The sequence below is a fragment of the Sphaerisporangium siamense genome, assembly GCF_014205275.1.
Taxonomy (GTDB): Bacteria; Actinomycetota; Actinomycetes; order Streptosporangiales; family Streptosporangiaceae; genus Sphaerisporangium; species Sphaerisporangium siamense.
Window position 1 is genome coordinate 5,182,862 of the sequence record NZ_JACHND010000001.1, and the last position, 57,671, is coordinate 5,240,532.

Here is a 57,671-nt window from a genome sequence, read left to right on the forward strand (position 1 = left end):
TCGCCTTTCGTGTCCAGCGCCCGCAGGGCGGAGAGCGCCCCGGCCCGGGGGCGCAAGCGCGGCGCGCCGCAGCGGCCGCCCCGTGACAAAAGCTCCGAGATCCGCGCTTGGGCCAAGGCACATGGTCTGAACGTCAGCGAGCGGGGCCGCATCGCCTCGCACATCGTGGCCCAGTACGAAGCGGCGCAGTGATTGATTAACCCATCACGTCGCGATTAACCATGCGGCGGGCATGTCGTCCTCCACCGGGCGCATGTCTCGCGGGCCGTTCAGCGCGGCCGAGCTCGCGCCGGGCGATGGCCGCCGAGGCGACGAGGCGGTCCGAGCGCGGCCTACCACCCCCGTGGCCTGCTCTTCTGTCGGCTGTCGGGGTCACGACGCTCCGGGAGCGGGCGCCCGGAGCGACGTTCGAGGGTCTAGTGCCGGGCTTCGAGGAATTTGTCGGGAAGTGCACTATTCCCATACCGGGCCGGTGCGTTAGCGCACCGGTCACCGACCGCGGCGCCGTTCACCGGGCGCGCCGATCCCGGACCGTTCCCGGAAACATGAGCGGGCATCATGCACCGGCGTGTCCCACCTTTCCCCGTATAACGCCCGACCTGTCCCGGTCACGTGTTCAGCGCTTCCCGGAGCCCCGGCCCGTCTATGCCGGGTACGGATCCGCGAAATCACGCGTGACGTCCGGCACTTGACGGGCGGGCGGATGTACGCCACCATCGGACGTTCCCCGCGCGCCTCACTCGACCGCGCGTCCGGTTCACGGGTGGCCCGCTTCGCGGCAAGGGGTGTCCCCTGCCGCCGGATCCGCAATCTAATGGCCGTGGGAAGCGTCGATTGTCCGGTTCATTTCGCCGGGCCGGCGCAATCGCGGCGCTCCCCGAGCCCGCTCGCGTGACCGCCTCCGGCCATTCGCCCGGCCGGCCTCCCTCAATCCCCATGTTCAAGCCCTGAACCTTAAGGCATGCCCGAGGGGGCGTGTTTTGGGCCGTTCCGGCTCTCCTCGGCCGCGAATCCCGGGCGACCCTTTCGTGTCCTTGGGGCAGCAAGGTATGGCGGTATGTCCTGGCTTTCTGACTCCTATAAGGGATAGGAGATGGCCGTCTGGAAGTCAAGCGGTTCACAACTCCTCCCCAAGTGCCCTTGCTCACAGGTAGCGATGTACGCGGATGGGTAGCGATCGAAGCAGTTGTCCATCACGGGGGAGAGGGCATGAAACGTGCTGTTTTGGGGGCGATGACGCTCGGAACCGTCGGCGTCGGCGTGACGCGATGGATGGGCCGGCGCCGTACCAAGGCCAGGGCCGCGCGCGAGGCGGGCCGGTGGATGGTGGTCACCGTCAACCTCCACCCGGAAGAAGTCCTCCCCGGCGGCCGGCTCCCCGAGCCCCTCGCCGCGCTCGGGGACACGATCGAGGTGCAGGTCCGCGAGGCGCCGGGCGACCGGGGCACCGAGCTCGCCGCCCGCCCGCTCACCCGCACGCCCTCGGGCACCGAGGAGGTCCTCGCGCGGCTCGCCGGCACCGATCCCCGCCAGGCGGTGCGGCGGGCCCTGCGCGAGTCCAAGTGCCTGCTGGAGACGGGAGAGATCCTGCGCCCCGACATGGAACCCTCGCCGCCCACCACCCCCGCGGGACGGCTCGTGGACGTCGCCTCGCGGCGCGGGGCAGGGGAGGAACGACTGTGAAGGCACTGTGCTGGCAGGGCGTGGACGAGCTGTCGGTGGAACGCGTCCCCGACCCCGAGATCCTCAACGCCCAGGACGCCATCGTCAAGGTCACCATGACCGGGACCTGCGGCTCCGATCTGCACCTGCTCGGCGGCTACATCCCCGCCATGCGCGCCGGGGACGTCATCGGCCACGAGTTCATCGGCGAGGTCGTCGACGTCGGCTCGGAGGTCCGCCGCCACAGGGTGGGCGACCGCGTGGTCGTGTGCTCGATCATCGGCTGCGGCCGGTGCTGGCACTGCGAGCACGACATGTGGTCGCTGTGCGAGAACAGCAACGTCAAACCCGGCGTCACCGACCAGGTCTGGGGCGGCGCCACGGCGGGGATCTTCGGCTTCTCCCACGCCCTCGGCGGCTTCCGGGGCAGCCACGCCGAGTACGTCCGCGTCCCCTTCGCCGACGAGGGCGCCTTCGCCGTGCCGGACGGCGTCGACGACGTCAGCGCCCTGTTCGCCTCCGACGCCGCGCCCACCGGCTGGATGGGCGCCGACCTCGGCGGCGTGCGGCCCGGAGACGTGGTCGCGGTGTGGGGCTGCGGCGGCGTCGGCCAGATGGCGGCCAGCGCCGCGATCCTCCTCGGCGCCGACCGCGTCATCGCCATCGACAAGTACCCCGAGCGTCTCGCCATGACCGAGCGCCACGTCGGCGCCGAGACGCTCGACTACAGCCGCACCGACGTCATCGCCGAGCTCAAGGAGCGCACCGGCGGGCGCGGCCCCGACGTGTGCATCGAGGCCGTCGGGCTGGAGGCCGACAGCACCAGGCCGAGACGGCTGTACGGCAAGGCCAAGCAGCGGCTCGGGCTGGAACTGGACCGTCCCTTCGCCGTCAGAGAGGCCATCTACGCCTGCCGGACCGGCGGGTCGGTGTTCATCCTCGGCGTCTTCGCCGGGCTGTCCGACGGCTTCCCGCTCGGCGCGATGATGAACAAGGGGCTCACCGTCCGGGGCGCCCAGCAGCACGGGCACCGCTATATCCCCCGGCTCCTCGACCTGATCGACAGAGGGGAACTGCGCACCGCCCACCTCGCCACGCACACCATGTCGCTGGACCAGGCGCCCAGGGGCTACGACATGTTCAAGAACAAGAAGGACGGCTGCGTGCGGGCCGTCTTCCGGCCCTGGGCCTAGCGGGGGCGGGCTCGCCGTACGTGCGGGGGCGGCGGGTTTCCGGGGTGGCGCGGATGTGAGGGACGCCGGGGACATGCTCGGATTCCGCCGGACATAGGGGATATGGCGTCAATATCATGCACCGTGTGAATCACGGGGAATCGCATGGTCCGTACAACCCACCGCCCTCCGAGCCCGGCGTCCCGCCTCCGGGGGCGCCGCGTCCGGGGCCTCCGCACTGGGCGGGCGGACCACCTGGGGCGCCACAGGGGCAGGGCCCCTACGACCCGCACGGCCAGGGTCCCTATGACCCGCGCGGCCAGGGAGGTCCTTACGCCGACCCCCACGGGCGGCCCGGCCCGCCCGTGCCGCAAGGTCCTTATGGCGCGCAAGGTCCCTACGGGCAGCAGGGGCCGTACGCGCCGGGGGGTGGACCGCAGCCGCCGCACGGGCAGGGCACGCCGTACGGTCCACAAGGGCAGGGCACGCCGTACGGACCGGCAGGACAATACGGCGCGGGGCATCGGGGACAGTACGGCGCCGGGCAGTACGGGGCGGGGCAAGGACAGCCGGGACAGCACGCGGGCGGGCAGTACGGGACGCCCAACCCGTACGCGCCGCCAGGGCCACAGGGCCCGTACCCTCCCCACCCGAACGCCCCGCGGGGCCCCTACGGCACACCGCCGCCACGGCAGGGGAGCGGACGGGCCGTGATGATCGTCGGGGGCGCCGCCGTCCTGGTCATCGCGATCCTCGCGACGACGATCGTCGTCCTGCGTCCCTGGGAGAGCCGGACGCCGGCCCGTCCTGACGCCGGCGCCACCGCGGCGGGACGCCAGGACGACAAGGAGCGGGAGTCCGGGGCCGAGCTCAGCGGCGCGCTCGGCTGGAAGGTGCCCGCGGCCTCCAGCAGAGAGCGCATGGGCACCTCGGGCGCCCTCGGGTCATGGGCGACGCCCACGTCCTTCGTCCGCGCCGACGACTCGGCGATCGGCTCCTGGGAGGCCGAGAGCGGCAAGCCCCAATGGCAGCTCAAGCCGCCGGCCGGCGGCAGGTTCTGCGGCGTGAGCCAGGAGTCGGCCGGCGGCGCCGTCGCGCTGGCCTACGGCCTGGAGCGCGAGTCCCCCTACGTCAAGGGCGTGACCAGCGTCGAGTGCGCCGCCGTCGTCCTGGTCGATCTGGCCACCGGGCGCAGCGTCTGGCGGGCCGAGCTCACCGGCACCTACACCGTCACCTCCCTGAAGCGCATCGGCGCCACGCTCCCGCGCACCATGTCGCTCGCGGTCACCGGCCAGGCCGTGGTCGTCGCCTACGAGTGGAGCGCGGTCGGCCTCTCCCTGCGCGACGGGGCCGTGCGCTGGGAGCAGAAGCGGCTGCCGGCGAAGGGGAACGGGGTGTCGTCCTGCTTCTTCAGGGACGCGCTCGCGGGCAAGGCCGACGCCGTCCTGCTCGCCACCTGCGACAAGGACAACCCGATCGCGGTGCTCGCGGTCGATCCCGCCACGGGCGAGCGGCGCTGGCGCCGGGACCTCACCGCCGCCGAGCTCGGCGACGACTCCCCGAGCGGCAAATGGCTGCTGGCGGCCGACCCCATCGTCGTGGCGGTCCCCGGCATCCAGGACTCCGGCCGCTACATCGTCCTCGACGACACCGGCCACGTGAAGTCCACCATCGCGCAGGGCGGGTCGTACGGGAACCTCGACATGCGGCCGGTCGGGCTGAGCGGCGGCGGCCGTCCCCGCTACCGCGCCCTGGTGACGGCCGACACGCTGGTGACCGCCACCTCGGCCACCCGCGTCACCGGCCTGCGCGACACCAACAGCCTGGTCGCGTTCGACCTGGCGACCGGGCGTCCCCGCTGGACCAAGGGGCTCGGCGAGAAGAACACCGCGGTGCCCGCCGTGATCGACGGGGACACCGTGGTCGCGATGCGCACGGGCACCTACGAGGACCCGCCGCAGGCGTTCCGCCTCGCGCTCGCCGACGGCCGGGGCGGCCCCATGGGCCCCGCCTACGACCGTGAGCTGATCTTCACCCCGGCCAACTGCCTCTACCGGTTCTCCGGCGGGCGGCTGTTCCTGGTGAGCAACATCGACACCAAGGTGGGCGCGGTGGTGCTCCGCTGACCCCCGCCGCGCGGGCGCCTGAGCCGAAGGTCCCCCTGGCCCGGGACCTTCGGCGCTGACGGCCGCCCGCGCGCGGCGGGATGCTCGAAGGGAGAACGCGAACCGGGAGAGGCGGCGATGATCATGCGCGTGGGGGAGGTCATGGGCAGGGTGGCCATCGCCGTGCAGCCGAACACGTCGTTCGCCGACGTCGTCGAGACGATGCGCCGCTTCAAGGTGGGGGCGGTGGCGGTGATCGACGCCGACCGGCGGCCGGTGGGGATGGTGTCGGCCCACGACCTCCTGCTGCGGGAGATCGACCCGTCGGCCGGCCACCGGGTCTTCGAGGGACGCGCGCGCAGGGCCGAGCACGCCAAGGCCCTCGGGCGCACCGCCGCCCAGGTCATGACCACCCCCGCGATCACCGTGACCGAGGGGACGACGGTCAGGGAGGCCGCCCGCGTCATGCACGACCACCACGTCAGGCAGCTCCCGGTCATCGACCGCGACAGCGGCAGGATCGTCGGCACCGTGCACCAGTCCGACCTGCTCAAGGTGTTCGAGCGCCCGCCCGCCGAGGTGCGCGCCGAGGTGGAGGAGGCGCTCGCGCGCGCCGCCGTGGACCCGGCCTCGGTGACGGTCGGCGTCGAGCACGGGCTGGTGTCCCTGCGCGGCGCGGTGCCGCTGCGCTCGCAGATCCCCCGGATCGTGCAGGGCGTGCGCGCGATCGACGGCGTCATCGAGGTGGACGACCGGCTGTCCTACGAGAGCGACGACCTGGTCACGGTGCCGCCGCTGTTCCTGTGACCCACCGGGTCTCCACGGATCTCCGGGAGGGGACATGACGGGAAGGATCGTCGTCGGCATCGACGGCTCGCCGTCCGCGGCGGCGGCGGTGGAGTGGGCCGCCGACGAGGCGGCGCGCGCCGGGGCGGCGCTGAAGATCGTCCACGTGCGCGAGCCGTGGTCGTACCAGTTCCACGTCCGCGCGGGCACGCCCGCCCCCGACTCGCTGACCGTGTACTGGAGGCGCGTCCTGGCCGCCGCCGCCCAGTGGGTGCACGCCCACCGGCCGTCGGTCCCGGTGACCTGCGCGCTCGTGGTCGGCGCCGCGGCCGAACGGCTCACCACCGAGTCCGAGGAGGCCGACGAGCTGATCCTCGGCAGCAAGGGGCTCGGCGGACTGCCCGGGATGGTGCTGGGCTCGGTGGGACGGTCGGTCGCCGGGCGCGCCGAGGGGCCGGTGATCATCGTGCGGCGCGCGGGCCCCGCGCGGCACGGCGCCGTCGTCGCCGGGTTCGACGGGTCGGCCTCCTCACAGGCCGCCCTTGACTTCGCCCTCGCGCAGGCGCGGGCACGAGGGGCGCGGGCCCGCGTCGTGTACGCCTGGCACACTCCTCCCTTCACGCCGTACGGCACCGTCTACGCGGGCGCGGCGCACGAGGCGCTCGCCGAGGAGTCCACGCGGATCCGCCGCCTGCTCGGGCCGTGGCAGGACCGCTACCCGGACGTCGCGATGACCGGGACGGCCGTGCGCGGCCATCCCGTGCCCGCGCTCGCCGACGCCTCGCGCGACGCGGACCTGGTCGTCGTCGGCTCCCCGCCGCCGGGTCCGCCGGGCACGGCGTTCGCCGGGTCGGTGGGGCAGGGGGTGCTGCGCCGGGCGCGCTGCCCGGTCGCGATCGTGCATCCCCGGGGGACGGCCGTCTGACGTGCCGGCGGGGCTGTGCTGGGTATTGAGAAATGTCCCGCTTGATGGTGATTTATCAGGATTTGGGTGGTTCGTCGGGTGGGACAACTCCGGTATGGCGGACGTGCGGCCGCGTTCGTTGATACCGCGGACGCGTCTCGACGAACTGCTGTCCGAGCTGCGGGTCCGGCTCGACGCGGTGCTCGCGACCCGCGACCGCGTCCACGCGCTGCTGGACGCGGTCGTCGCCGTGGGCAGGGACCTGGACCTCGAAACCGTGCTGCGCCGCATCGTCGAGACCGCCGCCACCCTGGCCGGCGCCCGCTACGGCGCGCTCGGGCTCGTCGAAGGCGGCACACTGGCCCGTTTCCTCCCCACCGGGCTGACGGAGGACGAGATCGCCGCCGTCGAGCACTGGCCGCACGGCCTCGGTCTGCTCGGCCTGCTCATCAAGGAGCCCCGCCCCCTGCGGCTGCCCCGCATCGCCGGCCACCCCGAGTCGTACGGCTTCCCGCCCGGCCACCCGCCCATGGGCGCCTTCCTCGGCGTGCCTATCCGGGTCCGCGGCGAGCTCTTCGGCAACCTCTACCTCACCGAGAAACGCGGCGGCGGGCCGTTCGAGGAGGAGGACGAGGCCGTCGTCGTCGCCCTGGCCACCGCGGCCGGCGTCGCCATCGAGAACGCCCGCATGTACGAGGAGACCCGCGCGCGCGAGGCGTGGTTGTGCGCGTCCGCCGAGGTCACCACCAGCCTGCTGTCCGGCTCCGACCCGCGCGACGTGCTGACTCTGCTCGCGCGCCGGGCCCGCGAGATGGCCGGCGCGGACGTAGCCGCCGTGCTCCTGCCCGTGGCGGGCGGGGAGAGGCTCCGCGTCGTGATCGCCGATGGGGTGGCGCTGGAGGACATCGCCGCCGCCGAGATCGCCGTGGACGGCTCCCTGTCCGGCCGCGCCTTCAGCGGCGGCGAGCCCGTCGTCGTCACCGGCCTGGACGAATCCGAGATCCCCGCCGTCGTCTCCGGCCGCATGCGGATCGGGCCCGCCATCGCGGTCCCGCTGGGCGCCACCGGGGCCGTGCGCGGAGTGCTCTCGCTCGGCAGGCGGTCGGGCCGGGTGCCGTTCGACCCCGGGCACGCGCGCATGCTCGGCTCCTTCGCCGGGCAGGCGGCGATCGCGCTCGAACTCGCCGAGGCCCGCGAGGACGCCGAGCGGCTCGGCCTGCTGGAGGACCGCGACCGCATCGCCAAGGACCTGCGCGACGTCGTGATCCAGCGGCTGTTCGCCGTCGCCATGACCCTGATGAGCACGATCCGCCTGGTCGACGACCCCGAGGCCGCCTCCCGCCTCCGTCACGCCGTGACCGACCTGGACATCACCATCGACCACATCCGCACAACCGTCTTCGCCCTCCACTCCCCACCAGAACCCCCCGCCCCCTCCCTGACCCTACGACTCCCCACCCCCGCCCACCCCCGCGCGTGACATCGGGCGACCCACGACACGATCCTGCGGCCGCGCCTCGCCTCACGCCCGTCAGCCCACGACAACCCTCCGGCGCGCCTCGCGTGACACCCGCCGGCCCGCGACACCGTCCTTCGGCCGCCCCCGCGCGTGATGCCCGCCTGCCCGCGACACCGTCTTTCGGCTGCGCTTCGCGACAGGAGGGTTCAGTCCTCCCGGTCGTGGCGTTCCGTTCTCAGCCGGGCGGCCAGGGCGGCCGCCTGGGTGCGGCGGCGCATGTCCAGCTTGGCGAGCAGGTTCGAGACGTAGTTCTTGACCGTCTTCTCGGCGAGGAACAACCGTTCGCCGATCTGCCGGTTGGTGAGGCCCTCGCCGATCAGGTCCAGGATGTGCCGCTCCTGCGCGCTCAGCGCGGCGAGCGGATCCTTGGACGCCGCCTGGTCGCGCAGGCGGCGCAGCATCGACGCGGTGCTCTGCGGGTCGAGCAGCGACTCCCCGGCCGCCACCGTGCGCACCGCGCCCACCAGGTCCGACCCGTGGATCTGCTTGAGCACGTACCCCGCGGCCCCCGCCATGATCGACTCGTAGAGGGCGTCGTCGTCGGCGAAAGAGGTCAGCATCAGGCACGCCAGCCCGGGCGTGCGCGACCGGACCTCCCGGCAGACGTCCACCCCGCTGCCGTCGGGCAGCCGCACGTCCAGCACGGCGACGTCCGGCCGGAGCGCCGGGATCCGCGCCACCGCCTGTCGGGCCGTCCCCGCCTCCCCGACGATCTCGATGTCCTCCTCCGAGGACAGCAGCGCCGCCACCCCGCGACGCACGACCTCATGGTCGTCCACCAGAAACACCCGGATCATGCCCCGACGCTAACCACTCCGGTTCTCTCACCTCGTGAAACGCGCCCGGCGTTTCAACTCCGACTCCCCGCGTGACGGCGGGACGGGTCACCCGCGGGACGGTGCGTCATCGACGGCGCGGCCTCGGGCACGGCGATCGAAGCGGCCCGGTGTGCTCCGGACCCGCGTGCCGGCGGGTCCGGAGCACACCGGGCACCCCGGTGTCCGGTGTCCGCTGCCCGGTGGTAGCCGCCCTGCTTCTCGATCGGCACGCGCTGGGCCTCCGGCCGGTCCTGGGCGAGCGGGACGTCCACGGTGCCCGCTGTGCGGTGTCCGGTGCTAGCCGCCCTGCTTCTCGATCGGCACGCGCTGAGCCTCCGGCCGATCCTGGGCGAGCGGGACGTCCACTTCGAGAATGCCGTCGTGGTACACCGCCTTCACGCCGGTCTCGTCGGCGTTCGGCGGCAGCGGGATCGTCCGGCTGAACTCGCCGTACACGAACTCGGTGCGGTGCGGCTCGGACTTCTCCTCCTTGCGCTCGCCGCGCACGGTCAGCATGCCGTTCTCGACGGTCACCTCCACGTCGGCCTCCGGGTTGATCCCGGGCAGCTCGGCGCGGACGATGTAATGCCCGTCCTTCACGGTGTCCTCGAAGCGGACCATCCGGGCGCCGGTGTACGGCCTGCTGCCGCTGAACGGTGCCTCAAGCCAGTCCAATAGGTCAGGTACCAGGCCGCGTGGTTGACGGCGCGTTGGCATGGCCATGTGAACCTCCCCTGGCTCCTCTCGTCGTTCACCTCCATCTGACGCCGCTCCCACCCCCCGGTGCAGAGGCCGTAGGTCCCGAACCCCCAGGCCCTTGGCCCCGCCTCACAGCCCCGCCCGCCGCAATACCCTGTGGTCCTTCCCACGCGGGCCCGCAGGCCGGACAAGTCCGCTCTGCCCCGGGGCACGCGCACACCCAGAGGCTCCGCTGCGCCCGAGGGGACGCGCGGGCCCGGGGGGTTCTACTCCGCCCGGGGGCGCGCACGGCCGGGGGTTTCACTCTGCCCGGCGGGCGCGCACGCCCGGGGCTTTGCTCCGCCCGAGGTCACGCGTGCGCTCGTCGGTCGCGCTCCGCCCGGGGGTGCGCACACCCGGAGATTCGGAGGGGCCTTCCCGTCGTGGACGGCCTCAGGCGGGGCGGCCGTGGCCGGCGAGTTGGGCGACGTCTTCGGCGGCGTCGCCCGTCAGTTTGTCGGCCAGGTCGGCCAGCGCGCGACCGACCGCCAGTTCGTCCCCGATCTCGGGCACCGGGCGGTCGGCGGGGTTGCGCCTGGCGTACCCGATGCTCTCGTGTCGTGTGCCGGACCGGGTGAGCAGCACGGCCCTGGCCGTGGTCAGATCGTCGTTGTCGTCCTCGGTGATGTGGATCTCCACGGTCCACTGCTTGTCGAGCATGACGCCACCTCCCGCGGTGCTTCCTCCCTCAACCATCTCGCACGCCGCTCACGGGCCCCGCGCCACCCCGCGCCTCCGCGCGAGCCCCACGCCACCCGGGCGCCTGGGAAGACACGCCGCCCCCGTCGCACCGGCCCGTCGGTGGACCTCGGCGACCGGTTCGTCGGCCCGGCCCCGGCATCACCTCGTACGTCGCGCCGGGTGCCGGCTCGTCAGCCGGGCCCTGGCGTCTTCTCGTACGTCGCCTCGGGCGCCTGCTCCTCCGACGTCTCGGCGGCGCGCCGCAAGGAGGCGGCCACCGCGTCAGGGAGGGCGTCGAGGCGGTGCGCGGGCAGTTCCAGCACCGTGACCTCGTCCGCCCAGGGGGCGACCTCGGCGACGATCGCGCGGGCCTGCTTCTTGGTGAGATGTCCGGACGCCTTGATCAGGCCCTCGCGCCAGACGTTGGCCAGCCGGCCGTGCGCGGTGTCCAGCAGCGTCCGCAGCAGCCGCTCGTCCCGCCCCTCCGGTGACGGCAGCCGCACCGCCTCGATCACGCCTCCCCCCGTCGTGATCGTGTAGAGGGACTCCAGCGCGCCCAGACCGAGCGGAGCGTCCTCGGTGAGGACGCGGACGTGGCGGGCGCGCGTGGCGAGCAGCAGCCGGGGGAGCGCCGCGCCGAGCCCCGTCGGCAGCGCGATCGCCACCCGGGCGGGGGAGGACGCGTACGGCTTGGCCAGCCACGTGGACAGGCGTGCCCGCGGCGTCCGGGGCGAGGCGTCCTTGGGCCAGTCGCCCACCAGGACGTCGAACCCGCCCTCCTCGACCCCTCGCGCCGCCGCCGCGGAAGGCGCGGGGGAGGGGCGCGCCTCGACCGACTGCGGGCCCTGGGTGTAGATGGCGGTGCCGTAGCCCTCCACCCGGGCCGCGACGGCCGGGCGGGTCTTGCTCGTGGGACGGAGGACGTACAGATCGGCCGCCGACCCGATGGCCTCCGCCCCGAAGTATCTATTGAAATCTGGATAAATAGCTTCAAAAGACAAATTGAGGTCGTAAAGGGAACGCTGCACCTTCAACGCGAGCATCGGCGTACGCTCGCTCGCCCCGTACGCCAGCAGCACCCGCCCCTGCTCGGGATCGCGCAGCCCCTCGACGGCCCGCGCCACGAACAGCCCCACGCCCTCGGGCGTGTACGGCGGGTCGGTGATCGCCAGATCGGCCTGGCCGCGGGCCGACGGCGGCAGGCCGAGGCGAAGATCGGCCCAGCGGGTCACGACGTCCAGCCCCAGGGCCTCCGCGCGCTCGCCGATGTAGGCGAGGATGCGGTCGTCCACGTCCAGTACGGTCACGCGGACGCCCGGGTGGATCATCGCGACCGCCAGCGAGGTCAGGTCATGGTCGCCCACGCACAGCAGCCGCGCGCCCGGCAGCCAGAACCGCGCGCCGAGCAGCAGCGCCCGGCGCACCACCGTCTCGGGGGTCGCGGCGACGTGGTCGAGGACGTGACGCCCGCGCGGCCCGCCCGCGACCAGCTCCGCCATGCGCCGCACGACGTCCCCGTACCGGGGGAGCAGATGGGCCACCGGGTCGGCGGGGGAGAGGGGGATCTCGCCGCCCTCGTCCAGCAGCGCGCGGCACGCCTCCGTCTGCTCCGCGGTCAGCCGGAAGCGCTCCCCGGACCGCTGCGGCCCGGCCTCGCGCAGCAGGGCCTCGACCGCCCGCCGGGAGGTCGCCGTCTCGCGGACCAGGGCGGCCAAGGTCCACCACTCGCCGTCGCAGAGCAGTGCGAGGGCCGCGCGCAGCCGCCGCCCGTCCACCCCGGCCTCGGCCAGCAGCCTGCTCACTCCCTCGGACGCCATGCGGCAACCCTATCGGCGGGCCCGGCGCCCTCCTCCCGTCCGCGTCCCGCCTGTGGACAACCCGGCGCCTGGGCGTGTCCGGCCACGCCGGGGACGCCCCTCGTGGCTAAAATCCCCCGGGGCGACCGACGGGGGGAGCGTGGCCCTGATGTTGAACGGCATAGACGTGTCCAATTGGCAGGGCGCCGTCGACTGGGCGGATCACGCCATCGACGGCGTCGACTTCGGCTTCGCCAAGGCCAGCGAAGGCACCGGGTTCACCGACAAGTGGTTCGCCCGCAACTGGGCGGCGATGCGGGAGAACTGGATGGTCTGCGGCGCCTACCATTTCGGGCATCCCAAGGGCGATCCCGAGGACCAGGTGCGCCACTTCCTGGACGTGATCGACGCGGCGGGCGGCCTGCGCAGGGGCGACCTCATCGCCCTGGACCTGGAGCGCTCCGCTCACCTCCCGCCGCACGAGGTGGCCGCGTTCGCCCGCCGCTGGTGCCGCGTGATGACCTTCGTGACCGGCGTGCGGCCGATCATCTACACCTTCCTGTCCTTCGCCAGGAAGGGCTACTGCCACGGCCTGGAGGACTACCCGCTGTGGATCGCCGCGCCGAGCCACCCCAAGGGACGCCCGGCCGTCCCGCCGCCGTGGAACCGCTGGACGATCCACCAGTACTCGCACGGCCGCATCGACCGCAACGTCTTCCGCGGCGACCGGGCCCAGCTCACCGCCCTCGGTTTCCAGCCCGATGACGGCCACCGCAAGGCGTAGGCGCGGCGATATCGGGGGGCGGTTCCCGGTAGCATCGGGCTCGTAAACCGGAAGCCTCGCCCTTTCTTGGAGCCCATCGTGTCCGCCGCCCTCGAAATACGCGTCACCCTCGCCGGAGCCGAGCGTGTGGTGGCGGGCGGCACGACGGCCGGGGAGGCCCTGGAGGCCGACGGCCGCACCGTCATCGCCGCGAGGATCAACGGCGAGGCCCGCGACCTCGCGACCGTGATCGCCGAGGGCGACGTCGTCGAGCCCATCGCGATCGACGGCGAAGAGGGCCGCGCGATCCTGCGCCACTCCACCGCCCACGTGATGGCCCAGGCCGTGCAGGAGCTCTTCCCCGACGCCCGGCTCGGCATCGGCCCGCCCGTCGAGAACGGCTTCTACTACGACTTCGACGTCGAGCACCCGTTCACCCCCGACGATCTCAAGCGCGTCGAGAAGCGCATGCGCGAGATCGTCAAGCAGGGGCAGCTCTTCTCCCGGCGCGCCGTCTCCGACGACGACGCCCGCGACGAGCTGGCCGCCGAGCCGTACAAGCTGGAGCTGATCGGGCTCAAGGGCGGCGCGGCCGACGAAGAGAGCGTCGAGGTCGGCGGCGACCAGCTCACCATCTACGACAACCTCGACGCCAAGTCCGGCGAGCTCTGCTGGAAGGACCTGTGCCGGGGCCCGCACCTGCCGTCCACCCGGGTCATCCCCGCCTTCAAGCTGATGCGCTCCGGCGGGGCGTACTGGCGGGGCAGCGAGAAGAACCCGCAGCTCCAGCGCATCTACGGCACCGCGTGGGAGTCCCGCGAGAAGCAGGACGACTACCTCCACATGCTGGAGGAGGCCGAGAAGCGCGACCACCGCAAGCTGGGCGCCGAGCTCGACCTGTTCTCCTTCCCGACCGAGCTGGGCTCCGGCCTCGCGGTCTTCCACCCCAAGGGCGGCGTGGTCCGCCGCATCATGGAGGACTACTCGCGGCGGCGCCACGAAGAGGCCGGGTACTCCTTCGTGAACACCCCGCACATCACCAAGGAGAACCTGTACCAGATCTCCGGTCACCTGGACTGGTACGCCGACGGCATGTTCCCGCCCATGGAGCTTGAGGGCGCGCGCTACTACCTCAAGCCCATGAACTGCCCGATGCACATCCTGATCTTCCGGTCGCGGGGCCGGTCCTACCGCGAGCTTCCGCTGCGCCTGTTCGAGTTCGGCACCGTCTACCGCTACGAGAAGTCCGGTGTGGTGCACGGCCTCACCCGCGTCCGCGGCATGACGCAGGACGACGCGCACATCTTCTGCACCCGCGACCAGATGCAGGACGAGCTCAAGAGCCTCCTGCGGTTCGTGCTCGGGCTGCTGCGCGACTACGGCCTCGACGACTTCTACCTGGAGCTCTCCACCCGCGACCCGAAGAAGTCGGTGGGCAGCGACGAGGTCTGGGAGGAGGCCACCGAGGCCCTGCGCGTCGCCGCCGAGTCCGAGAACCTCCAGCTCGTCCTCGACCCCGAGGGCGCGGCCTTCTACGGGCCCAAGATCTCGGTTCAGGCCAAGGACGCCATCGGCCGCACCTGGCAGATGTCCACCATCCAGGTCGACCTGAACCTGCCCGAGCTGTTCGAGCTGGAGTTCCAGGGGGCGGAGGGGGCGCGCCAGCGTCCCGTCATGATCCACCGGGCGCTGTTCGGGTCGATCGAGCGGTTCTTCGGCGTCCTCGTCGAGCACTACGCCGGCGCGTTCCCTCCCTGGCTCGCGCCCGTCCAGGTCATCGGCATCCCCATCGCCGACGCCCACGTGCCCTACCTCAACGATGTCGCCAAGCGGCTGCGCGAGCACGGCATCCGGGTCGAGGTCGACGCCTCCGCCGACCGCATGCAGAAGAAGATCCGCAACGCCCAGAAGGCCAAGGTGCCCTACATGCTGCTCGCCGGCGACGAGGACATCGCGGCCGGCGCGGTCTCCTTCCGTTACCGCAACGGCGAGCAGAAGAACGGCATCCCGCTGGAGGACGCCATCGACGAGATCGTCAGGGCCGTGGAGAACCGCACCCAGGTCTGACCCCGGCGGGCTCCCTACGCGCGGGTCTACAGCATCGACCCTGGTCCGTCCCCGGGGACGTCACACGCGCCCCGGGGACGGCGGGCTCGGCCTCCTCGACGGCCCCGGCCGGATGCGGCGCAGGGGGGTCGGCCGCCCGTGCTGCGCACGATCCCGGCGGGCGGGAAAGGGTGGGCTGGTCCTATGCTGCAAGACATGCAGGAGCCCATTGAGCAGTCCGGTGCCGGAGAGCCCGACAACTTCCGGCGTCTGTGGACCCCGCACCGGATGGCCTACATCAAGGGGGAGAACAAGCCGACCGGCACCGGCCCCGGCGACGGGTGCCCGTTCTGTGAGATTCCCGGGATGAGCGACCAGGACGGGCTCATCGTGGCCCGCGGCTCCAGCGTGTTCGCCGTCTTGAACCTGTACCCCTACAACTCCGGCCACCTGATGGTCTGCCCGTACCGCCACGTGGCCGACTACGCCGACCTCGACGACGCCGAGACCGCGGAACTGGCCGACTTCACCAAGCGGGCGATGCTCTCGCTGCGCAAGGCCAGCGGCGCCCAGGGCTTCAACGTCGGCATGAACCTCGGCCACGTCGCCGGCGCCGGCATCGCGGGCCACCTGCACCAGCACGTCGTGCCCCGCTGGGGCGGCGACACCAACTTCATGCCGGTCGTCGGCCACACCCGGGTGCTCCCTCAACTCCTCCAGGACACCCGAGACCTTCTGACCGACGCCTGGCCCACCGCCTGACCGACCCCGCCTCGCTCCCTGCCGGCGCCCGGCCGTGGGTCAGATGGGCAGGGGTCAGGTGGGCAGAGGGTCGAGGATCGGCGCGGGACGGGCGGGATCGCCGGGGGTGAGGGCGGCGATGCCGGCCGAGAGGACCAACGGGACCGCGAGGGCCAGGGCCATGGAGAGGACGGCCGCGCCCGAGTCGTTGACGAGCATGCCCACCACGCCGCTCACCAGCGTGCCGACCAGGCCCGCGCGCAAGGTGGGCGCGCGTTCGAACGCCACCGGGAGCACCCCGGCGCTCGCCGTCCCGGGCCGCAGCAGCGCGAAGACCAGGAAGGCGAACGCGGCCAGCACGATCGGCATGAGGTTCGGGGAAAGAAGCGTGCTCAGCATGGCGGTCAGCTTCCTCAGGATCACCGGCAGGAAGGTGCCGTCGAGGACCTGTCCGGCGAACCGCCCGAGATGCGTCTGGGACGCCGGAGGACGCAGGTAGTCCAGGTAGGCGATGGCGAGCACCAGGACGCCGCCCGCGACGCAGAACGCCCCCAGCTTGAGCACCGAGACGCGTTTGCCCGCCACCAGCAGCGCGGTCACCGCGATGCCGGGCACGAAGGCGATGACCCCGCCGAAGTCGCTGCCGACCCCCGGCCAGCCGTCGAGGAGCATGGCGAAGCCGCCGAGCCCCGCCACGAGCGCGACGGCCCCGGAGCGGTGGCCCGACCGGACGAGCCGGTCGGCGACCGCGGTGGCCACCAGCAGCACCGCGGTGGCGAGCAGGGCGAAGGGGATGTTCCCGAGCCCGTAGTAGCGGGCGCCGACCACGCCGGTGTAGCCCATGACGCTGTCGAGCTGCAACGGGGTGCCGGTGAGAAGGTCGGCGAGCAGCACCCCGGCCGTGACGGCCGCCACGACGGAGGAGGGGCCGAGGACGTTCACCGCCCGCGGACGGCCCCGCAGGCGCGCCCACAGGGCCGGGACCGCGAGCGCCAGGCAGGTGAGCGCCACCGCGCAGAGCAGGATGCCGGAGACCAGCGTGAGCGCGGGCATCGGGGCGGCGTCCCAGGGCGTGAGGTTGATCAGGTAGGTGGAGACCGGCACCGAGGCCAGCCCGAGCGCCGCGACGCGCACGCCTTCGAGCCCGCGGCGGCGGCGCAGCAGCAGGAAGGCCACCGCGTAGAACGCCACCTGTGCCACGGCGAGCACGGTGAAGAACAGCCCGCCCACCGCGCGGATGGTCTGACCGGCGAGGTCGGCCCGCCGCAGCGACGTCACGGCGTCGCCGAGGGAGGTCGGACCGCCCGGCGACCAGGGCGTGCCGATGACGGTGGGCGGCACGGCGAGGCCGGCCGTGGCGAGCATGGACGCCGTGATGTCCGGGATGATCACCATGTCGTCGCGCTGGGTGGACCGCGCCCCGAGGAGGCGGCCCCCGGCGCCCGGCGCCCGCCACATCGCCGCGCGCAGGTGCGGCTCGGAGCCGTGGTCGGCCAGGCCGGCGACGGCGACCGCCGTGTCCGGCGGGAGCTGGGCGAGCACGGCGCCCGCCTTGGTGTCGGCCGCCCTCAGGGCGGTCTTGCGCTCGGCGGGGGAGAGCTTGTCGGGGACGTCCGCGAGCCGCTCGCCCTGGATGTAGGGGCGGATCAGGTCGTCGACGTCGACGGCGAGCACCCGGCAGGCCGACCAGTCGGTGACCTTGTCGGGCGAGGGCGCGTAGCGGTCGACCCGCCCCGACCGGTCGGCGAGCGCCAGGACCGCGCCGGGGCCGACCGCGGAGGTGCACTGCCCGGCCGCGTGGACGGCCTCGCCCAGCGTGCCCGCGAACCGCACGTCGCGGACCGTCCAGAGCCAGTTGAAGTCGGGGATGACCGCGCCCGCGTCGCGCTGCTCCACCGGCGGCGGAGGGCCGCAGCGCGAGCCGACCGAGGAGCGGACCCCGGCCGAGACGGTCAGCCAGCCGTCGTACGGGCAGGTGGTCCTGCCGACGGCGCGGACCGACAGCGAGCCGAGCGCGCTCCGGCTCGCCAGCCGCCACAGGTTGGGGGTGTCGGCCGCGGTCACGTCGTCCCAGTGAAGGCCCGGCACGCCGATCAGGGCGACCCGGGCGGGAGAAGTGTCGGCCCGCGCGGCGGCGGGGGCCAGGAGCAGCCCCGAAATGATCACGGCCAACGCGCCGAGCGCCCGCCTCACCAAGACCTCCCATGATCGACTTCCGCGAATTGTTGGAACCGTACGGGAAGCGCGGCCACCCGGTCCAGGAAACGGCCGGATATGTGGGCGGCGGCCCGGGCGAGCGGCCGGGGACCGGCCGTGCACGGGTCCACAGTAGACGGCCCGGCGACCGCGGACGGCCGCGAGAACCGGATCTGTGGACAAGGCGGCGTCGTCCACAGGGACGGGGAGGCGTGTCGTCCACAGCGGCGGGCGGACGGCCCGCGTCCAGCTCCGTAGGCGTCAGGGAGGACGGGGCTTACCGGGCGGCCCTCGTCCGGTTCAGTAGGCGTCAGGGGAGGAGGGGGCTCACCGTCCGGTCCGCGTACGGCTCTGTGATGTCAGGGGAGGACGGTGCTCGCCGGGGCGCTCTCGTTGGTGAGGCGGTCCAGGGCCGAGACGAGGTAGGTGCCGCCGCCCTTGACCGTGTAGGTCTGCTCGGCGCCCTCGGCCGCGGGGACCACGGCCAGCAGGTCGCGGGCGTCCGCGGTCGCGCACGGCCCCGCGTCGCCGTCCGTCACCCGGTAGACCGCGTACGCGCGGGCGCCGGGGGAGGACTTCCACACCAGCGTGTCGCCCGAGCGCCGCAGCCCGGCGGGGGTGGCGGGCGCCGTCCCGCCGCGGGCCTCCATGAGCGGGAGCAGGGCCGGGCGCGCGTAGTGGTTCTTGGCGATGGCGTCGAGCACGCCCAGCGGGTTCTTGGCGAGTTGGGCGGCGCTGAAGTAGACGTCCCCGCCGACCTCGGGGTACTTGCGGTTGAGCGCGAGGTGGGCGGGCAGCTCGCCCGGCTTGGTCCAGGCCGGGGTGTCCTCGGCGCCGACCCGGTAGAGGGCCTGGCCGACGTAGAGGTGCACGCCCGTGCCCTTGACCGCCTTGGCCCACCAGGGCACCAGCTTGGCGTAGTCGGCGGCGGCGAACCCGCGCGGCCAGTAGAGCTGCGGCATGACGTAGTCGACCGACCGGGCCTTGATCCACGCGCGGGCGTCGGCGTAGATCGCGTCGTAGGCGGACAGGCCCTTGGTGTCGGAGCCGGACGGGTCGTCGGACTTGTTGCGCCAGATGCCGAACGGGCTGATGCCGAACTTGACGTACGGCTTGGCCGCGTGCACGGCCTTGCCGACCTCGGCGACGAGCTTGTTGACGTTGTCGCGGCGCCAGCCGGCCAGCGACTTCCCGCCACCGTACTTCGTAAAGGCGGCGGCGTCGGCGAACTTCGTGCCCTTGCCGGGATAGGGGTAGAAGTAGTCGTCGAAGTGCACGCCGTCGATGTCGTACCGCTGCACCACGTCCGTGACGACCTTGACGGTGTGCGCCCGGACCTCGGGCAGGCCGGGGTTGTAGTACAGCTTGCCCTCGTGCTTCACCACCCAGTCCGGGTGCTGCCGCGCGGGGTGGCCGGCGGGCAGCTTGGCGTCGGCCTTGTCGGCGGCCCGGTAGGGGTTGAACCAGGCGTGGAACTCAAGCCCCCGCTTGTGCGCCTCGGCGATCAGGAAGGGCAGCGGCTCCCAGCCGGGATCCTTGCCCGTGGTGCCGGTCAGCCACTGGGACCAGGGCTCGTACGGCGAGTTGTAGATCGCGTCGGAGGCGGGCCTGACCTGCACGAACACGGCGTTGAACCGGCGCTTGACCGCCTGGTCGAGAATGCGGACGTACTCGGCCTGCTGTCGGGCGGGGGTGAGGCCGGTCTTGGACGGCCAGTCGACGTTGTGGACGGTGGCGATCCACACGCCGCGCAGCTGCCGCTTGGGGAACTCGGCGCTCACCTCGCACGGCTCCTGCGCGGACTTTCCCGCGGTCTCGCGGCCCGAGGCGGGCTTGCCCGCCGTCTCGCGGCCCGAGGCGGACTTGCCGGAGGTCTCGCGGCCCGAGGCGGCGGGCTTGCGGCTCTCGCTGTCCGCGGGGGCGGCGCCGGGGCCGAAGAAGTAGGCGAGCCCGGTGGTGACCACCGCGATGGCGGAGGCCGCGAGCAGAGGCCGATGTCCGTTTCGCATGAGACAGCAGTCTGGCATCGGCAAAGTGATGCTAAGGCCGGATAAAAGAAATCGTCCTGTGATGCGGTCGTGATGCCGGAGACGAGAGAGGCCGGCGATTCCGGCCCGGCGACCGGCCCGGCGGCGGCGGTTTCCTGCGCCGACCTGGGGATGCGGCGGCCCGCCCGGTCAGGATCACCGGGCAGGGGAGAGCAGGGGACGCGTGCGGCCGCCGCGCGGGTGACATGTGGCTTACCGCCGCCCCGCGGGGAGGCCGGCGCGGCACCCGTGCGCGGCGGCGGGCGGGTCGTCATGGCGCCACCTCCCTGGACGCGGCCTGGACGCGATGTGGACGCGATATGGCCGGTGCCGGGCGGCGACCGCTCGCGTCCGCCGCCCGGCCGGCGGCCTACTCGGGAGCGGCCCGCAGCTTGTCGGCGAGGTGCGAGGGCAGGGGCTCGTACCTCAGGAACGACCGGTGGAAACTCCCGGTGCCGTGCGACATGGACCGCAGGTCGATGGCGTACCGGGTGATCTCCAGCTCGGGCACCTCGGCCTTGACCAGAGTGCGCCCGACGCCCACCGGCTCGGTGCCGAGGACCCGTCCCCTCCGGGAGGACAGGTCGGACATGACCGCGCCGACGTGGTCGTCCTCGACGAGGATCGACACCTCGTCCACGGGCTCCAGGAGCAGCACGGGCACCTTGGCCGCCGCCTCCTTGAGGGCGAGCTGCCCGGCGATCTGGAACGCCATGTCCGAGGAGTCGACCGAGTGCGCCTTGCCGTCGTGCAGCGTCACCCGGATGTCCACGACCGGGTACCCGGCGAGCAGGCCGCGCTCCATCTGGGCGCGCACGCCCTTCTCGACCGAGGGGATGAACTGCCGCGGCACCACGCCGCCGACGATCTTGTCCACGAACTCCAGCCCGCCGCCGGACGGCAGGGGCTCGACCTCGATGTGGCAGATGGCGTACTGCCCGTGCCCGCCGGTCTGCTTGACGTTGCGCCCCATGCCCCGGGACTTGGCGCCGAGGGTCTCGCGCAGGGGCACCCGCAGGTCCACGCGCTCGACCTCGACGCCGTGGCGCTTGGACAGGTGGTCGAGCAGGACGTCGGCGTGCGCCTCGCCCATGCACCACAGCACGAGCTGCCGGGTCTCGGCGTTGTTCTCCAGGCGCAGCGTCGGGTCCTCGGCGACCAGGCGGGCCAGGGCCTGGGACAGCTTGTCCTCGTCGGCCTTGGACCTGGCGCGCACCGCGACCGGCAGCAGCGGGTCGGGCATGGTCCAGGAGCGCACGAGCAGCGGGTCGTCCTTGTCGGACAGGGTGTCGCCGGTCTCGGCCCGGCTCAGCTTGGCCACCGCGCAGATGTCGCCGGCCACGCAGCGGGTCGTCGTGCGCTGCGTCTTGCCGAGGGGTGAGGACAGCGCGCCGATGCGCTCGTCCACGTCGTGGTCCTCGTGGCCGCGGTCGGCCATGCCGTGGCCGGAGACGTGCACGACCATGTCCGGGCGCAGCGTGCCGGAGAACACCCGCACGAGGCTGATGCGCCCGACGTACGGGTCGCTGGTGGTCTTGACGACCTCGGCGACCAGCGGCCCCTCGGGGTCGCAGGCCAGCGCGCGCGCCGGGCGTCCGTCGATCGTGGTGACCTCCGGCAGGGGGTGCTCCATGGGCGACGGGAAGCCCTGCGTCATGATCTCCAGCAGTTCCCGCATGCCGACGACGGCTCCGGGGGCGGCGCAGGTGGCGAGCACCGGGTGGAAGCCCCCGCGCGCGACCGCCTTCTCCAGGTCGTCGATCAGCACCTTGGTGTCGATCTCCTCGCCGGACAGGTAGCGGTCCATGAGGGTCTCGTCTTCGCTCTCCTGGATGATGCCCTCGATGAGCGTGCCCCGGTAGGCGTCGATCTGCTCGCGGTAGGCCGTGTCGGGCTCGACCTCGGCGCAGGCGCCGGAGGTGTAGTCGAAGAACTTCTCCGACAGCAGCCCGATGAGCCCCTTGACCCCTCCGTCGCCCGTCACGGGCAGGTAGAGCGGCGCCACGCCGTCGCCGAAGACGTCCTGGCAGGTGGCGACGACGTCGTCGAAGTCGGCCCGCTGATGGTCGATCTTGGTGATGACGACCGCGCGGGGCATGCCGACCGAGGCGCACTCCTCCCACAGCATGCGGGTGAGGCCGTCGATCCCGTCCGCCGCCGACACCACGAACAGCGCGGCGTCGGCGGCGCGCAGCCCGGCGCGCAGGTCGCCGACGAAATCGGCGTACCCGGGGGTGTCGAGCAGGTTGATCTTGATGCCGTTGTAGGTCAGCGGCGCGAGCGCGAGGTTGATCGAGCGCTGCTGGCGCATCTCGACGTCGTCGAAGTCGCTGACCGTGGTGCCGTCCTCCACCCGCCCGGTGCGCTGGATGGTCCCCGTCGCGGCCAGGAGCGCCTCGACGAGAGTGGTCTTCCCCGATCCGGAATGGCCGACCAGCGCGACATTGCGCACCGCGTCCGGCCGGTCGGCCGAGGGTGCCCTGCCCGCGGCTCCTGCTGGTCCGCCCGTGGTCTTCTCCGGCACGTCGCCTCCCGCGTTTCGCCGTGAGATGCGGCCGCGCGCGGCCACATCGTCCGCCGCCGCGCCCGCCGCCCGAGAGAGCGCGGTGCCCTACACCCTTTACCTCTGTGGCGCGGATCACAAGAGGCGCCGGGTAAATGATGACGCCGGGACGTGTCCCGGCGTTCGCCGGGCGGTCGCCCTCCCGTCTTCTTCCCTTACCCTTCCGCGAGGGTCCACCCACCCGTTTTCGCTTCTCTCGGGCCGCCTCACCAGGTCTCGTTCGAATCCGGGGTCACATGTGGCCTACGATCGGACCGCGATGTTGAAGCTCCTGCGCCCCGCCGTCACCCGTGTCCTGACCCCTCTCGGCCAGGCGCTGGCCCGCCGGGGCGTCAGTCCCAATGTCGTCACGCTCATCGGCACGCTCGGCGTGGCCGGGGGAGCCCTCTGGTTCTACCCGCGCGGCCAGTTGTTCCTCGGCACGGTGGTCATCACCGTCTTCGTGCTGGCCGACATGCTCGACGGCGTCCTCGCCCGCATGCTCGGCACCGGCAGCCGCTGGGGTGCCTTCCTGGACTCCACCCTCGACCGCGTCGGCGACGCGGCGATCTTCTCGGGCCTGATCCTGTGGTTCATGGCGACGGGCCAGCGGGTTCTGGCGTGCGTCGCCCTGTTCTGCCTGGTGGCGGGGGCGGTGGTGTCGTACGCCAAGGCGCGGGCCGAGGGGCTCGGGCTGACGTGCGACGTCGGCTTCGCCGAGCGGTCCGAGCGCCTGGTCACGGTCCTGGTGGCCGCCGGCCTGTCGGGGCTCGGCGTGCCGTACATCCTCGCCGTGGGGCTGTGGCTGCTCGCGGCGGCGAGCGCTTTCACCGTGGGGCAGCGTATTCTCCACGTCTACCGTCAGACAGTGCCAACATGAACTTAAAGAGTTCCTCTCGCACGTGTCCGGCGTCTCACGACTTCTGGGGGTGAACCTCGCATTGGGGGATCGGCTCGTCGTCTGGGCCTTCCACCTCGGCTGGGTCCTCGTGCCCAGGGTGCCCGAGCGGATGGCCGCGTGGGTGTTCCGCCTCATCGCCGACGCGATGTGGCGGCGCCGTGGTAAGTCGGTGCGCCGCCTGGAGTCCAACCTCGCCCGGGTGACGGGCAAGGACCCCGCCGACCCGTCGATCCGCGACCTCAGCAAGGCGGGCCTGCGCTCCTACTTCCGCTACTGGCTGGAGGCGCTGCGCCTGCCCGTGATCGGCAAGGACCGCGTCCTGGCCGGCGTGCGCGCCGAGGGCAAGGAGAAGATCTTCTCGACCGTGGACGGCGGCCGGGGCATCGTGCTGGCCCTGCCCCACATGGGCAACTGGGACCTGGCCGGCGCCTGGCTGATCCACAACGGGTACCCGTTCACGACGGTCATGGAGCGGCTCAAGCCCGAGTCCCTGTACGAGCGTTTCGTCGCCTTCCGCGAGAGCCTCGGCATGGAGGTGCTCCCGCTCACGGCCAAGGGCGGCGGCACCGCCCACGCCTTCGGCACGCTGGCCAGGCGCCTGCGCGAGGGACGCGCGATCTGCCTGCCCGCCGAGCGTGACCTCACCGAGAGGGGCGTCGAGGTCGACTTCTTCGACGGCAGGACGCGCATGGTCGCGGGCCCGGCCATGCTGGCCCTGCAGACCGGCGCGCCGCTGCACCCGGCGACGCTGTGGTTCGACGGCGACGGCTGGGGCGTCCGCATCTACGACGAGGTCCCCGTCCCCGCGGAGGGCACCCGCCAGGAGAAGATCACCGCCATGACGCAGGGCATGGCGCGCGCGTTCGAGGAAGGCATCTCCGAGCACCCCGAGGACTGGCACATGCTGCAGCGAATCTGGCTCGACGACCTAGAGCCCCGGTGAACGCGCCATGAGGGTAGGCATGGTCTGCCCCTACACCTGGGAGGTCCCCGGCGGCGTCATGGCGCACGTCCGCGACCTGTCCGAGGCGCTCATCGCCGACGGCCACCACGTCTCGGTGGTCGCCCCCGCCGCCGACGACGCGCCCCTGCCGTACTACGTGACCTCGGCCGGGCGTGCCGTCCCCGTGCCCTACAACGGCTCGGTGGCGCGCCTGGCGTTCGGCTTCCTGTCGGCCGGGCGCGTGCGCAAGTGGCTGCGCGAGGGCCGCTTCGACGTCCTGCACGTGCACGAGCCGGCCGTCCCCTCGGTGGGCCTTCTGGCCTGCTGGGCGGCCCGCGGCCCGATCGTGGCCACCTTCCACGCCTCCTACCAGCGCTCGCGCGCGGTCTCTGTGACCGCGCCCGTGCTGCACACCGCGCTGGAGAAGATCACCGGCAGGATCGCCGTCTCCGACGCCGCCCGCAAGACGCTGGTCGAGCACCTCGGGGGCGACGCCGTGCTCATCCCCAACGGCGTGACGGTCTCCCGGTACGCCGAGGCCGAGCCGCTGCCCGGCTGGGGCCCCGACGGCGGGGTCATCGGCTTCCTCGGCCGGATGGACGAGCCGCGCAAGGGCCTGCCGATCCTCCTGGAGGCCTTCACGCTGCTCGCCCCGGAGCGTCCCGGCCTGAGGCTGCTGGTGGCCGGGCCGGGCGACGCCGCCGACGCGCTCGGCAGGCTTCCCGCCGCGCTGCGCGACCGGGTCGGCGTGCTCGGCATGGTGAGCGAAGAGGACAAGACGCGCGCCTACCACTCCGTCGACGTCTTCTGCGCCCCGAACACCCACGGCGAGAGCTTCGGCATCGTCCTGGCCGAGGCCATGGCGGCCGGTGCGACCGTCCTGGCCAGCGACATCCCCGCCTTCCGCCGCGTGCTCGGCGAGGGCCAGGCCGGCGCGCTGTTCACCACGGGCGACGCCGCGTCGCTCGCCCGGGAGGCCGCGGCCCTGCTGGACGACCCCGAGCGCCGCGCCAAGCTGGCGGACGAGGCGCGGGTGGCCGTCCGCAGGTACGACTGGTCCACGGTCGCGCGCGACGTGGTCCGGGTGTACGAGACGGTGACGGCCGGCGCGGGCGGGGGAGTCGAGGAGGAGCAGCAGGCCCGGGGCGGCCTGCGGCGCCACGCCCGGCACCCGGCGGGGGCCGGCGAGGGCGCGCGCTCGGACCGGCGCGAGGCGCCGTGATCACCCAGTTCCTGATCCTCGGCGTGCTGCTCGTGCTGGCCGCCGTCTACATCTCCTGGCGGGCCGGGCGGCTGGACCGCCTGCACATCCGCCTGGAGACCGCGCGCGAGGCCCTGGACGCCGCGCTCGTGCGCCGCGCCGCCGTGTGCATGGAGCTGGCCGCCTCGCGTGTGCTGGACCCCGCGACCAGCCTGGTGCTGGCCGCGGCCACGCACGAGGCCCGCACGGCGGGGCCCGACGAGCGCGAGCACGCCGAGAGCGACCTGTCGCGCACGCTGCGCGCGGTGATGGACCAGGAGCGGTTCCGCGAGCGGCTGGCCGAGACCCCGGCGGGCGCCGAGCTCATGGAGGAGCTCGACACCGCGGTCACCAAGGTCATCTACTCGCGCCGCTTCTACAACAACGCGGTAGGGGTGACCCGGCAGGCGCAGCGCCGCTGGCTGGCGCGCACGCTCCGCCTGGCCGGGCACACCGAGTACCCCGCGTTCTTCGAGATCGACGACGCCGAGCCCGAGGCCTTCTCGCAGCAGTCCTGACCGGGACCGGTCCATTTCCGGCCGCTCTTGGGTGTCTCTTGACCCTGGTTCCCGACCTCTCCCCATGAATCGGGAAAAGTTCGGCGGACCAGCGGGAAGCCGTTCCGTCCATCGGTAAGCTCATGGCGTTTTCATGAGAAATCGGGAGGAGCCGAACTGTGCGGGTAAAACGGGTCATCAGTGTCGCGCTGGCGGGTACCGCCGTGCTGACGCCCGCGGCGGCGTGCTCCTCCTCGGGCGGCGGCGCGTCGCCCGCGGGCGAGGCCACGCAGCCGGTCGCCTCGCCGTCGTCGTCCCCGGCCCCGCCCCCCGAGCACCCCTTCACCGGCCGGCCGGTGGCCGGACGCAAGCCGGTGCTCGCCGTGAAGATCGAGAACACCGCGGCGGGCAAGCCGCAGCTCGGCCTGCGCAGTGCCGACCTGGTGTTCGTCGAGCAGGTCGAGGGCGGCCTCACCCGCCTGATGGCGATCTTCTCCTCCAAGCTGCCCGCCAAGATCGGCCCGGTCCGCAGCGCCCGCATCTCCGACCTGCACCTGCTGCCGATGTTCGGCAAGCCCGCGCTGGCCTACTCCGGCGTGCAGAGCAAGATGATCCCGCTGGTCCAGGCGGCGTCCCTGTTCGACGTCTCCGACAGCGCGCAGCCGGGCGCGTACTTCCGCCAGCCCGGGCGGGTCGCCCCCTACAACCTGTTCGCCGACACCAAGAAGCTCCTGGCGGGGGCGCCCAAGGCCAGCAGGGCCCGCGACATCGGCTTCACGTTCGGCGATGCCCCGGACGGCGGCACGCCTAGAAAGACTTTTACCGTAAAATATCCGGCCGCCCGGTTCACCTTCACCTGGTCGGAGGACGACAAGCGCTGGCTCGTCGCCCAGGACGGGAAGCGGGACATGGCGGCCGAGGGCGGCCAGCTCGGCGCGCCCACCATCGTGGTGCAGTACGCCAAGACCACCCGCTCGGAGTTCCACGACTTCACCGGCAGCTACACGCCGCTCATCCAGAGCACCGGCACCGGCAGGGCCGTCGTGCTGCGCGACGGCAAGGCGTACAAGGCCAAGTGGTCGCGCCCCTCCGAGAAGGAAGGCACGACGTTCACCACCGCGTCCGGCGATCCGCTGCCGTTCAGCCGGGGTCAGGTGTGGATCGTGCTGGCCGCGCCCAAGCCCGTCCAGCCCTGATCGAAGCCGTTTTCCCCTGCCGTACGGCTTGTCCAAAGATCGCCGGAACTTGTGACGAACCGGCGCGTCGAGGCGGGCGCTGATCAGCGCCTACCATGGACGGGAACCCATTGTCGCCCTCGTGAGGTAAGACCGTGTCCAGCAGCACCCCCGAAGTCACCGCCCCCGCCGCCACCGGCACCGCCCGTGTGAAGCGTGGCATGGCCGAGATGCTCAAGGGTGGCGTCATCATGGACGTCGTCACGCCCGAACAGGCCAAGATCGCCGAGGATGCCGGCGCGGTCGCCGTGATGGCCCTTGAGCGTGTGCCGGCGGACATCCGCGCCGAAGGCGGCGTGTCGCGCATGAGCGACCCTGACATGATCGACGGCATCATCGAGGCCGTGTCGATCCCCGTCATGGCCAAGGCCCGCATCGGCCACTTCGCCGAGGCCCAGGTCCTGCAGGCCATCGGCGTCGACTACGTCGACGAGTCCGAGGTGCTCACCCCCGCCGACGAGGCCAACCACATCGACAAGTGGGCCTTCACGGTCCCCTTCGTCTGTGGCGCCACCAACCTCGGCGAGGCCCTGCGCCGCATCGCCGAGGGCGCGGCGATGATCCGCTCCAAGGGCGAGGCCGGCACCGGCAACGTCGTCGAGGCCACCCGCCACATGCGCCAGATCCGCGGCGACATCAAGCGCCTCGCCGCCCTCGACGAGGCCGAGCTGTACGCCGCCGCCAAGGAACTGCGCGCGCCGTACGAGCTCGTCGCCGAGATCGCCAAGACCGGCAAGCTGCCCGTCGTCCTGTTCACCGCGGGCGGCATCGCCACCCCCGCGGACGCCGCGATGATGATGCAGCTCGGCGCCGAGGGCGTGTTCGTCGGCTCGGGCATCTTCAAGTCCGGCGACCCCGCCAAGCGCGCCGCCGCGATCGTCAAGGCCACCACCTTCTACGACGACCCCGACGTCATCGCCAAGGTCTCCCGCGGCCTCGGCGAGGCCATGGTCGGCATCAACGTCGCCACCCTCCCCGACTCCGACCGCCTGGCCACCCGCGGCTGGTAAGGCTGTGTTCATGGCGCTGTGTTGATGGCGCTGTGTTGATGGCGCCGCCTCCGGCGTCGCGGCGTGAGGGCGCGCCGGTGCTCTTCGGTCGTCGGGCGCAAGGGATCGTTCCTCACCCTTGCGCCCTCCTCCCTCAGAGCACCGGCGCGCCCTCACGCGGGGCGTTCGAGCACGGAGTTCTTCAAGGCGCCGGGTAACGGGTTGCCGGGTCGTTCGCGGTGAATCGCCTTGGCGCCGGTGCGGCTCGCCCGCGTCTGGAGGACGGGTCGTAGGGCGAGACGGCCATATATATCCCCTCTGACCTGGGCGTCCCTATACCCGGTGTTTGCTGGCGATAGCTGATGATCGTCATGTGATCGACAGGCGATCGTTCCTCGTGCTGGGGCTGGCGTCCGGAGTGCCGCCCCTGCGGGTCTCCTATGCGGACCCGTTCACGCTGGGCGTCGCCTCCGGCGATCCGTCCCCGGACGGGTTCGTCATCTGGACCAGGCTCGCGCCGGCGCCGCTGGCCGAAGACGGGTTCGGCGGGATGCCCGCGGCGCCGGTGCCGGTCTACTGGGAGGTCGCCACCGACCCCGCCTGCGCGCAGGTGGTGCGGCGCGGCACCGAGGAGGCCGTGCGCGAGTGGGCGCACAGCGTGCACGCCGAGGTGGCCGGGCTGGAGCCGGGCCGCGAGTACTGGTACCGCTTCAAGGCGGGCACCTACGTCTCGCCGATCGGCCGGGCGCTCACCGCCCCACCTCCCGCCTCGCTGCCGAAGTCGCTCACGCTCGCGGTGGCCTCGTGCGCCAACTACCAGCACGGCCACTTCACCGCCTACAGCAGGATGGCGGGGGAGCGGCCGGACCTGATACTGCATCTCGGCGACTACATCTACGAGTACGGCAGGGGCGAGATGCCGTGCCCGGGCGGCAACGTGCGCGAGCACGAGGGCCCCGAGGCCCGCACGCTGACCGGCTACCGCCGCAGGCACGCCCTCTACAAGACCGACGCCGACCTGAGGGCGGCGCACGCCGCCGCGCCGTGGGTGCCGATCATGGACGACCACGAGGTCCGCAACAACTGGACGAGCCTGCTGCCCGCCGAGCGGCGCGAGGCGGCGTTCCGCGCGTACTACGAGCACATGCCGCTGCGCCGCGCGTCCGTCCCGCGCGGGCCGATGATCACGCTGTTCCGGCGCCTGCGCTGGGGGCGGCTCGCCACGATCCACATGCTGGACACGCGCCAGTACCGGGACCCGCTGGTCTGCGGCGCGGGCTTCGACACCTGCCCCGAGTCCCGGGAGCCGGGCCGGACGATCACCGGCACGGAGCAGGAGCGCTGGCTGCTGGAGGGCTTCCGCGAGTCCAGGGCGCTGTGGGACATCATCGGCCAGCAGGTGTTCTTCGGGCAGCGCGACCGGCGCCGCGGCGGCGAGAAGCTGGTCCGGCAGGACGCCTGGGACGGCTACTCCGCCTCGCGGACCCGGGTGACCCGCGGCTGGCTGGACGCGGGCGTGCGCAACGCCGTCGTGCTGACCGGCGACGTGCACTCGCACTGGGCGGGCGACCTGGCGCTGGACTACGACGACGACGCCTCGACCCTGGTCGGCACCGAGCTGGCCGTCACCTCCGTGACCAGCGGGGGAGACGGCCGCGACCACGACCGGGCCAGGGACGCGCTGGTGGACGGGAACCCGCACCTGAAGTTCCATCTGCGGCGCCGCGGCTACCTCATGGTCAAGGTGGAGCCCACCGCGCTGGTCGCCGACTTCAAGGTGCTCTCGTACGTGAGCACGCCCGGCGCCGCGGCGCACATCGCCGCGAGCTTCGCGGTGCCCGACAAGATCCCCGGGCTGCTGCGCAGGCCCTGAGGCGGCCGGTCGGCGGGCCGGGAAGTCCCGAGCGGTTTGGGGTGTTGTTCCGCTTGGCCCTACGCTTTTGACGCCTGTCGCCGCACGTCCGACCCGCGCGCGACCGTCGAGCGATGAACGGAAGGAACGACCGGTGACCTCTGCCCCGACGATGCCGACGATCGGCGTGCTCGCCCTCCAGGGCGACGTGCGGGAACACGCCCGATCCCTTGAGGCCGCCGGGGCCAGGGCCGTGGCCGTGCGCCGCCCGGCCGAGCTGGAGGCGGTGGACGCCCTGATCGTCCCCGGCGGGGAGTCCACGACCATGTGGAAGCTCGCCGACGCCTTCGAGATGCTCGAACCGCTGCGCGCGCGCATCAAGGCCGGCATGCCGACCTATGGCTCCTGCGCCGGCATGATCATGCTGGCCGACCGGATCGAGGGCGGCATCGAGGGCCAGCAGACGATCGGCGGCATCGACATGGTCGTGCGCAGGAACGCCTTCGGCCGCCAGATCGATTCTTTTGAGGCATCCTTGGATTTCGCGGGACGCGGCCCGCTGCGCGCCGTCTTCATCCGCGCCCCATGGGTCGATTCCGTGGGCCCGGACGTCGAGGTGCTGGGGGTGGCCGAGCCTGGGGATAGGATCGTCGCGGTCCGGCAGGGACCTCTGCTCGCGACGTCCTTCCACCCCGAGCTGACCGGGGACGCGCGGGTTCATTCGTATTTTGTCGAGATGGTGAGGGAGCTCTAGCCGATGTCCGGCCACTCCAAATGGGCGACGACGAAGCACAAGAAGGCCGCGCTGGACGCCAAGCGGGGCAAGCTTTTCGCCAAGCTCATCAAGAACATCGAGGTGGCGGCCCGCACCGGCGGCCCGGACGCGGACGGTAACCCCACCCTCTACGACGCCATCCAGAAGGCGCGCAAGAGCTCGGTGCCGATCGAGAACATCGAGCGCGCGCGCAAGCGCGGCGGCGGCCTGGAGGCCGGCGGCGCCGACTGGCAGACCATCATGTACGAGGGGTACGCGCCCGGCGGCGTGGCCGTGCTGATCGAATGCCTCACCGACAACCGCAACCGCGCGGCGTCGGAGGTCCGCGTGGCCATGACCCGCAACGGCGGTTCCATGGCCGACCCCGGCTCGGTGGCCTACATGTTCAACCGCAAGGGCGTCGTCATCGTCCCGAAGAGCGGCGGCCTGGGCGAGGACGACGTGCTGACCGCGGTCCTGGACGCCGGGGCCGAGGAGGTCAACGACCTCGGCGAGTCGTTCGAGGTCGTGTCCGAGGCCGGCGACCTGGTGCCGGTCCGCAAGGCGTTGCAGGAGGCCGGCATCGACTACGACTCGGCCGAGAGCAGCTTCCTGCCCACGCTGAGCGTCCCCCTGGACGAGGACGGCGCGCGCAAGGTGTTCCGCCTGATCGACGCGCTGGAGGACAGCGACGACGTGCAGAACGTCTACGCCAACTTCGACGTCAGCGACGACGTCCTCGCCAAGCTGGACTGAGTCGGAAATCGGTTCGCCCGGTTAGGTGGGCTTCGCCTAGGTTTGTCCGTTGTGCAGATCCGTGACCTGACGCCCGGCGACCTGGACGCCGTGCTGGACAACCGCAAGCGGGCGTTCGGCCCCCTGTCCGCGAGCAGCGTCGCCACATGGCGTTCCCTGGTCGCCCCGGCCCTCCCCGAGGGCCGCTACCTCGGCGCCTTCGACGGGGGGCGGCTCGTCGCCACCAGCCGGATCAACCACTACGAGCAGTGGTGGCACGGCCGCCCGCTCTCGATGGGCGGCATCGCGGGCGTCACCGTCGCGCCCGAGGACCGCGGGCGCGGGGTCGGCGGCCTGCTGATGCGGGCCACCATCGAGCGCTGCGCCGAGCTCGGCCACGCGGTCTCGGCGCTGTACCCCACCACCACGCCGCTGTACCGCGGCGCGGGCTGGGAGCACGCGGGCGCCCGCCTGCGCGTCACCGTGCCCGCCGAGAGCCTGCGGGCGCTCGCCCCCCGCGACACCGCCGTCGCGGTGCGGCGCGCCGGGCCCGGCGACGCCGCCGAGATCCGGGCCCTGCTCGGGCGTCTGCACGCCGCCACCCGGGCCTGCGGCCCCGTGGTCGAGGAGGAGCGGGTGCTGCGCCTCTGGCTGGAGGACGACGACGACTTCGCCTATCTCGCCGCCGACGGGTTCCTGCTGTACCGCTGGGACGGCGACGGGCTCGACGTGGACAACCTCGTGGCCGGCTCCGAGGCCACGGCGCGCGCCCTGTGGTCGCTGGCCGGCAGCGCCTCCTCGGTGGCCGCCACGGTGACGGCGACCGTCGAGCCGGACGACCCCATGCTGTGGCTGGCGCGCGACCGCTCCACCGACACCGTCGAACGCACGGGGTGGATGCTCCGGATCATCGACCTGCCCGCCGCCGTGGCCGGGCGCGGATACCCGGCCGGGGCCGCGCTGGACGCCGTCGTCGAGGTGAGCGACCCGCGGCGTCCCGCGAACTCCGGCGCCTGGCGCCTGTCGGTCGCCTCGGGCCGCGGCGAGGCCGTCCGCGTGGGCCCGCTTTCCGGCGGGCCGGGCCGGCCCGGTGCGGAGGTCACCCGGCTCACCGTCGGCGGCCTGTCGGCCCTGTTCGCGGGCGTCGGGGTGAGCGCCCTGCGCCGCGCCGGGCTGGTGACGGGCGGCACGCCCGCGACCGACGACCTGCTCGCCTGCGCCTTCGCCGCCAAGCCCTACATGATCGACTACTTCTGACCGCGGCGTGACAGGCCCGGGGCGGCCCGGTGTGTCGGAGGGTGCGCGGCCGCGGCGGCCGGAGTAGAGTTCGGGGCCGAACAGATGTTCGGCGTTCTTGGGGAGGCGTGCCGGTGCGGCTACCGGAGCTGAGGGTCATGGGGGTCGATCCCGGCCTCACCCGGTGCGGCCTCGGCGCCGTCGTGGGCCGCGCGGGCGCGCCGCTCACCCTCGTCAAGGTCGGTGTCGCGCGCACCCCCGCGGGCGACGACATCGGCGCGCGCCTGGCCGCCATCGAGGTCGAGATCGAACGCTGGCTCGACGAGGTCAGGCCCGACGCGGTCGCCGTCGAGCGCGTCTTCAGCCAGAGCAACCTGCGCACCGTCATGGGCACCGCCCAGGCGTCCGCCGTGGCCATCCTGTGCGCCGCGCGCCGCGGCCTGCCCGTCGCGCTGCACACCCCTTCCGAGGTCAAGGCCGCCATCACCGGGTACGGCAACGCCGACAAGGCCCAGGTCGGCACCATGGTCACCCGCCTGCTCCGCCTCGACGCCATGCCGAAACCGGCCGACGCCGCCGACGCGCTCGCGCTCGCCATCTGCCACATCTGGCGCGGCGGAACCCAGAACCGCCTGGCCGCGGCCCTCGCCAAGGCCAGGCCCGCCGCCGTGCCCGCGAAGGGAACCGCCCCGTGATCGCCTCCGTCTCCGGGCGCGTCGCCGGCCTCGCCCCCGACTCCGCCGTGGTGGAGGTCGGCGGCGTCGGCGTCCTGGTCCACTGCACCCCGGCGACGCTCGCGTCGCTGCGCGCCGGCGAGGAGGCCAGGCTCGCCACCTCCCTGGTGGTCCGCGAGGACTCCCTCACGCTCTACGGCTTCGCCACCGACGACGAGCGCACGGTCTTCGAGATGCTCCAGACCGCCTCCGGGGTCGGCCCCAGGCTGGCGCTGGCCATGCTCGCCGTCCACACGCCGAACGCCCTGCGGGTGGCGGTGGCGAGCGCCGACGTCAAGGCGCTGACCATGGTGCCGGGCATCGGCCAGAAGGGGGCCCAGCGCATCATCCTGGAGCTGAAGGACAAGCTCGGCACGCCGGACGAGGCGGTCGACGCCGCGCTCAACGGGCGCGCCCGCAGGCAGGCGTGGCGCGACCAGGTCCACTCCGGCCTGGTCGGGCTCGGGTACTCCTCCAAGGACGCCGACGAGGCCGTCGCCGTCGTCGCGCCCCAGGCGGACGCCGACGAGGCCGCCGGCCGGGAGCCGTCGGTCGCCACCCTCCTGAAGGCGGCCCTGCGGGCCCTGAGCGTGCGATAGGGGCCCGCGATGAGCCTGGAGAGAGATCTGGTGTCCCCCGACGCCGAGGGGGACGAGCGGGCGATCGAGTCCGCGCTGCGCCCCAAGCGGCTGGCCGAGTTCATCGGCCAGACCCGCGTGCGCGAGCAGCTCTCGCTGGTGCTCGAAAGCGCGCTGCGCCGCGACCGCCCGCCGGACCACGTCCTCATGAGCGGCTCGCCGGGCCTCGGCAAGACCACACTCGCCATGATCATCGCCGCGGAGCTGGGCATGCCCCTGCGGCTGACCTCCGGCCCCGCCCTGGAGCGCGCGGGCGACCTCGCCGCCATCCTCTCCACGTTGTCGGAGGGGGAGGTGCTGTTCATCGACGAGATCCACCGCATGTCCCGGCCCGCCGAGGAGATGCTGTACCTCGCCATGGAGGACTTCCGCGTCGACATCGTGGTCGGCAAGGGCCCCGGCGCCACCGCCATCCCCTTGGAGATCGCGCCGTTCACCCTGGTCGGCGCCACCACCCGCGCGGGCCTGCTGCCCGCCCCCCTGCGCGACCGGTTCGGCTTCGTGGCCCACATGGACTTCTACGACGTCGAGGAGCTGGAGCAGGTCCTGCGCCGCTCGGCGGGCCTGCTCGCCCTGCGCCTGCCCGAGGAGGCGGCCCACGAGATCGCCCGCCGCTCGCGCGGCACGCCCCGCATCGCCAACCGCCTGCTGCGGCGGGTCCGCGACTTCGCCGAGGTCCGCACCGACGGCGTGATCACCCGCGACATCGCCTCGGCCGCGCTCAACCTGTACGAGGTCGACGCCGAGGGGCTCGACCGGCTCGACCGCGCCGTCCTCGGGGCGCTGCTGCGCAAGTTCGGCGGCGGCCCCGTCGGGCTGTCCACGCTGGCGGTCGCGGTGGGGGAGGAGCCCGAGACCGTCGAGGTCGTCGCCGAACCCTTCCTCGTGCGCCAGGGCCTGCTCGCCCGCACGCCCCGGGGGCGGGTCGCCACCGCCGCGGCCTGGTCCCACCTGGGGCTCACCCCGCCGCCGGACGCGTTCGGGGCGCAGGCGGCGCCCACCCTCTTTGAGGATCCCTGACGACGCCGCCCTCACCGGAGCTCCTGACAAGCGTCTTTACACGTGAGGGCGGCCGAAACGCCGCCGTGGCCCCAGGGATGGCCCCTTATCCGGCGTACACCCTTTTCCGTATGCCATGCCCCCAGAGACGGTCACGGCGGTACGGAAAGTTTCAAAAATGTCGTATCGGCTGGTCACAGATCGGTGACAACGGGAACTTTCCTGCTCGCGGGAGCGTGGGTTCGTTGCCGGGCTTTGACAAGCTCGCCTAAACTCCGTGGCTTGGCTGGCTGTGTACGCTGACATGTTCAGCGTGGCCGTGCTCATCGCCTCAAGACCTCCGGCGCATGCCGGTCAGTTCGTAACCGGAAGGAAGCCCCGTGCAGGGCCTTGGATCATTCGTGCCACTGATCTTGCTGGTCGTGGTCTTCTACTTCCTGCTCATCCGCCCGCAGCGGAAGCGCCAGCAGGAACAGCTGCAGATGCAGAACAACCTGGCGCCGGGCACCAAGGTGATGACCACCACCGGCCTGTTCGGCACCGTAACCGCCATCGACGACGACGACGTCGTGATCGAGATAGCCCCGGGCATCGAGACCCGGTGGATCAAGGCCGCCATCGGCCGCGTGGTCACTCCGGTGGAAGAGCCGGGTGACAATGAAGTCGGTGACGCCGACGGCGTCCCGGAGGTCCGGGACACCGTAGCGGAAGAGAGGGTGCACGACGCCCCGGAGCGCCGGGGAGACGAGGGCTCGACTAGCGCGAAGTCCTGAGTAGGCTCAGCAAACCCCTTGACGAAAGAACTGACCACCAGTGGCCCCATCGACCAGTAGCCAGAGCAAGCCGGGGCGAGTGCTCCTGGCGCTCCTGGCGCTCATCCTCGCCATGGGCGGGGTGATGCTCCTGCAGAAGTCGTTCGTGCCGAAGTTCGGGCTCGACCTCGCCGGCGGCACCACGGTGACGCTGTCCCCGGTCACCCAGAGCGGCGCGACCCCTTCCCAGGAGAGCCTCGACCTGGCCGTCAACATCATCCGTGAACGGGTGAACGGCAGCGGCATCTCCGACGCAGAGGTCGCCAAGGCGGGCGACAACATCGTCATCTCCGTCCCAGGCGCGGGCCAGGAGGAGGTCGTCAAGCTGGTCGGCACCACGGCCGAGCTGCGCTTCCGTCAAGTCCTCGCGGTCGCGGCGGCGAACGCCACGCCGGGCGCGCTGCCGACCGCGCCGGCCACCCCCGCCCCCTCGGGCAGCGGGTCGCCGAAGCCGAGCTCCCCGGCCGAGCCGTCGTCCACGGCCAAGCCGGCCCCGAGCGGCACCCCGGCCGGCCGGGCCCTGTCCTCGGCCCTGACGAACCCCACCCCGGCGCCCTCCGCGTCGGCGACCGGGCAGGGTGACAAGAAGGACGACAACAAGGGCTCCGGCAAGGACGAGGGCAAGGCGACGCCCGCGCCCAGCGGGTCGGCGGCGCCGTCGGCGCCCCCCACTGAGGATCCCTTCGCCGGCGTCGACCTGACCGGGGTCGACCCCGCGGTGGCCGAGCAGTTCAAGAAGCTCGACTGCACCAAGAAGGACCGCGGGCAGGGCGTCCAGGACGACGCCGACAAGCAGCTCGTGGCCTGTAGCGACGACGGCGTGGCCAAGTACATCCTGGACAAGGCCGCCGTCAAGGGCACCGAGGTCGCGGGCGCCAGCTCGGGGGTCGACTCCACCACCGGCGAGTGGATCGTCCAGGTCACCTTCAAGAGCGCGGGCGCCGGCCAGTTCGCCAAGATCACCGGCCAGATCACCAGCGCCCCGCAGCCGCGCAACCAGCTCGCGATGGTGCTGGACGGCGTCGTCATCTCCGCCCCGGTCATCGAGGAGCCGATCCCCGGCGGCCAGGCGCGCATCTCCGGCAGCTTCACCCAGAAGACCGCCGACGACCTGGCCAACCAGCTCAAGTACGGCGCCCTGCCGCTGAAGTTCGTGCAGAGCTCCATCGAGGAGGTCTCCTCCACGCTCGGCGCCGACCAGCTGCGCGGCGGCCTGCTCGCGGGCGCCATCGGCCTCATCCTGGTCGTGCTGTACTCCCTGCTGTACTACCGGGGCCTCGGCCTGGTCGCGGTGGCCAGCCTCGCGGTGGCGACGATCCTGACCTACCAGGCGGTGGTCCTGCTCGGCCACAACGCCAACTTCCGGCTGTCGCTGCCGCACATCATCGGCCTGATCGTCTCGATCGGTATCACCGCCGACTCCTTCATCGTCTACTTCGAGCGAATGCGCGACGAGATGAAGGAGGGCAGGCGCTCGCTGCGGGTGGCCGTCGAGGTCGCCTGGGTGCGCGCCCGGCGCACGATCCTGATCGCCGACGCGGTCATGTTCATCGCCGCCGTGGTGCTCTACTTCCTGGCGGTCGGCGGCGTCGCGGGCTTCGCCTTCGCGATGGGCCTCACCACCCTCATCGACATCGCCGTCGTGTTCCTCTTCACCAAGCCGTTCGTCGCGCTGCTGGCCAGGCTGTCCTTCTTCGCCAAGGGCCACAAGCTGTCGGGTCTGGACGCCGAGCGCATGGGCCGCGACACGCCCGTCGCCCGCACGACCGTTTCGCAGGAGGGCTGATGTCGCGCATCGGTGTGATCGGCCGCCGGCTGTACCGCGGCGAGGTCGACATCGACTTCGTCGGGCGCTACAAGCTGTGGTCCGCGGTGTCCGGCCTGCTGCTGGTGATCTCCATCCTCGGCCTGATCGTCCAGGGGCTCAACCTCGGCGTCGAGTTCAAGGGCGGCTCGGTCTTCAGCTTCGACAAGCCGCGCGCCTCCACCATCGAGACCGTGCGCTCCACGGTCGAGGGGGCCGGAGCCCACCAGGTCTCCGTGCAGGAGGCGGGCAACCGCTGGCGCGTGACCACGCAGAGCCTCTCGGCACCCCAGGTCACCACCGTCCAGGACGCCATCTCCAAAGAGTTCGGCATCGCCGGCAATCAGGTGAACAAGCAGATCATCGGCCCCACGTGGGGCGGCGAGGTGCTCAGGAAGGCCGTCATCGGCCTGATCGTCTTCATGATCGCGATCATCCTGTACCTGACGATGGCCTTCGAGTGGAAGATGGCGCTGGCCGCGGTGGTCGCGCTGTTGCACGACCTCGTCATCACCGCCGGCATCTACGCCTGGTCGGGCTTCGAGGTCACCCCGGCGACCATGCTGGGCTTCCTGACGATCCTCGGTTATTCGCTGTACGACGCGGTCGTGGTGTTCGACATGATCAAGGAGGTCACGGCCAAGCTCGGCACGACCTCCAAGATGACCTACACCCAGGCGGCGAACAACGCGCTGAACCACACGCTGATCCGCTCGCTGAACACCAGCCTGGTGGCGATCCTCCCCGTGGCCGCCATCCTGTTCATCGGCACCACGCTGTTCGGCGCGGGCACCCTGAAGGACCTGTCGCTGGCCCTGTTCGTCGGCATGATCGTCGGCACGTACTCCTCGCTGTGCGTGGCGACGCCGCTGCTGGTCAACCTCAAGGAGCGCGAGCCGAAGTACATGGCGATCGCCAAGCGGCTCGCCTCCAACAAGGGCGGCTCGGCGCAGGACGCCCCGCCGGCGGGCAAGGGCAAGGAACCCGCCGCGGCGGCCACCTCCACCGGCCCGGCGGCCTCGCCGAACGGCGCGGTGTCCACGCAGAAGCGCAAGAAACGCTAGAGAGGGCTCCTCTCTCGTGGCGCCCCCGTGATGCCCGCCGGCGTCGCGGGGGCGCTTCGCTGCCCTCAGGCCCGCCCCTCAGGAAGGACTCCGATGAGCGACCTCGCAGAAACGATCCTCGGCCGGATCCGCGACGTCCCCGACTATCCCAAGCCCGGCGTGGTGTTCAAGGACATCACCCCGCTGCTCGGCGACCACGGCGCGTTCGCCGCCGTCGTGGACGCCCTGGCCGACGGGCTGGACGTCGACAAGGTCGTCGGGATCGAGGCCCGCGGCTTCATCCTGGCCGCCCCGGTGGCGTACACGGCGGGCGCGGGGTTCGTGCCCATCCGTAAAAAGGGGAAACTGCCTGCCGCGGCCCACGAGGCGTCCTACGATCTGGAGTACGGCTCCGCCGTCATCGAGGTCCACCGCGACGCCTTCGCCCCTGGCGACCGCGTGCTGATCGTCGACGACGTGCTCGCCACGGGGGGCACCGCCCGTGCCGCCGTGGAGCTGGTCGGCCGGGCCGGTGCCGAGGTCGTGGCCGTGTCGGTGCTGATGGAACTCGCCTTCCTCAAGGGCCGTGAGCGTCTGAGCGGCGTCGACGTGCGCACCTTGGTGGTCGTCTGATCCACGGGCCGGGAGGAGGGCGTCTCCAGCGTGGATACACTGGAGAATCTGGACTCGACGTGAGGAGTCTGAGTGCCCCGTGATGTGGCCTTGCCCGAGGTGACCGACACCCCAGCGCCGGTTTCCGCGCCCGCGGACGAGACGGGTCCAGCCACGCCCGCGGGCACGGAGGACAGACCGGCGCCTGTCGTACGACGCAGGCTGTCCCGGTTCGGGGGGCAATGGGGTGGAGCAATGAATCCGGTTCTGGAACCGCTGTTCAAGACGGTCCGGGCCACTCATCCCAAGGCCGACCTCCGTCTGATCGAGCGCGCCTACGACGTCGCCGCCTACCACCACCGTGATCAGAAACGGAAGAGCGGCGACCCGTACATCACCCACCCGCTGGCCGTCGCCACCATCCTCGCCGAGCTCGGCACCGACGACGAGACCCTGTGCGCGGCCCTGCTCCACGACACCGTCGAGGACACCGCCTACGGCCTGGACGAGCTGCGCGGCGACTTCGGCGAGAACATCGCGCTGCTCGTCGACGGCGTCACCAAGCTGGACAAGGTCAAGTTCGGCGACGCCGCGCAGGCCGAGACCGTGCGCAAGATGGTCGTCGCCATGTCCCGCGACATCCGGGTGCTGGTGATCAAGCTCGCCGACCGGCTCCACAACATGCGCACGCTGCGCTACCTGCCGCGTCACAAACAGGAGCAGAAGGCCCGCGAAACGCTGGAGATCTTCGCGCCGCTGGCCCACCGGCTCGGCATGAACACCATCAAGTGGGAGCTTGAGGATCTGGCGTTCGGCATGTTGTACCCCAAGCGGTACGACGAGATCGCCCGTATGGTCTCCGAGCGCGCCCCCCGGCGCGACCTGTTCCTCCAGGAGGTCATCGAGAAGGTCGCCGGCGACCTGCGCGAGGCCAAGATCCGCGCGACCGTCAAGGGCAGGCCCAAGCACTACTACTCGATCTACCAGAAGATGATCGCGCGCGAGGTGGCGTTCGACGACATCTACGACCTGGTGGGCATCCGCGTCCTGGTCGACACCGTCCGCGACTGTTACGCCGCGCTAGGAACGATCCACGCACGGTGGAACCCGGTGCCCGGCCGGTTCAAGGACTACATCGCGATGCCCAAGTTCAACATGTACCAGTCGTTGCACACGACGGTGATCGGGCCCGAGGGCAAGCCCGTGGAGCTGCAGATCCGCACCCGCGCGATGCACCACCGCGCCGAGTACGGCGTCGCGGCCCACTGGAAGTACAAGGAGGAGATGGCGGCCTCCGGCCCGGCGGGGGCCCGCATGAAGTCGGCCGGCGACATGGCCTGGCTGCGCCAGCTCCTCGACTGGCAGAAGGAGACCAGCGATCCGGGCGAGTTCCTGGAGTCGCTCAGGTTCGACCTGTCGGTGTCGGAGGTCTTCGTCTTCACCCCGCGCGGCCAGGTGATCGCGCTGCCCGAGGGCGCCACCCCCGTCGACTTCGCCTACGCCGTCCACACCGAGGTCGGCCACCGATGCATCGGCGCCCGGGTGAACGGCCGCCTGGTCCCGCTGGAGAGCCGGCTGAGCAACGGCGACACCGTCGAGATCTTCACCTCCAAGTCCCCGGACGCCGGTCCCTCGCGCGACTGGCTGAAGTTCGTCAAGAGCGGCAGGGCGCGCAACAAGATTCGCCAGTGGTTCTCCAAGGAGCGCCGCGAGACCGCGATCGAGGCGGGCAAGGAGGCCATCGGCAGGGCCATGCGCAAGCAGGGCCTTCCCTTGCAGCGTCTGATGTCCGGAGAGAGCCTCCTGGCGCTCGCCAGGGACCTCCGGTACCCGGACGTCTCGGCCCTGTACGCGGCGGTCGGAGAGGGCCACACGGCCGCGCAGGCGGTGGTCCAGAAGCTCGTGCAGTCCCTGGGCGGCGTCGACGGCGCCGAGGAGGACATCGCCGAGGCCGCCGTCCCCACCAAGCTGCGCGGCCGCCCGCCCCGCAGCGGCACCAACGCGGGCGTGATCGTCGCGGGCGACTCCGACGTCTGGGTGCGCCTGTCCCGCTGCTGCACCCCCGTCCCCGGCGACGACATCGTCGGCTTCGTCACGCGCGGCCACGGCGTCTCGGTGCACCGCACCAACTGCCCCAACGTCGAGCAGCTCAGGGCCGAGCCCGACCGCCTGGTCGAGGTCAGCTGGTCGCCCACCGACGACTCGGTGTTCCTGGTGGCCATCCAGGTCGAGGCGCTGGACCGCCCCCGCCTGCTCTCCGACGTCACCCGCACGCTCTCCGACCAGCACGTCAACATCCTGTCGGCCTCGGTCACCACCTCCCGCGACCGCACGGCCGTCAGCAAGTTCACCTTCGAGATGGGCGACCCCAAGCACCTGGGCCACGTCCTGAAGGCCGTACGCAACATCCAGGGCGTCTACGACGTCTACCGCGTGACCAACTGACCCCCCGCCCCCTAGGCCGGCTGTCTCCCGCACAGCCACACCCAGAGGCTTCTTGAAGCCCTTCCGAGGGCCGGAAGAGAGCACCGAGTCGTGAGGGCGCGCTCGGTGCCCTGAGGCGAGGGGTGGGGACGAAGCTCTCCGAATGAGGACCAGAGTCGATTCAATGATCCTCTTGAGCCAGGCTTCTAGGCAGTGCCACGGCCCCCCCGTGAGGGCGCGCCGGTGCTCTGGAGGAGGAGGGAGGAAGGGGGCGAGGAACGAGCCCCCTTCCGACCGACGACGGAAGAGCACCGGCTCAAAGGCGCCCTCACGCCGCGCCGCCGGAGGCGGCGCCATAAGCACAGCACATCCCGGCCGGTCAGGTCGGCCGGGACGTCCCGTGGTGCCGGGTGAGAGGCGGGACGTGTCAGGAGGAGAATTCGGCGAGCGTGCGCTCGGCCTCTTCCAGCCAGGAGCGCCGGGCGGCGATGGCCTCCTCGGCCTCCTTGACGTCCTTGTCCTTGCCCGCGGTCCTGGCCTTGCCGAGGCGGCTCTCAAGCTGCTCGATGGAGCGGCGCAGCTGGTCCACGGTGTTCTGGGCGCGGGCGCGCGCCTCGGGGTTGGACCGCTTCCACTCGGCCTCCTCGGCCTTGCGGACGGCCTCGTCGATGCGGCGCAGCCCGCCTTCGAGCCGGTCCCTCAGTTCCCGCGGCACCGGCCCGACGGCCTCCCAGCGCTCCAGGACGCCCCGCAGGGCGGCGCGGGCGGCGCGGGCGTCGGTGACCGGCAGGATGCGCTCGGCCTCGGTGAGGATGCGCTCCTTGGCCTCGGCGTTCTCCCGCAGGGATGCGTCGCGCTCGGCGAACACCTCCGAGCGCGCGTGGAAGAACTGGTCCTGGGCGGCCTTGAACCGGCCCCACAACTCGTCCTCCGCCTCGCGTGAGGCGCGTCCGGCGGCCTTCCAGCGGCGCATCAGGTCGCGGTAGGCCGAGGCCGTCTCTCCCCAGTCGGTGGAGGTGGCGAGTTCCTCGGCTTCGGCGACGATGCGCTCCTTGGTGCTGCGCACGGACTCGCGTTGTTCGTCCAGGCCGGCGAAGTAGGACTTGCGCCGCTTGGCGAAGGCCGTCCTGGCCGCCGACAGACGCTTCCACAGGGCCGCCTCGGTGACCCGGTCGATGCGCTCGGCCGCCTTCCATTCGTCGACGAGCTGGCGCAGGCGTTCGCCACCGGACTTCCAGTGGGTGGTGTCCTCGGCGATGCGCTCGGCCTCGGCGACGATGCGTTCCTTGACCTCGCGGGACTGGGCCCGCGCCTGGTCCCGGGCGGCTCGTACCTCTTCGCGGCGCTTGCCGACCAGGTCGGTCAGCGCCTCCAGGCGCGAGGAGAGCGCCGCGAGGTCGCCGACGGCGTGGGCCTCGGCGATGGAGTCGCGCAGCTTGACGATCGTGGCCTCGGCTTGCGCCGGGGGCAGGTCGGTGCCGCGCACGCGCTGTTCCAGCAGCTCCACCTGGGTCGCCAGCTCGTCGTACTTGCGATGGAAGTAGGCCAGCGCCTCTTCGGGCTCACCGGCCTGCCAGGACCCGACGGCCCGTTCTCCCTCAGCCGTACGAACGTAGACGGTGCCGTCGTCGTCTACCCGGCCCCACGGGTCGGTGCTCACCGTGTCCTCCCGCACTCGAATCAGCCTCCAGGAGGCTATGCGTCCTTGTTGTATTACGTCAGCTCTTGCCAGAGATTGTCACGTGTTTGATTTCGACCGGGTCCTTGGGAGCACCCGTGCCGTCGCCCATCCCCCCCGGCAGGACGCCCTTCTTGCTCACATCGTCCAGGATGTCCAGTCCCTTTGTGACGGTACCGAACGGTGTGTAGTTCGGGGGCAGCTGGAGGTCCCCGAAGATGATGAAGAACTGGCTCCCGTTGGTGCCGGGGCCGCTGTTGGCCATCGCCGCCACGCCGCGCTTGTACTGGGCGCCGGTGAGGTTCTCGTCGGTGAACCGGTAGCCGGGGCCGCCCTGGCCGTCGGTGGCGCTCTTGCCGTCCGCCTTGGCCAGCGGGTCGCCGCACTGGATCATCGGGAACGACGCCTCGCCCATGCGGTGGCACTTGGACCCGTCGAAGTACTTCTGCTTGGCCAGGAACGCGAAGGAGTTGGCCGTGCAGGGGGCCTTGTCGGTGGCCAGGTCGATCACGATGTCGCCGTGGTTGGTCTGCAGCGTCATCGTCTCAAGGGAGGTGTCCGCCTTGGCCGGCGGCATGCCGACGTTCTTGGCCGGCCCTCCGGAGCTGTCGGCGACGTAGTCGCACGTGCCGGTCGCCGCGTCGTACGGCTTGGGGCTCGGCCCCTCGGAGGGTGGAGCCGACGCGGACGGGGTCGTCGCGGCCTCGGTCTTCGAATCGCCACCTCCGACCAGCGCTACGGCCGCGAAGATGCCGCCCACGACGACGAGCACGCCTAGGCTCGTGCCGATGATCGCGACGCGCTTCTGCCGGGCCTGCCGCTCGGCGCGCCGCTGCGTCTGCCGCTCGTAGTGCTCCCGTGCCAGCTGCTTCTGACGGTCCTTGCCGGTCGTCACCGCTGTGCCCTCCCGACTGTCCGAGTTGGTCTGTTTGGTCGTCTGACTGGACGACCGCCACCTTTATGGAGTGGGCGAATCGTATCGGCCCACAGGCAATGGTTCGCAGCCCGGCGACCCGCACCGGTACCCTTCGGTTACATTCCCATCCGCTTTCCTTGACGAGATCGATCACACCGAGGTCCGCTTCCGTGCTCATCGACGGCTTTCCCGCCGGGTCTTTGCAGGCCAACTGCTACGTCGCCGCTCCCGCCCCCGGCGAGGAATGCGTGATCGTCGACCCAGGCCAGGACGCCATGGCCGGCGTCGACGCGCTTGTGCGCGAACACCGCCTCAAGCCCGTCGCGGTGCTCCTGACGCACGGCCATCTCGACCACGTGTGGTCGGTCGCGCCGGTGTGCGGGGCGCGCGACGTCCCGGCCTGGATCCACCCCGAGGACCGCGAGCTCCTCAGCGACCCGGCCAAGGGCTTCTCGCTCACGCCCGGCCAGGATCTTTTCGGGGGGCTGACGTTCACCGAGCCGGACGACGTGCGCGAGCTTTCCGACGGTTCGGTGCTGGAGATCGCGGGCATGGCCATCACCGTCGACCACGCGCCCGGGCATACCAGGGGGTCGGTGACGTTCAGGTTCGCGGAGGAGCGTGTGATGTTCTCCGGAGACCTGCTGTTCGCCGGCTCCATCGGACGCAGCGATCTTCCGGGCGGTGACTACCCGACCATTCTGCGCAGCCTGGGCCGTGTGTGCCTGACGCTGCCGGACGACACCGCGGTGCTGCCCGGTCACGGACCACAGACGACGATCGGCCGCGAACGCGCCACCAACCCGTACCTCGCCGAGGCGGCGCCGTTCGCGGGTCCAACCAGGGGACTGTAATGAGCTTTCAGGCGCCCAAGGGCGTACAGGAATACGTTCCGCCGCAGTCGGCGACGTTCCTCGCGGTGCGCGCGGCCTTCTCGAACGCGGCCGCCAACGCCGGCTACTCCTACATCGAGGTGCCCGTCTTCGAGGACACCCAGCTGTTCGCGCGCGGCGTCGGCGCGTCCACCGACGTCGTGACCAAAGAGATGTACACCTTCTCGGACAAGGGCGGCCGGTCGATCACGCTGCGGCCCGAGTTCACCGCGGGCGTGATGCGCTCGACGCTGGAGCACGGCCTGCACCAGGGCCAGCTTCCGGTCAAGCTCTGGACCACCGGCCCGGCCTTCCGGTACGAGAGCCCGCAGTCCGGCCGCTACCGCCAGTTCTACCAGTTCAACCTGGAGGCCATCGGCACCGAGGACCCGGCGGTCGACGCCGAGACCATCGCCGTGGCCTGGACGGGCTACCAGGCGCTCGGCCTGACCCAGGTCCGGCTGAAGCTGAACACCCTCGGCTGCAAGCAGTGCCGCCCGGCCTACCGCGCCGCCCTGCAGGACTTCCTGCGCGCGCTGGACCTGGACGAGCCCACCCGGGCGCGCGTCGAGATCAACCCGCTGCGCGTGCTGGACGACAAGCGGCCCGAGGTCAGGGCCCAGGTCGAGAACGCCCCGCTGATCATCGACCACCTGTGCGCGTCCTGCAAGGCCCACCACGACCGGGTGCGCTCCCTGCTCGAAGATCTGGGCGTCCCCTGGGAGGACGCGCCCCGCCTGGTGCGCGGGCTCGACTACTACACCCGCACCACCTACGAGTTCGACCACCCCCTGCTCGGCGCGCAGTCCGGCATCGGCGGCGGGGGACGCTACGACGGCCTCTCCGAGGACATCGGCGGCCCGCCGCTGCCCGGCATCGGCTTCGCCGTCGGCGTCGACCGCATCATCCTCGCCGTCGAGGCCGAGAACCTCGCTCAGGAGGCCCCGCCGCGCGTCGCGGTGTTCGGGGTCCCCCTCGGCGAGGAGGCCGCCAGGCGCCTGTTCAGGCTCGTGCACGAGCTGCGCGCGGCGGGCGTGGCGGCCGACATGGCCTTCGACGGCAAGGGTCTCAAGGGCGCCATGAAGGGCGCCGACCGTTCGGGGGCCGCCTACGCGGTGATCCTCGGCGACCGTGACATCGCCGCCGGGACCGCCCAGGTCAAGCACCTCGCGAGCGGCGACCAGACCGCCGTACCTCTCGCCGAGATCGTCACCACCCTGAAGGAGAGACTGACCAAATGATCCGCACGCACACCGCCGGATCGCTGCGCAAGGAGCACGCCGGCCGGCAGGTGACGCTGGCCGGGTGGGTGGCGCGCCGCCGCGACCACGGCGGCGTGGTCTTCATCGACCTGCGCGACGCCTCGGGCACCGCCCAGGTGGTGTTCCGCGAGGAGGACCACGCGCACGACCTGCGCTCGGAGTACTGCGTCAGGATCACCGGCGAGGTGCGCGCCCGTCCCGAGGGCAACGAGAACCCCGACCTGCCCACCGGCGAGGTCGAGGTCGTCGCCTCGGAGGTCGAGGTGCTGAGCGAGTCCGCGCCGCTGCCGTTCCCCATCGAGGGCGGGGCGGGCGTCTCGGAGGAGGCCCGGCTCAAGTACCGCTACCTCGACATCCGCCGCCAGCAGGTCGCCGACGCGCTGCGCGTGCGCTCCACCGCCACCTACCTGGCCCACGACGTCATGCGCGAGCACGGCTTCGTGTACGTCGAGACCCCCGACCTCACCCGCTCGACCCCCGAGGGCGCCCGCGACTTCCTGGTGCCGGTGCGCCTGCAGCCGGGCTCCTGGTACGCCCTGCCGCAGTCGCCCCAGCTCTTCAAGCAGCTCCTCATGGTGGGCGGGCTGGAGCGCTACTACCAGCTCGCCCGCTGCTTCCGCGACGAGGACCTGCGCGCCGACCGCCAGCCGGAGTTCACCCAGATCGACGTCGAGATGTCGTTCGTCGACCAGGACGACGTGATCGCCCTCGGCGAGGCGCTGATCGCCCGCGTGTGGAAGGAGACCCTGGGCTACGAGATCCCCACGCCGCTGCCCCGGCTCACCTACCGCGAGGCCATGACCCGCTTCGGCTCCGACAAGCCCGACCTGCGCTTCGGCTGCGAGCTGGTCGAGATGACGGACTACTTCGCCGGCACGTCCTTCCGGGTCTTCCAGGCGCCCTACGTCGGCGCCGTGGTCATGCCCGGCGGGGCCTCCCAGACCCGCAAGGAACTGGACGCCTGGCAGGACTGGGCCAAGTCGCGCGGCGCCAGGGGCCTGGCCTACGTCCTCATCGGCCAGGACGGCGAGCTCGGCGGCCCCGTCGCCAAGAACCTCACCGACCAGGAGCGCGCCGGCCTCGCCGAGGCCGTCGGCGCCGCGCCGGGCGACGCGGTGTTCTTCGCCGCGGGCGCGCCCTCGGCCTCGCGGGACCTGCTGGGCGCGGCGCGCCTGGAGATCGGGCGGCGCTGCGGCCTGATCGACGAGTCGCGGTGGAGCTTCCTGTGGGTGGTCGACGCCCCCATGTTCGAGCCGGTGCTCGACGAGGTCGGCCGCCAGACCGGCTGGACGGCCGTGCACCACCCGTTCACCGGCCCCAAGCCCGAGTGGGCCGACACCTTCCAGGACCACCCCGGCGAGGCCCTGGCGTACGCCTACGACATGGTGTGCAACGGCATGGAGATCGGCGGCGGCTCGATCCGTGTCCACCGGGCCGAGATGCAGCAGCGGGTCTTCGACGTGCTCGGCATCTCCAAGGAGGAGGCCGAGAGCAAGTTCGGCTTCCTGCTGGAGGCGTTCAAGTACGGTCCGCCCCCGCACGGCGGCATCGCCTACGGCTGGGACCGCGTCTGCATGCTGCTCGCGGGCGGCGAGTCCATCCGCGACGTCATCGCCTTCCCCAAGACGGCCTCCGGCTTCGACCCCCTGACGAGCGCGCCCACGCCCATCACCCCCGAGCAGCGCAAGGAGGCCGGGGTCGACGCGCGGCGCGCCCCCGCCCCCGGCGCCTGACACCCTCCGCGAAAGACCCGGGCCCGGCACGCCTTCGCGTGCCGGGCCCGGGTCTTTCGCCGTGAAGGTCCGCCGTCAGCGGCTGATCCGCAGGTCCTTGATGATGACGGGCAGCTTGGGGGCGTTGGAGCCCTCGCCGCGCACGTCGGCCATGGGGTCGCCGTTGAAGGGGATGATGCCGCCCTTGGCGATCTTGTCGATGACGTCCATGCCCTTGGTCACCACGCCGAACGGGGTGAAGGCGGCGCCCTGGTCGCTCAGCTGGGTGTTCTCGTCGGAGAAGCTGAACCAGAACTGGCTGCCGTTGGAGTTGGCGTCCTCGCTGGACTGGGCCATCGCGACCGTGCCCCGGCCGAGCGGCATGCCGCCCAGGTTCTCGTCCTCGAACAGGTAGCCCGGGCCGCCGGTGCCGTCCTCCGCGGTCTTGCCGTCGCCCTTGGCCAGCGGGTCGCCGCACTGCAGCATGCCGAGCCCGACGGTCTCGGGGGTGGCGAGGCGGTGGCACCGCGTGTTGTCGAAGTAGTTCTTCTTGGCGAGGAACTCGAAGGAGTTGACCGTGCAGGGCGCCTGCTGGGTGGCGAGCTGGATCACGATCTCACCCTGGTTGGTGTCGATCGTCATCCATTTCGCCTTCAGGTCGGGCTTGGCGGGCGGCGTGCCGACGCTCTTGGCCGGCGACCCGCTGTCGTCCTTCCGGTAGGTGCACTTCGTGGCCGCCGGCGCGGCGGTCGCGCCGGGAAGCGCGGCCGTGGTCCCGGCGGAGGGGGAGGCCGAGGCCGAAGCCGATGCCGTGGGGGAGGCTTCGGGGGCGGCCCCGGGATCCTTGTCGTCGCCGCCCATGAGGGTGGTGGCGGCGATGACGCCGCCCGCGACGAGGACGACGCCCGCGACGGCGCCGATGATCGTGTTCCGCTTGGAGGACGGGCCGCCCTTGCCCCGCTGCTCCTGTCGCTCGCGGTGCTCCCGTGCCAGCTGGGTCTGGCGATCCACGTCGGTCACGGTATGCCTTTCATTTGCCGATAGATGACTTGAGATGCCCGGGAATCGTACCGGCCTTTACGTTGGGGTCGCATAAAACGCGCAGTTCGCGCGGGTATGAAGATCATTGGTGACCTACCGTACCCCTGGGGCAGATCGTTGCTGAGTGGAAAGTTGCGATGCTGACTTCTTACGCGGGCTTCACGTCGCCGCGGTAATCATCGGGGTGGCGCGGTCACGGACCGCGGGCCGGGGGACGTTCCCGAGAACCAGGAGCGGGCCTGATCCGTATTAGGGACGACACGTCACACCACAGGAGCCAAGACATGTTCGAAGAGGTCCTCGGCCTGCCCGCCCACCCGCTGATCGTGCACACCGCGGTGATCTTCATTCCGCTGCTCGCGGTCGGCTCGGTGGTCTACGGAGTGGTCCCGCGCTGGCGGCCCGCCCTCGGCTGGGCCGTGGCGGCGCTGGGCGTGGCCGCCCCCCTGACCGCGTTCGCCGCCCGCCAGAGCGGCGAGGCCTTCCAGGAGCGGCTCTTCTCCGGCGGCGCGCCCGAAGGCGCGATGGCCCAGCGGATCCAGGAGCACGAGAGCTTCGCCCTGCCCCTGCTGCTGACCTCCATCGGGCTCGGCGCGGTCGCGCTCCTGCTGGTGTACTCCGCCGCCAGGCTCGGCAAGACCGCCACCACGGTCCTGTCCGTCCTCACCGTCCCGCTCGCCCTGGCCGCCGGGTTCTACGTCCTGCGCGCCGGCCACACCGGCGCCACCGCCGTCTGGGGCGGCTGACCTCCGAAGCCCCCCGCGGGAAGGCCCCGCCAGGACGGCGTGGGCCTTCGCCGGCGGCGGTAGTGTCAACGCGTGGAGAGTTTGTTCGACGCGGCGGCCGAGGAGGCGCACAAGAGCCAGGAGCCCCTGGCGGTGCGCATGCGGCCGAAGACGCTCGACGAGGTCATCGGGCAGCGCCACCTTCTCGGGCCCGGTACGCCCCTGCGCCGGCTCGTCGAGAGCGACGCGCCCATGTCCCTGTTCCTGTGGGGCCCGCCCGGCACGGGCAAGACCACGCTCGCCTACGTCGTCGCCGGCGTCACCGCCCGGCGCTTCGTCGAGGTCTCCGCGGTGTCCGCCGGCGTCAAGGAGGTCCGCGCGGCCATCGAGCAGGCCAGGGCCGAGCTCGGCATGAGCGGACGCCAGACCGTCCTGTTCGTCGACGAGGTGCACCGCTTCAACAAGGCCCAGCAGGACGCCCTGCTGCCCGCCGTCGAGAACCGCTGGGTGACCTTCATCGGGGCCACCACCGAGAACCCCTTCTTCTCGGTGATCTCCCCGCTCCTGTCGCGCTCCCTGCTGCTGACCCTGGAGTCCCTGTCGGAGGACGACGTGCGCGCCGTCCTGGAGCGCGCCGCGCGCGACCCGCGCGGGCTCGGCGGCCGGGTGACCCTGACCGCGCCCGCGCTGGACCATCTCGTGCGGCTGGCCGGCGGAGACGCGCGCCGCTCGCTCACCTACCTGGAGGCCGCCGCGCTGCTCGTCCCCGACGGCGAGATCACCGTCGAGACCGTCGAGAAGGCCGTCGACAAGGCCGCCGTCCGCTACGACAGGCAGGGCGACCAGCACTACGACGTCGTCAGCGCGTTCATCAAGAGCATGCGCGGCTCCGACGCCGACGCCGCGCTCCACTACCTCGCCCGCATGATCGAGGCGGGGGAGGACCCGCGGTTCATCGCGCGCCGCGTCATGATCTTCGCCTCCGAGGACGTCGGCATGGCCGACCCGACCTGCCTGCAGGTCGCCGTGGCCGCCGCCCAGGCCGTCCAGATGGTGGGCCTGCCCGAGGGACGGCTCAACCTCGCCCAGGCCGTGATCCACTGCGCGCTCGCGCCCAAGTCCAACGCCGTCATCAAGGCCATCGGCGCCGCCGCCGACGACGTCAGGCGCGGGCTGATCGGCCAGATCCCCGGCCACCTGCGCGACGCCCACTACCCCGGCGCCGCCAAGCTCGGGCACGGCAAGGGCTACCAGTACCCCCACGACTTCGAGCACGGGCTGGTCCGCCAGGAGTACGCGCCCGAGCCGATCCGCGACCGCCGCTACTACGAGCCCACCCGGCACGGCAGCGAGCAACACTTCGCCGACCGCTGGTCCAAGATCAGGGAGTTCCTCCGCGGCGGCCCGTGATCCGTGCCGTACCAGGGGCACTCCCGGCCGCCCGCCCGTCCACAGGCGGCGTCCGCCGTCCACGGCGGGGCGTGCTGAGCGCGGGCCAGGGCGCCGGGCGCGATAGGGTCTCCCCATTCCATCGCCCTAGCCGGGCCGCACATCCGCAAGGCGCCTACGAGGGGACGCACCGACATGCTTACCGCCGGAGAGGTCGCCGGCCTCATCGTCGCCATGTTCTGGGCGATACTGGTCTGCTTTCTCGCAGTCGTCCTGGTCAGGCTGGCCAAACTGCTGACGCAGACCACCAAGCTGATGGCCGACCTCAACGACCGGGTCATCCCCCTGCTCGACGACGTCAGCCTCACCGTCGCCGAGGCGAACCGGCAGCTCGTCGCGGTCGAGGCCATCGCGGGCGACATGAAGCAGGTCAGCGGCAACATGGTCAAGGTCACCGGAGTCGCCTCCACGTTCTTCGCCAAGCCGCTGATCAAGGCTTCGGCCCTGGCGCACGGCGTGCGCCGCGCCGTGAGCGCGCGCCGCGCCCCCCGGCCCTCCCTCGAAGGGCGGCGGCGCGCATGATCCGCCGGCTGATCTACCTCGGCCTGGGCGCGTACATCGGCGTCTGGACGATGCGTAAGCTGCAGGCATTGAAGCCCGAGCACGTCGCGCGCCGCGCCGCCGACGGCGCCCTCGGCCTGGTCGCGGAGGCCAGGCTGTTCGCCAGGGACGTCCGCGGCCTGGCCGCCGGGCGCGAGGCCGAGCTGCGGGCGCGCTTCGCGCTCGAACCCGCCGGGGACACCCGGCCCACCCAGGAAACCCACCACAACGACGTAAAGGACGGCCGCTGAGATGGAGTCGGCAGAGATCGCCCGCCGCTTCCTGCGCTTCTTCGAGGAGCGCGGTCACACCGTCGTGCCCTCGGCCAGCCTCGTCGCGGAGGATCCCACGCTGCTGCTGGTCAACGCGGGCATGGTCCCCTTCAAGCCCTACTTCCTCGGGCAGAAGAAGCCGCCCTTCCCGCGCGCGGCCAGCGCCCAGAAGGTCATGCGCACCCTCGACATCGACGAGGTCGGCAAGACCACGCGCCACGCCAGCTTCTTCCAGATGCTCGGCAACTTCTCCTTCGGCGACTACTTCAAGGAGCAGGCCCTCCCGTACGCCTGGGAGCTGCTGACCAGGCCGGAGTCCGAGGGCGGGTTCGGCTTCGCCCCCGAGCGCCTGTGGGTCACGGTCTACCACGACGACGACGAGGCCGCCGCCATCTGGCAGCACAAGATCGGCGTCCCCGCCGAGCGCATCCAGCGCCGCGGCATGGCCGACAACTTCTGGTCCATGGGCGTCCCCGGCCCGTGCGGCCCCTGCTCCGAGATCTACTACGACCGCGGCCCCGAGTACGGCCGCGACGGCGGGCCCGTCGCCGACGAGAACCGCTACCTCGAAGTGTGGAACAACGTCTTCATGCAGTTCGAGCGCGGCGCGGGCGGCGGCAAGGACGGCTTCCCGATCCTCGGCGAGCTCCCCGCCAAGAGCGTCGACACCGGCATGGGCCTCGAACGCATGGCCGCCATCCTGCAGGGCGTCGACAACATCTACGAGATCGACACCACCTACAAGATCCTCGACAGGGCCGCCGAGCTCACCCGGTCCCGCTACGGCAGGAACGCCCGCGCCGACGTCTCGCTGCGCGTCATCGCCGACCACATGCGCGCCGGCGTCATGCTCGTCGGCGACGGCGTCCTGCCCTCCAACGAGGGCCGCGGCTACGTCCTGCGCCGCATGCTGCGCCGCGCCATCCGCAACCTGCGCCTTCTCGGCGCGGGCGAGGAGCGCTACATGCACGAGCTCACCGCCACCACCATCGAGGTCATGGGCCGGCAGTACCCCGAGCTCAAGGTCGACGCCGCCAACATCCACACCGTGATCGACGCCGAGGAGGCGTCCTTCCTCGGCACGCTGCGCACCGGCACCGCGATCTTCGACGCCGCCGTCGAGGAGACCAAGCGCAAGGGGCGCTCGGTCCTCGCCGGCCCGCAGGCCTTCCAGCTCCACGACACCTACGGCTTCCCCATCGACCTCACCCTTGAGATGGCCTCCGAGCAGGGCCTCCAGGTCGACGAAGAGGGCTTCCGCCGCCTCATGCAGGAGCAGCGCGACCGCGCCAAGGCCGACTCCGCCGCCAAGAAGACCGGCAACGCCGACGTCTCGGTGCTCGGCGCGATGCTGGACAAGGCCGGCCGCGTCGACTTCCTCGGCTACGACCTCACCGTCGCCGAGGCCACCGTCGTCGGCGTCCTCGTGGACGGCGCATCGGTGCAGGCGGCCGGCGCGGGCGCCACCGTCGAGATCGTCCTCGACCGCACCCCCTTCTACGCCGAGGGCGGCGGCCAGCTCGCCGACCAGGGCGTGATCCGGTCCTCGGGCGCCTCGGTCGAGATCGTCGACGTGCAGTCCCCGTTCGCGGGTCTCGTCGTCCACCGCGGCAAGGTGAGCGAGGGCGAGGTCCGCGTGGGCGAGCCCGTCCAGGCCGAGGTCGACATCGAGCGCCGCCGCGCCATCTCGCGCAGCCACACCGCGACCCACCTGGTGCACCGCGGCTTCCGCAACGCCCTCGGCGAGAGCGCCGCCCAGGCCGGCTCGGAGAACTCTCCCGGGCGTTTCCGCTTCGACTTCACCGCGGCCGGGGCCGTCGCGCCCGCCGTGCTGCGCGACGTCGAGGACGAGGTCAACGCCATCCTCATCAACGACCTGAAGGTCCACGCCTACCACACCTCGCTCGACGAGGCCCGCGCCATGGGCGCGCTGGCCCTGTTCGGCGAGAAGTACGGCGACGAGGTCCGCATCGTCGAGGTCGGCGAGTACTCGCGCGAGCTGTGCGGCGGTACGCACGTCGCCAGCTCCGGGCAGCTCGGCCTGATCAAGGTGCTCGGCGAGTCGTCGATCGGCGCCGGCGTCCGCCGCGTCGAGGCCCTGGTCGGCATCGACGCCTTCCGGTTCCTCGCCCGCGAGAGCGTGCTCGTCGCCCAGCTCAGCGAGCAGCTCAAGGCCCGCCGTGAAGAGCTGCCCGAGCGCATCGACGGCATCGTCTCCCGCCTGCGCGCCGCCGAGCGCGAACTGGAGAAGGTCCGCTCGGCCCAGGTGCTGGCCGCGGCGGGCGAGCTCGCCGCCTCCGCCCGCGACGTCAACGGCGTCTCGGTCGTGACGCACCGCGCGCCTGACGGCACTTCCGCCGATGACCTGCGTAAACTCGCTCTGGAAGTGCGCGGGCGTTTCCCCGGTGACCGCGCCGCGATGATCGTGGTCGCCGGTGTGCCCGCAGACCGGCCGGTCGTGGTCGCCGCAGTGAACGATGCGGGACGCACCCGGGGCCTTGCGGCCGGGCGACTGGTCGGCGTCGCCGCCAAGGCACTTGGGGGTGGCGGTGGCGGTAAAGATGACGTCGCACAGGGCGGCGGAGCCCGTCCGGAGGCGATCGGTGACGCGCTCGACGCCGTCGGCCGCGCGATCCGGGAGACCCTGTCCTGACCGACCAGGCGAACCCCGTCCGGGCGACCCCGGGAACCCGAACCCCGGCCGGCCCGCGCGCCGGCGTGCGGGCGGGGGACCAGGGGTGTGCCTCGTGAGGCGGGGGGTGCGGCTCGGGGTGGATGTCGGGTCGGTCCGGGTGGGGGTCGCGCGCAGTGACCCGTCCGGGCTGCTCGCCACCCCGGTCGAGACCGTCCGCCGGGGCCGCGGCGACCTGGACCGCATCGCGGCCATCGCCGCGGAGCACGAGGCGATCGAGGTCGTCGTCGGCCTGCCGACCTCGCTGTCGGGCCGCGAGAGCCACGCCGCCGCCGCCGCGCGCGAGTTCGCCGTGCGCCTGGCCGCGCGGCTCTCGCCCACGCCGGTGCGCCTGTACGACGAGCGGCTGACCACCGTGACCGCCCAGCAGGGCCTGCGGGCGAGCGGGGTCAAGGCCAGGAACCAGCGCGCGGTCGTCGACCAGGCGGCGGCCGTCGTACTGCTGCAGGCCGCCCTGGACGCCGAGCGCGCGAGCGGCGCGCCACCGGGCAGACCCGTCGAGCCGCCGGGGCGCCGCCCCGGCGGAGAATCGAGCGCCGGGCCGATCCAGTGACCCGCCCGCCCGGCCCACCTCACGGGCCGGAGCAGCACGGGCCGGAGGATCACGGGGCGGAGCGCCACGGGCCGGAGCAGCCGCGCGGCCGATCCGGCCAGGAGCCCCCCGACGACCCGGTGGGCCCGGCCGCCCCCGACGACCCGGACGGTGTGCGGCGGACGATCAGCCCTGGCGGTCCCGACGAGACGGGTGCTCCGGAGGACTCGGGGGATGTCCTTTCCGTGGCCGGGGCGGCCGAAGGACGCACGAGTGGCGGGGAGGGGGCCGTCGAGGGTGAGCCGGAGGGGCTCATCCGGTTCCAGGACGAGGCCCGGGAAGAGAGCGAAGAGGAGCGGAAGGGGCGGGGGCGGCGGGGGCTGATCGCGCTGGTCGCCGGGGGGAGCGCGGTGCTGGTCGCCGCGGGGCTCGCCGGGGCGTTCGTCCTGTTCAAGCCGTTCCTCTCACCGGAGGACTTCGACGGCCCCGGCACCGTACCGGTCGTCGTCCGGATAGCGCCGGGCGCGAGCGCGGGCGAGATCGCCGAGACGCTCGTGCGCGCCGAGGTCGTCGCGAGCGCCAGGTCGTTCGTCGGCGTGGTGGAACGGCGCGGCAAGGAGAACGGCCTCAGGCCCGGCCACTACCGGATGCGCAAGCGCATGGCCGCCTCGATGGCGCTCGACCTGCTGCTCTCCCCGCAGGCCAGGATCCGCAAGCGCGTCACCCTGCCGGAGGGCCTGCGCGCCGTCCAGAGCGTCGCCCGTCTCGCCAAGGGTTCGGGCCTGCCCGCCGCCGAGTTCGGCCGGCTGGCCGCCGCGCCCGCCGGGCTCGGCCTGCCCGCGTACGCCAACGGCGCGGTCGAGGGCTTCCTGTTCCCCGCGACCTACGACGTGGAGCCGTCCACCGGGGCGCGCGATCTGATGCGGGCGACCGTCCGCCGGTTCAAACGGGCCGCCACCCGCGTGGACCTGGAGGCGGGGGCCGGGCGGCTGAAGCTGACGCCCCGCGAGGTGGTGATCGTCGCCAGCATCGCGCAGGCCGAGGGGGGCAGGGTCGCCGACTATCCGAAGATCGCGAGAGTCATCTACAATCGGCTGGCCTCCCGAGCCAAGCTGGAGATGGACAGCACCGTGATGTACGGCCTGGGCAAGCACGGCATCGTGGCCTCACATGCCGAGATCAAGCGTGACACCCCTTACAACACCTACATGCACCCCGGGCTGCCGCCGGGCCCGATCTGCAACCCCGGCGAGGCGGCACTCCGGGCGGCGCTGAGTCCGGCAAAGGGTGATTGGTACTGGTTCGTCACGGTGGACCCAGAGCGTAGAATCACGAAATTCACCGACAAAGAGAGCGAGTTCGTGAAGTTCCGAGCAGAGCTAAACAAGCGTCTCGGGCAGCACTGATGCCCGTCGGGACGGTTGCCACCTCTAGGACAAGTCCGGCGATCTTCGTCGTTCAGTCCTATGGTGGTGGAACGACGACTTGCCTGGTATGCCCCACCAAAATCGGGCGCTTGCGCGACGATGGGCAGGTCGGACAGGGAGATTGGCGTGCGCACATATGAACGATCTCGACCTCGATAGTCTGCTCGGCGCCGAGGACGACGAGGGCCCGCGGCGCAGGGGCCGCGGCTCACGGGTCAACCGGGCCCGCAGCAGGAGGCGCCAGCGCCGCCAGCGGCGCAAGGGTTTCGTGGCGTTCTTCGTGGCGATGGTCATCATCGTCGGCGTCCTCGGCGTCGGTGGCTACTACGGCTACCAGTGGGTCCGCGGGATGGCGGTCGCCGAGGACTACGCCGGGCCGGGCGCCGGCGAGGTCGTCATCGAGATCAAGGACGGTCAGAGCGCGGGCGACGTGGCGCAGACCCTCGTCGAGCAGGGCGTCGTCGCCAGCGAGCGCGCGTTCGTCAACGCCATCGACGCGGCCGGCAAGACCGGTTCTCTCCAGCCCGGCCAGTACAAGCTGCGCAAGGGCATGGCCGCCGGCGTCGCCGTCCCGCTTCTCGACCCCAAGCTCAGGCTCCAGACCACGCTGACGATCCGCGAGGGCCTGCG

Annotated in this window: 49 protein-coding genes (2 of these 49 running past the window's edge); 39 read left to right on the forward strand and 10 right to left on the reverse strand. The window is 72.0% G+C overall.

The annotated features are described in order from the left end of the window. The 7 genes from BJ982_RS23930 to BJ982_RS23960 form a co-directional block, all read left to right on the forward strand. On the forward strand, positions 1 to 192 hold the 3' portion of the coding sequence (locus BJ982_RS23930) for a histone-like nucleoid-structuring protein Lsr2 (protein ID WP_184883576.1). The gene continues 141 nt to the left of window position 1, outside the view; only the last 192 of its 333 coding nucleotides appear in the window; the start codon falls outside the window, past its left edge; the stop codon is at positions 190 to 192. A gap of 1,041 nt (positions 193 to 1,233) precedes the next feature. Beyond that, a complete protein-coding gene (locus BJ982_RS39620; RefSeq protein ID WP_184883578.1) occupies positions 1,234 to 1,683 on the forward strand; it encodes a hypothetical protein in 450 nt (149 codons plus the stop codon). After that, complete coding sequence (locus BJ982_RS23940; RefSeq protein ID WP_184883580.1) at positions 1,680 to 2,855, forward strand: zinc-dependent alcohol dehydrogenase; 1,176 nt, start codon at positions 1,680 to 1,682, stop codon at positions 2,853 to 2,855. The genes BJ982_RS39620 and BJ982_RS23940 overlap by 4 nt, the downstream gene beginning before the upstream one ends. Before the next feature lie 692 nt (positions 2,856 to 3,547). Next, positions 3,548 to 4,960 (forward strand): outer membrane protein assembly factor BamB family protein, encoded by a 1,413-nt coding sequence (locus tag BJ982_RS23945; RefSeq protein WP_239123503.1) that lies wholly within the window; start codon positions 3,548 to 3,550, stop codon positions 4,958 to 4,960. A gap of 117 nt (positions 4,961 to 5,077) precedes the next feature. Continuing rightward, positions 5,078 to 5,746: a CBS domain-containing protein gene (locus tag BJ982_RS23950; RefSeq protein ID WP_184883584.1), complete on the forward strand. Its 669-nt coding sequence runs from the start codon at positions 5,078 to 5,080 to the stop codon at positions 5,744 to 5,746. A gap of 34 nt (positions 5,747 to 5,780) precedes the next feature. Then, positions 5,781 to 6,650, forward strand: a complete 870-nt coding sequence (locus tag BJ982_RS23955) for a universal stress protein (RefSeq protein ID WP_184883585.1) — start codon at positions 5,781 to 5,783, stop codon at positions 6,648 to 6,650. A 94-nt stretch (positions 6,651 to 6,744) separates the two neighbouring features. Next, a complete protein-coding gene (locus BJ982_RS23960; RefSeq protein ID WP_184883587.1) occupies positions 6,745 to 8,109 on the forward strand; it encodes a GAF domain-containing protein in 1,365 nt (454 codons plus the stop codon). A gap of 185 nt (positions 8,110 to 8,294) precedes the next feature. Here BJ982_RS23960 and BJ982_RS23965 read toward each other — a convergent pair whose 3' ends face one another. The 4 genes from BJ982_RS23965 to BJ982_RS23980 all read right to left on the reverse strand — a co-directional run bounded on the left by BJ982_RS23965 (position 8,295) and on the right by BJ982_RS23980 (position 12,202). Then, entirely contained in the window at positions 8,295 to 8,945 is a 651-nt protein-coding gene (locus tag BJ982_RS23965) for a response regulator transcription factor (RefSeq protein ID WP_184883589.1), read from the reverse strand. Between the two features lie 318 nt (positions 8,946 to 9,263). Then, entirely contained in the window at positions 9,264 to 9,689 is a 426-nt protein-coding gene (locus BJ982_RS23970) for an Hsp20/alpha crystallin family protein (RefSeq protein ID WP_184883591.1), read from the reverse strand. 408 nt (positions 9,690 to 10,097) lie between these two features. Continuing rightward, positions 10,098 to 10,364 carry a DUF1876 domain-containing protein gene (locus BJ982_RS23975; protein WP_184883593.1) on the reverse strand — a complete coding sequence of 89 codons (267 nt, stop codon included), beginning with the start codon at positions 10,362 to 10,364 and terminating at the stop codon, positions 10,098 to 10,100. A gap of 212 nt (positions 10,365 to 10,576) precedes the next feature. Then, positions 10,577 to 12,202 (reverse strand): bis-aminopropyl spermidine synthase family protein, encoded by a 1,626-nt coding sequence (locus tag BJ982_RS23980; RefSeq protein ID WP_184883596.1) that lies wholly within the window; start codon positions 12,200 to 12,202, stop codon positions 10,577 to 10,579. Positions 12,203 to 12,350: 148 nt separating this feature from the next. On the opposite strand from BJ982_RS23980, the gene BJ982_RS23985 reads away from it, so the two are divergent. The 3 genes from BJ982_RS23985 to BJ982_RS23995 all read left to right on the forward strand — a co-directional run bounded on the left by BJ982_RS23985 (position 12,351) and on the right by BJ982_RS23995 (position 15,752). Next, on the forward strand, positions 12,351 to 12,965 hold the full coding sequence (locus BJ982_RS23985) for a glycoside hydrolase family 25 protein (RefSeq protein WP_184883598.1): 615 nt from the start codon (positions 12,351 to 12,353) through the stop codon (positions 12,963 to 12,965). 78 nt (positions 12,966 to 13,043) lie between these two features. Continuing rightward, on the forward strand, positions 13,044 to 15,011 hold the full coding sequence (thrS, locus tag BJ982_RS23990) for a threonine--tRNA ligase (RefSeq protein WP_184883600.1): 1,968 nt from the start codon (positions 13,044 to 13,046) through the stop codon (positions 15,009 to 15,011). Between the two features lie 195 nt (positions 15,012 to 15,206). Further along, positions 15,207 to 15,752 (forward strand): HIT family protein, encoded by a 546-nt coding sequence (locus BJ982_RS23995; protein ID WP_373869691.1) that lies wholly within the window; start codon positions 15,207 to 15,209, stop codon positions 15,750 to 15,752. A gap of 54 nt (positions 15,753 to 15,806) precedes the next feature. Here the strand turns inward: BJ982_RS23995 and BJ982_RS24000 are convergent, their stop codons facing one another. The 3 genes from BJ982_RS24000 to BJ982_RS24010 form a co-directional block, all read right to left on the reverse strand. Beyond that, complete coding sequence (locus tag BJ982_RS24000) at positions 15,807 to 17,924, reverse strand: hypothetical protein (protein ID WP_184883604.1); 2,118 nt, start codon at positions 17,922 to 17,924, stop codon at positions 15,807 to 15,809. A 362-nt stretch (positions 17,925 to 18,286) separates the two neighbouring features. Beyond that, entirely contained in the window at positions 18,287 to 19,936 is a 1,650-nt protein-coding gene (locus BJ982_RS24005; RefSeq protein ID WP_184883606.1) for a glycoside hydrolase family 10-like protein, read from the reverse strand. 388 nt (positions 19,937 to 20,324) lie between these two features. After that, on the reverse strand, positions 20,325 to 22,478 hold the full coding sequence (locus BJ982_RS24010; protein WP_184883608.1) for an elongation factor G-like protein EF-G2: 2,154 nt from the start codon (positions 22,476 to 22,478) through the stop codon (positions 20,325 to 20,327). Between the two features lie 298 nt (positions 22,479 to 22,776). On the opposite strand from BJ982_RS24010, the gene pgsA reads away from it, so the two are divergent. The 18 genes from pgsA (at position 22,777) to BJ982_RS24100 (ending at position 41,944) form a co-directional block, all read left to right on the forward strand. Beyond that, on the forward strand, positions 22,777 to 23,376 hold the full coding sequence (gene pgsA / locus BJ982_RS24015) for a phosphatidylinositol phosphate synthase (RefSeq protein ID WP_184883610.1): 600 nt from the start codon (positions 22,777 to 22,779) through the stop codon (positions 23,374 to 23,376). Positions 23,377 to 23,425: 49 nt separating this feature from the next. Further along, positions 23,426 to 24,340, forward strand: a complete 915-nt coding sequence (locus BJ982_RS24020) for a phosphatidylinositol mannoside acyltransferase (RefSeq protein WP_307784656.1) — start codon at positions 23,426 to 23,428, stop codon at positions 24,338 to 24,340. Between the two features lie 7 nt (positions 24,341 to 24,347). Further along, on the forward strand, positions 24,348 to 25,562 hold the full coding sequence (locus BJ982_RS24025; RefSeq protein WP_184883612.1) for a glycosyltransferase family 4 protein: 1,215 nt from the start codon (positions 24,348 to 24,350) through the stop codon (positions 25,560 to 25,562). Continuing rightward, positions 25,562 to 26,098: a LemA family protein gene (locus BJ982_RS24030; protein WP_184889236.1), complete on the forward strand. Its 537-nt coding sequence runs from the start codon at positions 25,562 to 25,564 to the stop codon at positions 26,096 to 26,098. The genes BJ982_RS24025 and BJ982_RS24030 overlap by 1 nt, the downstream gene beginning before the upstream one ends. Before the next feature lie 158 nt (positions 26,099 to 26,256). Beyond that, a complete protein-coding gene (locus BJ982_RS24035) occupies positions 26,257 to 27,273 on the forward strand; it encodes a DUF3048 domain-containing protein (protein ID WP_184883614.1) in 1,017 nt (338 codons plus the stop codon). Between the two features lie 134 nt (positions 27,274 to 27,407). Further along, positions 27,408 to 28,322, forward strand: a complete 915-nt coding sequence (pdxS, locus tag BJ982_RS24040) for a pyridoxal 5'-phosphate synthase lyase subunit PdxS (RefSeq protein WP_184883616.1) — start codon at positions 27,408 to 27,410, stop codon at positions 28,320 to 28,322. A gap of 352 nt (positions 28,323 to 28,674) precedes the next feature. Then, positions 28,675 to 30,174, forward strand: a complete 1,500-nt coding sequence (locus BJ982_RS24045) for an alkaline phosphatase D family protein (RefSeq protein WP_239123495.1) — start codon at positions 28,675 to 28,677, stop codon at positions 30,172 to 30,174. Between the two features lie 151 nt (positions 30,175 to 30,325). Then, positions 30,326 to 30,907 carry a pyridoxal 5'-phosphate synthase glutaminase subunit PdxT gene (gene pdxT / locus BJ982_RS24050; RefSeq protein ID WP_184889238.1) on the forward strand — a complete coding sequence of 194 codons (582 nt, stop codon included), beginning with the start codon at positions 30,326 to 30,328 and terminating at the stop codon, positions 30,905 to 30,907. Positions 30,908 to 30,910: 3 nt separating this feature from the next. Continuing rightward, positions 30,911 to 31,663 carry a YebC/PmpR family DNA-binding transcriptional regulator gene (locus BJ982_RS24055; RefSeq protein ID WP_184883620.1) on the forward strand — a complete coding sequence of 251 codons (753 nt, stop codon included), beginning with the start codon at positions 30,911 to 30,913 and terminating at the stop codon, positions 31,661 to 31,663. A 51-nt stretch (positions 31,664 to 31,714) separates the two neighbouring features. Next, positions 31,715 to 32,899 (forward strand): GNAT family N-acetyltransferase, encoded by a 1,185-nt coding sequence (locus BJ982_RS24060; RefSeq protein WP_184883621.1) that lies wholly within the window; start codon positions 31,715 to 31,717, stop codon positions 32,897 to 32,899. Between the two features lie 128 nt (positions 32,900 to 33,027). Beyond that, on the forward strand, positions 33,028 to 33,573 hold the full coding sequence (ruvC, locus tag BJ982_RS24065) for a crossover junction endodeoxyribonuclease RuvC (RefSeq protein ID WP_184889240.1): 546 nt from the start codon (positions 33,028 to 33,030) through the stop codon (positions 33,571 to 33,573). After that, positions 33,570 to 34,190 (forward strand): Holliday junction branch migration protein RuvA, encoded by a 621-nt coding sequence (ruvA, locus tag BJ982_RS24070; RefSeq protein ID WP_184883624.1) that lies wholly within the window; start codon positions 33,570 to 33,572, stop codon positions 34,188 to 34,190. The genes ruvC and ruvA overlap by 4 nt, the downstream gene beginning before the upstream one ends. A gap of 9 nt (positions 34,191 to 34,199) precedes the next feature. Beyond that, positions 34,200 to 35,249 (forward strand): Holliday junction branch migration DNA helicase RuvB, encoded by a 1,050-nt coding sequence (ruvB, locus tag BJ982_RS24075; RefSeq protein ID WP_184883626.1) that lies wholly within the window; start codon positions 34,200 to 34,202, stop codon positions 35,247 to 35,249. A gap of 380 nt (positions 35,250 to 35,629) precedes the next feature. Next, complete coding sequence (gene yajC, locus BJ982_RS24080; protein ID WP_239123497.1) at positions 35,630 to 36,001, forward strand: preprotein translocase subunit YajC; 372 nt, start codon at positions 35,630 to 35,632, stop codon at positions 35,999 to 36,001. A 79-nt stretch (positions 36,002 to 36,080) separates the two neighbouring features. After that, positions 36,081 to 37,826 carry a protein translocase subunit SecD gene (gene secD, locus BJ982_RS24085; RefSeq protein WP_239123498.1) on the forward strand — a complete coding sequence of 582 codons (1,746 nt, stop codon included), beginning with the start codon at positions 36,081 to 36,083 and terminating at the stop codon, positions 37,824 to 37,826. Then, positions 37,826 to 38,908 (forward strand): protein translocase subunit SecF, encoded by a 1,083-nt coding sequence (gene secF, locus BJ982_RS24090; RefSeq protein WP_221482361.1) that lies wholly within the window; start codon positions 37,826 to 37,828, stop codon positions 38,906 to 38,908. Before secD ends, secF begins: the two co-directional genes overlap by 1 nt. Positions 38,909 to 39,001: 93 nt before the next feature. Beyond that, on the forward strand, positions 39,002 to 39,520 hold the full coding sequence (locus BJ982_RS24095) for an adenine phosphoribosyltransferase (protein WP_184883630.1): 519 nt from the start codon (positions 39,002 to 39,004) through the stop codon (positions 39,518 to 39,520). Positions 39,521 to 39,754: 234 nt separating this feature from the next. Beyond that, on the forward strand, positions 39,755 to 41,944 hold the full coding sequence (locus BJ982_RS24100; RefSeq protein WP_184883632.1) for a RelA/SpoT family protein: 2,190 nt from the start codon (positions 39,755 to 39,757) through the stop codon (positions 41,942 to 41,944). 406 nt (positions 41,945 to 42,350) lie between these two features. Here BJ982_RS24100 and BJ982_RS24105 read toward each other — a convergent pair whose 3' ends face one another. Both BJ982_RS24105 and BJ982_RS24110 read right to left on the reverse strand, forming a co-directional pair. Continuing rightward, entirely contained in the window at positions 42,351 to 43,583 is a 1,233-nt protein-coding gene (locus BJ982_RS24105) for a DUF349 domain-containing protein (RefSeq protein WP_184883634.1), read from the reverse strand. Positions 43,584 to 43,641: 58 nt separating this feature from the next. After that, entirely contained in the window at positions 43,642 to 44,496 is an 855-nt protein-coding gene (locus BJ982_RS24110; RefSeq protein WP_184883636.1) for a peptidylprolyl isomerase, read from the reverse strand. A 191-nt stretch (positions 44,497 to 44,687) separates the two neighbouring features. Between BJ982_RS24110 and BJ982_RS24115 the strand changes: the two genes are divergently transcribed. From BJ982_RS24115 to aspS, 3 genes are read left to right on the forward strand one after another with little or no spacing between them, the layout of a single operon-like run. After that, positions 44,688 to 45,371: an MBL fold metallo-hydrolase gene (locus tag BJ982_RS24115; protein ID WP_184883638.1), complete on the forward strand. Its 684-nt coding sequence runs from the start codon at positions 44,688 to 44,690 to the stop codon at positions 45,369 to 45,371. Further along, complete coding sequence (gene hisS / locus BJ982_RS24120; RefSeq protein WP_184883640.1) at positions 45,371 to 46,630, forward strand: histidine--tRNA ligase; 1,260 nt, start codon at positions 45,371 to 45,373, stop codon at positions 46,628 to 46,630. Before BJ982_RS24115 ends, hisS begins: the two co-directional genes overlap by 1 nt. Then, positions 46,627 to 48,384 carry an aspartate--tRNA ligase gene (aspS, locus tag BJ982_RS24125; protein ID WP_184883642.1) on the forward strand — a complete coding sequence of 586 codons (1,758 nt, stop codon included), beginning with the start codon at positions 46,627 to 46,629 and terminating at the stop codon, positions 48,382 to 48,384. Before hisS ends, aspS begins: the two co-directional genes overlap by 4 nt. Positions 48,385 to 48,459: 75 nt before the next feature. On the opposite strand, the gene BJ982_RS24130 is transcribed toward aspS, so the two are convergent. Then, positions 48,460 to 49,374 (reverse strand): peptidylprolyl isomerase, encoded by a 915-nt coding sequence (locus BJ982_RS24130; protein WP_307784657.1) that lies wholly within the window; start codon positions 49,372 to 49,374, stop codon positions 48,460 to 48,462. Between the two features lie 314 nt (positions 49,375 to 49,688). On the opposite strand from BJ982_RS24130, the gene BJ982_RS24135 reads away from it, so the two are divergent. From BJ982_RS24135 to mltG (BJ982_RS24170), 8 genes are all read left to right on the forward strand, one after another. Further along, positions 49,689 to 50,150 carry a DUF2231 domain-containing protein gene (locus BJ982_RS24135; RefSeq protein WP_184883646.1) on the forward strand — a complete coding sequence of 154 codons (462 nt, stop codon included), beginning with the start codon at positions 49,689 to 49,691 and terminating at the stop codon, positions 50,148 to 50,150. Positions 50,151 to 50,222: 72 nt separating this feature from the next. Then, positions 50,223 to 51,539, forward strand: a complete 1,317-nt coding sequence (locus tag BJ982_RS24140) for a replication-associated recombination protein A (protein WP_184883648.1) — start codon at positions 50,223 to 50,225, stop codon at positions 51,537 to 51,539. A 174-nt stretch (positions 51,540 to 51,713) separates the two neighbouring features. After that, positions 51,714 to 52,100 carry a DUF948 domain-containing protein gene (locus tag BJ982_RS24145; protein ID WP_184883650.1) on the forward strand — a complete coding sequence of 129 codons (387 nt, stop codon included), beginning with the start codon at positions 51,714 to 51,716 and terminating at the stop codon, positions 52,098 to 52,100. Then, a complete protein-coding gene (locus BJ982_RS24150; protein ID WP_184883652.1) occupies positions 52,097 to 52,369 on the forward strand; it encodes a hypothetical protein in 273 nt (90 codons plus the stop codon). Before BJ982_RS24145 ends, BJ982_RS24150 begins: the two co-directional genes overlap by 4 nt. A gap of 1 nt (position 52,370) precedes the next feature. Further along, positions 52,371 to 55,043 (forward strand): alanine--tRNA ligase, encoded by a 2,673-nt coding sequence (alaS, locus tag BJ982_RS24155; RefSeq protein ID WP_184883654.1) that lies wholly within the window; start codon positions 52,371 to 52,373, stop codon positions 55,041 to 55,043. Between the two features lie 94 nt (positions 55,044 to 55,137). After that, a complete protein-coding gene (gene ruvX, locus BJ982_RS24160) occupies positions 55,138 to 55,635 on the forward strand; it encodes a Holliday junction resolvase RuvX (RefSeq protein ID WP_184883656.1) in 498 nt (165 codons plus the stop codon). Next, a complete protein-coding gene (gene mltG, locus BJ982_RS24165) occupies positions 55,632 to 57,020 on the forward strand; it encodes an endolytic transglycosylase MltG (protein WP_203959374.1) in 1,389 nt (462 codons plus the stop codon). Before ruvX ends, mltG (BJ982_RS24165) begins: the two co-directional genes overlap by 4 nt. A gap of 157 nt (positions 57,021 to 57,177) precedes the next feature. Then, positions 57,178 to 57,671: the start of an endolytic transglycosylase MltG gene (gene mltG, locus BJ982_RS24170; RefSeq protein ID WP_184883658.1), read on the forward strand. It continues 670 nt past the right edge of the window; 494 of the gene's 1,164 nt are visible here — the first part of the coding sequence; the start codon lies at positions 57,178 to 57,180; its stop codon lies off the right edge, out of view.

Bases quoted from the DNA above. Each gene is read 5' to 3' on its own strand.
- BJ982_RS39620 (WP_184883578.1), top strand. From the start codon at position 1,234: ATGACGCTCGGAACCGTCGGCGTCGGCGTGACGCGATGGATGGGCCGG.
- BJ982_RS23945 (WP_239123503.1), top strand. From the start codon at position 3,548: ATGATCGTCGGGGGCGCCGCCGTCCTGGTCATCGCGATCCTCGCGACG.
- BJ982_RS23950 (WP_184883584.1), top strand. From the start codon at position 5,078: ATGATCATGCGCGTGGGGGAGGTCATGGGCAGGGTGGCCATCGCCGTG.
- BJ982_RS23955 (WP_184883585.1), top strand. From the start codon at position 5,781: ATGACGGGAAGGATCGTCGTCGGCATCGACGGCTCGCCGTCCGCGGCG.
- BJ982_RS23960 (WP_184883587.1), top strand. From the start codon at position 6,745: ATGGCGGACGTGCGGCCGCGTTCGTTGATACCGCGGACGCGTCTCGAC.
- BJ982_RS23965 (WP_184883589.1), bottom strand. From the start codon at position 8,945: ATGATCCGGGTGTTTCTGGTGGACGACCATGAGGTCGTGCGTCGCGGG.
- BJ982_RS23970 (WP_184883591.1), bottom strand. From the start codon at position 9,689: ATGGCCATGCCAACGCGCCGTCAACCACGCGGCCTGGTACCTGACCTA.
- BJ982_RS23975 (WP_184883593.1), bottom strand. From the start codon at position 10,364: ATGCTCGACAAGCAGTGGACCGTGGAGATCCACATCACCGAGGACGAC.
- BJ982_RS23980 (WP_184883596.1), bottom strand. From the start codon at position 12,202: ATGGCGTCCGAGGGAGTGAGCAGGCTGCTGGCCGAGGCCGGGGTGGAC.
- BJ982_RS23985 (WP_184883598.1), top strand. From the start codon at position 12,351: ATGTTGAACGGCATAGACGTGTCCAATTGGCAGGGCGCCGTCGACTGG.
- BJ982_RS23995 (WP_373869691.1), top strand. From the start codon at position 15,207: ATGCAGGAGCCCATTGAGCAGTCCGGTGCCGGAGAGCCCGACAACTTC.
- BJ982_RS24005 (WP_184883606.1), bottom strand. From the start codon at position 19,936: ATGCGAAACGGACATCGGCCTCTGCTCGCGGCCTCCGCCATCGCGGTG.
- pgsA (WP_184883610.1), top strand. From the start codon at position 22,777: ATGTTGAAGCTCCTGCGCCCCGCCGTCACCCGTGTCCTGACCCCTCTC.
- BJ982_RS24025 (WP_184883612.1), top strand. From the start codon at position 24,348: ATGAGGGTAGGCATGGTCTGCCCCTACACCTGGGAGGTCCCCGGCGGC.
- pdxT (WP_184889238.1), top strand. From the start codon at position 30,326: ATGCCGACGATCGGCGTGCTCGCCCTCCAGGGCGACGTGCGGGAACAC.
- BJ982_RS24055 (WP_184883620.1), top strand. From the start codon at position 30,911: ATGTCCGGCCACTCCAAATGGGCGACGACGAAGCACAAGAAGGCCGCG.
- ruvB (WP_184883626.1), top strand. From the start codon at position 34,200: ATGAGCCTGGAGAGAGATCTGGTGTCCCCCGACGCCGAGGGGGACGAG.
- secF (WP_221482361.1), top strand. From the start codon at position 37,826: ATGTCGCGCATCGGTGTGATCGGCCGCCGGCTGTACCGCGGCGAGGTC.
- BJ982_RS24095 (WP_184883630.1), top strand. From the start codon at position 39,002: ATGAGCGACCTCGCAGAAACGATCCTCGGCCGGATCCGCGACGTCCCC.
- BJ982_RS24100 (WP_184883632.1), top strand. From the start codon at position 39,755: ATGAATCCGGTTCTGGAACCGCTGTTCAAGACGGTCCGGGCCACTCAT.
- hisS (WP_184883640.1), top strand. From the start codon at position 45,371: ATGAGCTTTCAGGCGCCCAAGGGCGTACAGGAATACGTTCCGCCGCAG.
- aspS (WP_184883642.1), top strand. From the start codon at position 46,627: ATGATCCGCACGCACACCGCCGGATCGCTGCGCAAGGAGCACGCCGGC.
- BJ982_RS24135 (WP_184883646.1), top strand. From the start codon at position 49,689: ATGTTCGAAGAGGTCCTCGGCCTGCCCGCCCACCCGCTGATCGTGCAC.
- BJ982_RS24145 (WP_184883650.1), top strand. From the start codon at position 51,714: ATGCTTACCGCCGGAGAGGTCGCCGGCCTCATCGTCGCCATGTTCTGG.
- BJ982_RS24150 (WP_184883652.1), top strand. From the start codon at position 52,097: ATGATCCGCCGGCTGATCTACCTCGGCCTGGGCGCGTACATCGGCGTC.
- alaS (WP_184883654.1), top strand. From the start codon at position 52,371: ATGGAGTCGGCAGAGATCGCCCGCCGCTTCCTGCGCTTCTTCGAGGAG.